Raw genomic sequence first — 56625 nt, forward strand, 5'->3', positions numbered from 1 at the left:
CGTCTTGGACCATGGCGGTCAGGCGCTCGACTTCGTCGACGGGGCACTCAAAGTCCAGTTCGTCGTGCACTTGCAGGATCATGTGGGCGGCAAAGCCCTCTTCTTCCAGGCGGCGGCTTACGCGGGCCATCGCGATCTTGATGATGTCGGCGGCGGTGCCCTGCATGGGGTGATTCATGGCCGTGCGCTCGCCAAAGCCGCGGAGCTGTGGGTTTTTGGCCTTGAGCTCTGGAATATGACGCCGGCGACCGTACATGGTCTCGGCATAGCCCGTCTGCTTGGCGCGCACCACCACGTTGTCGAGGAACGTGCGAACGCCCGGGTAGGCCTCGTAGTAGCGATCGATCATGCCACGCGCCTCGGCCATCGAGATATGTAGCGACTGCGACAGACCGTACGCCTGCTGACCATACACAATGCCAAAATTCACGGCCTTGGCGCGACTGCGCAGGTCGGGCGTTACCTCGGACACCGAAACGCCAAACACGCGCGCGGCCGTCTCGGCATGGAAGTCCTCGCCCTCGTTAAAGGCGCGCACCAGGTGCTCGTCACCCGAGAGATGCGCGAGCAGACGCAGCTCGATCTGCGAGTAGTCCACCGCCAAAAAGACGCTGCCCTCACCTGCCGAAAACGCCGTCTTAACGGTACGGCCCAGCTCAGAGCGCGTCGGGATGTTCTGCAGGTTCGGGTCGCTCGAGGACAGGCGACCCGTTGCCGTGATGGTCTGGTTGTACGTGGTGTGCACGCGACCGTCACCACGGCGCAGCGGACCTAGCGTGTCCAGATAGGTCGACTTGATCTTGGACTTCTCACGCCAGTCCAAAATCAGGCGCACGATTTCGTGGTCACGGGCAAGGTCGCTCAGCACTTTGGCGTTGGTCGAATAGTACCCGCGCTTGGTCTTTTTGAGGCCCTTGGTCGGAAGCCCCATAACGTCAAAGAGCACGTGCGAGAGCTGCATGGGACTGCCGATGTTAAACGTCTCATCACCTGCCAGGTCGCGAATGCTGCGCTCGACCTCGGTGATCTGGGTCGCCAGGCCCTCGGACAGGCTGCGCAGCCGGTCGGGATCTACGAGCATGCCCGCGCGCTCCATCTTGGCAAGCACCGGCACGAGTGGCATCTCAATGCCATCGAACACGTTGGCGGCGTTCTCGCGGGCCATGCGGTCGCGAAGCGGCGCCACGAGTGCCAGCGTCAACGCCGCGGTACGGGCAGCAGGAGCAGGAGCGTCCTCGCCAGCACCATCCGCACCGCGCGCCGCAGGCAGCGCCATCTGCAGATAGGTATCGGCCAGATATGCCTCGTCAAACTCGGAGCGGTCGGAATCCAACAGGTACGCGGCAACCACGGTATCAAAGATGCGCACGGAATCGACTGCCAGCGGGTCCATGAGCTCGGGCTCAGAAGAATCGATGGGCGAAAGCTCATGCAGCAACGCCTTCATGTCCGGGCTCGCCACGCGGCCCTCCATAAACAGGCGCGCGAGCACGCCAGCGATAACGCCGTGGGCAGAATTGAAGCCCTCGACAGCGGCAGGCGTGCCGTCATCGGGTTCCTCGAGCGCAAAGAGCCCCTTGGGCGTCGCCAGCCACAGCGTACGCGTCAGGCCAAAGAGCGCACCCTCCTCCTTGTCATCGTCCACCACGGCGGCGACCCACTCGCCCGCATCAATCGCGCGAGAGATCTCGGCCGCCACAGCAGCAAGTGCCTCAGCATCGCCGGCGGCGGCACGCGAAACCGCGGGTATCTCGAACGCGCTGGCAGCGGGCACGACCCCGCCCTCGCCGCCAATCAGCGCCAGGAAGCGGTTCTGCATGGCCGTAATGCCAAGTGCGCCCAGCGCCGCGGACACCTCATCGGCAGAAAACGATGGGAAGGACGTCGCGTCAAAGTCGAGCTCGACAGGTGCATCGGTGCGGATGGTCGCAACCTTGCGGCTCAGCAGCGCATCGTCGATGTGTGCACGCAGGTTCTCGCCCATCTTGCCCTTGACCTCGTCAGCATGCGCAATGACCTCGTCCAAGCTGCCGTACTGCGCGATGAGCGCGCTCGCCTTTTTGGGGCCGATGCCCGGTACGCCGGGAATGTTGTCCGACGTATCGCCCTTCAGACCGTAAAAATCGGGCACGAGCGCCGGCGTAATGCCGTGATACAGGTCGTCCACGCTCTCGGGCGTCATGATCGCCACGTCGGACAGGCCCTTGCGAGTCGAGACCACGTTGACGTGCTCGGTCACAAGCTGATACATGTCACGGTCGCCGGTCACCAGCAGCATGTCGCAGCCGGCCTCCTCACCCAGGCGCGCCATGGTTCCCAGGATATCGTCGCCTTCCCAGCCCTCGGACTGCAGAATTGGCACGTTGAGCGCCGTAAGCAGCTCCTTAATCATGGGAAACTGCGCATGCAGATCGGGGTCCATGGGCGGACGCTGCGCCTTATACTGCGGCAGCATCTCCATGCGCACGCGCGGCTTGCCCTTGTCAAACGCCACGACCACACCGTCGGGGCTAAAGGCATCGATCATCTTAAGAAACATGTTCAGAAAGCCAAAGATCGCGTTGGTGGGGCGACCGTCCGGCGCGTTCATGGTCGGCGGCACGGCGTGGAAGGCGCGGTGCATGAGCGAGTTGCCGTCGATAACGGCAAAGGTGCGGCGCTTGTCAGACATATTGAATACCTCGCTTTGGACTGGGCACGGCTTGCTCACTCCAGTTTACACGCTCCCCGCCCCGCGGCCACCGCGCATCAAGCTCCCCCGCCACCGTGAGCCCGCGCGTGATACGATGGCTCACGGTACAACAACCAGCACGATCGATCCGAAAGGAGCCTGCGTCATGGAGCGTCCCTGCGCATGGAAAAAGTACACGCCACAGCAAATCGAGGAGCTCGAGGAGCTTTGCCGCGGCTATAAGCAATTTTTGAGCGAGAACAAGACCGAGCGCCTGTGCGTCAAGACCGGCATCAAGATGGCCGAGGAGGCGGGATACCTCGACCTGGAGACCGTGATCGCCGAAGGCCGCGCGCTCAAGGCAGGCGACAAGGTGTACGCCGCCAACCACGGCAAGGATCTTATGCTCGTCAACCTGGGCACCGCCCCGCTCGAGCAGGGCTTTAACATCCTGGGCGCCCACGTGGACTCGCCGCGCCTGGACCTCAAGCAGAATCCCGCCTTCGAGGCCGGCGACATGGCCTACCTCGACACGCACTACTACGGTGGTGTCAAGAGCTACCACTGGGTGGCCTCCCCGCTCGCACTCGTGGGCGTCATCTGCAAAAAGGACGGCACCACCGTCGACATCAACATCGGCGACAAGGCCGACGATCCGGTCTTTACCATCTCCGACCTGCTGATCCACCTCTCGAGCGAGCAGATGTCCAAGCCCGCCAAGGACGCCGTCGACGCCGAGATCCTCGACGTGATCGTGGGCGGCCGTCCCGTAAAATTTGACGAGGACGACAAGGACGCTCCCACCGAGCCCGTCAAGCAGATGTTCCTGGATATCCTCAAGGAGCAGTACGACGTCGAGGAGGAGGACTTCCTCTCCGCCGAAATCGAGGTCGTGCCCGCCGGCCCCGCCCGCGACATGGGCCTCGACCGCTCCATGATTTTGGGCTATGGCCACGACGACCGCGTCTGCGCCTACCCCTCCATGCTCGCCCAGATCAATGTGGCCAACGTGGAGCGCACGAGCATCACGCTCATCGTCGACAAGGAGGAGATTGGCTCCGTGGGCGCCACCGGCATGACAAGCCGCTTCTTCGAGAACACCGTCGCCGAGATCATGACGCTCGCCGGCGAGGGCAGCCCGCTGGCCCTGCGCCGCGCACTCGCCCGCAGCCGCATGCTCTCCTCTGACGTATCCGCCGGCTTCGACCCAGGCTACGCCGGCAAGTTCGAGACCAAGAATGCAGCCTTTATGGGTCGCGGCCTGTGCTTTAACAAGTACACGGGCAGCCGCGGCAAGGGCGGTTCCAACGACGCCGACGCCGAGTATATGGCTCTCATCCGCGACATTATGGACGAGGCCGGCGTGGACTTCCAGACCTGCGAGCTCGGTCGCGTCAACGCGGGCGGCGGTGGCACCATCGCCTACATCATGGCCAAGTACGGCATGAACGTCATCGACTCCGGCGTTGCCGTCCTGTCCATGCACGCCCTGTGGGAGGTCGCCAACAAGGCCGATATCTACGAGGCCTATCGCGGCTACAAGGCCTTCATCGAGCGCGCCTAATCAACCCTTCATCAGTTGCGGTGAGATACGGACTAAACTGGCCCATAAACGGCCAAAACAGACCGTATTACACCGCAACTTCCTTTTTGGCAGAGGAGAGTCCATGCTGCAGGTCATCATTTCGCCCGCCAAGCAGATGCGCGCGGCCCAAGATGCTTTTGAAGTCCTGGGCATTCCACCCTTTGTGCGCGAGACGGCTCGCCTCCACCGCGCACTGCTAGATATCGAGCGGAATGAAGGCAGCGGCAGCCTGCAGGCGCTGTGGAACGTGAGTGACAAACTGCTGGGGCCCTGCCTCAACACCCTGCATGAGTTCGAGCCCATCTTGCAAAGCGGCGATCTCGACAATCCCGCACTCGCCCGTCACCTCTCCCCTGCCGTCATGTCCTATCACGGCATTCAATACCAAAGCATGGCGCCCGAGGTGATGGATTCCGCACAGCTCGCATGGCTGCAAGACCATCTGTGGATCCTCTCGGGCCTTTACGGATGCGTACGCCCCTTTCATGCCGTTGAACCGTATCGGCTGGAGATGGGCGCGAAGCTTGCCGTCGACGACGCCCGAGACCTCTACGCGTTTTGGGGCGACAAGCTCGCACGGGTCATCGCTCCGGCAGGCTCCAACGCCACGATCGTCAACCTCGCCAGCGCGGAATACGCCAAAGCCGTTCTGACCCGCCTCACCACCGACGCCACGGTCGTCACATGTCTCTTTGGCGAAGGCATCCGCAACGGCAAGCCCATCCAACGCTCGACCGCCAGCAAAAAAGCGCGCGGCTCCATGGTGCGCTGGATGGCAGAAAACAAGTTCGAGGATGTAAGCGGGCTCACCGCGTTCGACGTTGGTTATCGTTACTTTCCCGAGCTTTCAAATAAAAACACTTTGGTCTTCCTGAACGAACAGGCCTTGTAGGACTACCACTACTTTTGAATGTGCTGCCTAGGCACGGCGTCTATTCCGCCAGGCCGTCGGCTTTTGCAATCTCGGTCGTCGAGCCATCTTGGTAGGTAACCTTAACGTGCTCCACCTCGGACGCCTCAACACCCGACGGAGGCTCCAGGCGCCATTCCGTCAGGGCTATATCCATGGTCGTGGGTACATCCCCCTGATCTTTGAGCTCGACCGACAGCGTCCTAAGCGACGCATCGAAGGTCACACGCTCGATCTCTTCACCAGGAATGGAACCACCGCTCAGCTGCAGTTGCACAAACTTGTCGCGCGGATACCAATAGTCGCCCGGCGCGGCAACGGTATTGCCCCCCGCGACCTTCGCCGTCATAATCGGCAGGCTATCGTCCGCCTCAAACGTCCAGGAAACTCCCCCACGCCCGCCAAACGTCCAGATACAACAGGCAATCACCATCACGACAAGAATCGCGAAACCAATTGCGACCAGCCCATGATGGGCGCGGCTCTCCTCGGCCGACACATCCCACTGCGTCTCTCGATACAGATGCTTGTCTTCCATGTTCGCCTCCCCGCGGGCATGCTCGTCGCGTCAATCGTACCCATTCGAGCTATACTTGAGCCCGCCACATAAACGGGGAGCTTGCAGGACAAGACGGCAGGCTGAGACTGGGCTCGCCCGCCCTGACCCGCAAACCTGATATGGGTAATGCCAACGAAGGGAGCCGTGCCAATGAGCACACAGACCGAGCCCAAGCTCGTCACGCAAATCGATTTCGCCCGCGCCGGGCAAATCACACCGCAGATGAAGGAGGTTGCCGAACGCGAGCATCGCGACCCCGAGTACATCCGCGAGCGCGTGGCCGACGGCCGCATCGCCATTCCCGCCAACATCGTGCATATCAAAAAGGGCATGCGCGCCTTTGGTGTCGGCGAGGGCCTGTCTACCAAGGTCAACGTCAACCTGGGCATCTCGGGCGACAAGGCCGATGCCGCCGAGGAATGGAAGAAGGTCAAGATCGCCGAGGACTTTGGCGCCGACGCCATCATGGACCTCTCCAACTCGGGCAAGACGCGCCAATTCCGACAGCAGCTCATCGACGAGACGCCGCTCATGGTGGGCACCGTCCCCATGTACGACGCCATCGGCTACATGGAAAAGCCGCTTGTCAAGCTTACCAAGGACGACCTGTTCGAGGTCGTGCGCGTGCACGCCGAGGACGGCGTGGACTTTATGACCATCCACTGCGGCATCAATAAGTCGGTCACCAAAACCTTTAAGGAGACCGGCCGTCTCATGAACATCGTCAGCCGCGGCGGCTCACTGCTGTTTGGCTGGATGGAGGTCACCGGCAACGAGAACCCCTTCTACGAGTACTTTGACGAGCTGCTCGAGATCTGCCACGAGTACGACGTGACGATTTCGCTCGGCGACTCCTGCCGCCCGGGCTGCCTCTACGACTCCAACGACGCCACCGAGACCGCCGAGATGATCGAGCTGGGCAAGCTGTGCAAGCGCGCTTGGGCCGCCGGCGTCCAGGTCATGGTCGAGGGCCCGGGGCACATGGCGCTCGACGAGATCGCCGCCAACATGAAACTGCAGAAGCGCCTGTGCCACAACGCCCCGTTCTACGTGCTCGGGCCGCTGGTGACCGATATCGGCGTGGGCTACGACCACATCACCGCAGCCATCGGTGGCGCCATCTCCGCGAGCTCGGGTGCCGACTTTTTGTGCTACGTGACACCGGCAGAGCACCTATGCCTGCCTAACGCCCAGGATGTGCTCGACGGCCTCATGGCCACCAAGATTGCCGCACACGCCGCCGACATCGCCAAAAAGGTGCCCCACGCCCGCGACATGGACGACAAGATGGGCCAGGCACGCCGCAAGCTCGACTGGGACGCCATGTGGAAGTGCGCGCTCGATCCGGTCACCGGCAAGAAGCGCTACGAGGAATCCCCTGCTGCCACCGAGGGCACCTGCACCATGTGCGGCAAGATGTGCGCCGTCCGCACCGTCAACAAGGTGTTCGAAGGCACGACGATCGACCTCGGCATGGAGGACTAACTCGTCACCGGAGCCATAATCGGCCACAAGGCGTTCGTCAATTGTTGACGTGTGAACATTTTCTTACATTTACGTAAAGATTGCGCCACCCGCCCGGGATCGGCATACAGCCGGCCCGGGCAACTTTATAATGCGGGCAAGAGACCCATTTGAATCCGACCGAACAAGGGAGCGAACATGGATCGTAGTAAGGTACCAGCCGTTCTATCCATCGCAGGATCCGATTCCAGCGGCGGTGCCGGCATTCAGGCCGACATCAAGACCATCACGGCGCACCGCCTGTATGCCGAGACGGTCATCACGGCCATCACCGCACAGAACACCCTAGGCGTCACCGCCGTGCAGAACATCTCCCCGGATATTGTCGCGGCGCAGATCGATGCCGTTTTTGACGATATCCGCCCCAGTGCCGTCAAGATCGGCATGGTTTCCTCTGCCGAGATTATCGAAGTCATAGCCGACCGCCTGAGCGCCTGGGACGCACAAAATATCGTCGTCGACCCCGTCATGGTCGCCACTTCGGGCGCTCGTCTCATCGCCGAGGACGCCGCCGAAGCGCTTACACGCCGCCTGTTCCCACTGGCAAGCGTTATCACGCCCAATATTCCCGAGGCCATGGCGCTGCTCGACTACGAGGTCGATTCCGAGCGCACACAGCAAAACGCTGCCATGCTCCTCACCCGCCGCTTTGGCTGCGCGTCCCTCGTTAAGGGCGGGCATTTTGTCAACGAGGCCAACGATGTGCTAGCAGAGCCCGCGCCGCTCGATGACGAGGGCAACCACCTGGGCGATCCGCTCACCACGTGGTTCCGCCACAAGCGCATCGAGACCGACAACACGCATGGTACCGGCTGTACGCTTTCGTCCGCCATCGCCTGCGCGCTGGCCCAGGGCATGGATCTTGCCGATGCCGTCAACGCCGGCAAGGCCTACCTAACCGGCGCTCTCGCCGCCGGCCTGAACATGGGCAAAGGCTCCGGCCCCGTCAACCACATGTGGCAGTACTAAAAAGCCAGCAACCAAAACCACCGCACAAACCACCGCAAAGGCGCCTGTCCCTTTGTGGTGGTTTGGGGTCGCGCTACTGACCGAGCATCTCTTGGAGCTTGGCTGCCACGGCGTGGCCCAGGCTCTCGTGGCTTTCGGGCATCATGTGCAGATAATCGATATCGCCCGGCTCGCGCTGGGCCACGCCGCACCAGCGCACATCGTGCGCATAGCGCACCGCGGTGCCATCGCGCATGCCCGCCGGATCGTAGCCATACGTATTGCTGTCACCAAAGCACAGGACGTTTTTCATCGCAAGCCCTTCCCTCAGTAAAAAGCCGACGGGAGCAGCCCCTCCCGCCGGCTCGACCTATCTGTCAGCGCGCACCGATTACAGATACTTGCGCCAGTCGTCATCATCCTCGTCGTCCTCGGCAGCGGCATGAGCCTGCTCGGCGGCACGGGCGGCCGCGGCACGGGCGGCAACCTGGGCATAGGACTCCTCGTTGCGCTCGGGGAAGCTTGCCAGCACGTGCTCGAACTTGGCAAAATCCTCGTCCCAGCGCGTAGAGGGCACGGCAAAGAAGACCTGCTTGACCTTAAAGTCGCCCGATGCGAGCTCCTTGCGAAAGAGCTCGGCCACGGCCTCGGCGTCAAAGCCGTTGTTGTCACAGCCCCAGGCGCCCAGCACGAGCTTCTCGCGACCAAGCTCGTCGCAGATGGCCAGCACAAAGCGGATACGATCGCGCAGGGCGTCCAGCAGGGCATCGTCACCCACGCGATACTCCTGGCGAGCGCGCTTGGCGTTGGGCGCAGCGGCAACGATCACGTCGGCATACGCATGCACGTGGTTGCGGTCGAAGCGCACCGCAGGCACCACCAGCGCACGGTTGCGGTACAGCTCACAGTTGATGTTGCGGCGACGGTTCTCGCCGTACCATTTGCGCTGCTTATCGAGCACATTGTACAGATACGAATCGGCACAGAGCGTGGCCTCCTGACCCAGATAACCCTGGATGTAGCCACCGCCCGGGTTGGTGAACGAGGCAAAGGCGAGCACGGCCATGTCGCAGAACTGCGCGTAGCCTCGGCCGTTATCCAGAATGGCCTGCGTGGCAGAGGCGTCGAGCACGGTGACCTCGGGCAGGACCGGGGCGGGCTCCTCGGCAGCAGGCGCGGGCTCGGTCTCCGTGGCTTCCTCTGCGGGCACAGGCTCGGCCACGACCTCGGTCTCGGCAGGCGCAACCTCGGCGGCCTCAGACTCATCGGCAACCTGCTCTTCGGCAGCAGCCACCTGGGCCTTAGCCTTCATCGCCGCGACAAATCCGGCAGGCATGCCCTCGAACTCGTGCACGCCGGCAAGCGAGCGCTCGATATCCTTTGCGCACGCTTCGGACACAGTCGCCACGTGACGCTCGGCGGCCTTGGCACGGGCCTCGCGCTTGGGATTGGGCTGTCCCGCGCGGTTGGGCCTACGGTTACGGTTCCTGTTGTCGACGTCTGCCATAAGTGGTCACCTTTCTCGGTCGCTGCCGCTATCGGCTTTTCCCATCCATGATACCCCGCCGCGTACAAAAAAGGCGGCCCCGAAGGACCGCCTTTCGCATCGATTTGCGCGCGGCAAGCACCACTGCAATCTGGCACTAGTCGCGACGACCAAGGATGTTCAGAATGCGCAGGAACACGTTGATAATGTCCACGAACAGGTTGGACGCCATGAGCACGGCGTTGGGCAGCGTGGGCGGCACCGTCGTGGCCACATAGGTGTCGTAGCCAATAAAGCCGGCGAACACCACAATCACGATCAGGTCGGTGATGGTCTGCGAGACGCCCATGAACATCAGCACGATCTCGACCAGAATCGTGGCAAGCAGAACGCCAAAACCAATGCCGTACACACGCTGGAAGAATTTGGGGAAGGTCACGCCCAGTGCGCCAAAGACAAAGGTGATGGCGGCAGTGGCGATAAAGGCGGTGTTGATGGTGGGCAGGTCGTAGTTGGCAAGGCCAAACGACGCGGTCAGACCAAAGGTGCTCGCAAAGATCGCGTAACCCGCGAGCGACAGGCCCACGGACTGCTTGCTGGCGGCGGCCGTCATCATGACGATTCCGACAATGGTCAGGATAAGCGAGCCAAAGACCAGCGGCAGGGCGGCGCCACTCATCATCATGCGCGCAAACGACATGGTGCCCGTAAAGTAGGCGCCAGCGCCCATAGCGCAAAAACCCAAAAAGATCAGGGCAGACATGGCAAGGTTGTACGCGCGCGGCGACATCTCCTTGGCACGGCTTGCGCCGGTCTCGATGGGGCCGTTCTGATAGCCCTGGATATCGTTCATAATTTCGTCCTTTCAAAAAGCGCCGCGACAGCGCCGTAGGTGACAAGATTCCTGCCATTGTACCCGAATGGCGCGCGCTCTTACCCGCGGCGCTCACTCTCGAGTGTACGGTCGAACGCCCACACCCACCACCGCATCAGATGAGCCTGCGAGCCATCCGGTCGCTCACGCGCCTGGTCTTCCAGATACAGCTCGGTCGTATGTCCGCCAAAACGAACCTTATAGGTTGCCGTACGAATGCCGTGAACCGTCAGGCCAAAACCGGTAGACGAGACAATCTCGTCAATCGTAAAGCAGCGACCGTCGACCCAGCAGACGGTAACCGGCACAACTTGTCCGCCCGCGAGGATGCGGGCCACGACGTCCACATACTGCTTGTGCACGCGCCGAGTTTTGCCATCTGTCTGTCGATATTCCATGCCCCTATTATCGAACGCATGTTTGCATATTGTAAAGCGAACAGACTGTGGTTTTGGGGTGTCGGAGCGAGCGCACGTGTCCTCACGGCGTGTTAGCAAAAAGAACACCCGCGGTCAACAGGGCTAATATTCAATTTTAGTGCCAAAAAATTCACTTCTCCCGTCAGAACTCGGTAAAGAAACCCGCAGGAGGTGATACGATTTATCATGTTTTTGTAACGTTTCTGCAAACTTCGAGAAAGCCCATATATGGACGTAACGTTCTCAGCCTTCCTCGGCCAACTTGTTTCGAACCCAGTCCTTGCCGTCACCGTGTTCCTCGCGCTCGGCGCCATCTTCGTCAACGGATGGACCGACGCGCCCAACGCCATCGCGACCTGTGTCACCACGCGTTGCATGCCCGCCCGCGCCGCCATTCTCATGAGTGCCGCGTTCAACTTTTTGGGCGTGCTCATCATGACGCACTTTAATGCCAGCGTTGCCAACACCATCTCCCATATCGTCGACTTTGGCGGAAACAGCACCATGGCGCTCGCGTGCCTCTGCGCGGCCCTGTTCTCCATCGTCGTCTACGGCGCCACGGCATCGCGTTTTGGCATCCCCACCTCGCAGAGCCACAGCCTCATCGCCGGCCTGACCGGCGCTGCCATCGCCCTCGGCGGCGCCAGCAGCGTCAATGTCCACGAGTGGATGAAGGTCATCTACGGCCTGGCGCTCTCCATCGGTCTGGGCTTTGTCATGGGCTGGGTCCTGTGCAAGCTCGTCTCGATTCTTTTCGCTGCCGCCAACAGGCGACGTGCCAACGTCTTCTTTAAATATGCTCAGATCGCGAGCGCCGCGGCCATGAGCTTTATGCACGGCGCGCAGGATGGACAAAAGTTCATCGGCGTGCTCTTTTTAGGTGTCGCCTTTGCCAACGGACAGACCGGCGTCGGCGACGCCGGCATCCCCATCTGGATCATGCTGCTGTGCTCGGCCACCATGGGCATCGGCACCAGCGTGGGCGGTGAGCGTATCATCAAGTCCGTCGGCCAGAGCATGGTTAAGCTCGAGAAGTATCAGGGCTTCTCTGCCGACCTGGCAGGAGCCGCAAACCTGCTGCTTGCCACGCTCACCGGTATCCCCGTGTCCTCCACGCACATCAAGACCTGCGCCATCATGGGCGTCGGCGCCGTCAAGCGCCTCTCGGCCATCAACTTCGGCGTGGTCAAGGACATGATGTTCACGTGGTTCTTCACCTTCCCCGCCTGTGGACTCATCAGCTTTGTTATGGCCAGGCTGTTCATGATGCTCCTCTAGTCAAACCGAACGTCCATCCGGACCGCATTACCTCGCCCACCCGTCTTCGCCCCGAAAGGATCACTCATGGCAAAGAAACCCGATTCGTTCTACTTTGACAACTACGTCGCCTGCGCCGACTTCGCCGTTCAGGCAGCCGAGCTGCTCACCAAGATTTTTGAGAACTTTGACCCCGCGCAGATCCACGACATGCTCGAGAAGATGCATGCGATTGAGCATGCAGCAGACAAGAAGCACCATGAGCTCGAAGACGCCCTGCTCACGGCCTTTATCACCCCGCTTGAGCGCGAGGACCTTAACCTCATGAGCTGCTCGCTCGATACCGTGCTCGACCGTATTGAGGGCGTCGTGCAGCGCCTCTACTTCACCAACATCCAGAGCATCCACCCCGATGCCATCGTGATCGCCCACAAGGTGACCGACGCCTGCCGCGCCATGAAGGACCTGATGGTCGAGTTGCCCAACTACCGCAAGTCCAAAACGCTGCGCGAGCTCGTCATCCAGATCAACACCATCGAGTCCGAGGCCGACGAACTCTACATCAACGCCATGCGTAACCTGCACGTCAACGGCAAGGACCCGCTCGAGGTCATCGCCTGGCGTGACGTGTACGCCTTCTTGGAGTACTGCGCCGACTGCTGCGAGAATGTGGCCGATGTCGTGGATTCGATTGTCATGAAGAACAGTTAATTGGGGGTACGCATCCCACCGGTCGCGGGCCCGGCCACTAATAACCCTTTTCACTCCGGCTGCAAGCAGAGTCGTTCAAAAGGTTATTAGTGGTCGGGCCCGCTCCCTTGTGTATCACCATTGAAACTTTGGCTGATAGTTTTAGCGCAATGGGGGTTTGGCTGAAGGGCCCTTTGGTACCCGCTCGGACACTTTGGCCCTTGGTGAGCGTTTGACTGATTGCTGCTTTGGGTACTCTTTGGGTTACTTTGGGTTTGTTTGATTTTTAATTGTTGGAGGGCTTGTATGTCGTATTTGGATCTGGCTCGGTCTCGGTATTCTTGTCGTTTGTTTGAGGATCGTTCTGTTGAGCAGGCTGTGGTGGATACCATTGTTGAGGCTGGACGCATTGCTCCTTCTGCTTGCAATAATCATCCAACCCGTGTGATGGTGTTGGATACGCCTGAGCTTCTGGAAAAGGCAGCTGCTTGTCAGCCTCGGTTTGCTCGTGATGGATCCATCTTTGGCGCTCCGCTCATCTTCCTCATTTGCAGCGTTACCAACGATGCTTGGGTGCGTCCCTATGACCAGATGAACTCCAGCGCTATCGACACCTCGATTGTTTGCGATCAAATGATGATGGAGGCCGAGGAACAGGGCCTGGGAACGTGCTGGGTATGCCATTTTAAGCCCGAGCTAGCCCACGAGCAGTTCAACCTGCCCGAGGGCGTTTATCCCTACCACATGCTCGTCTGCGGCTATCCCGCCGACCATATTGCCGACCCCGAGCATCGCGAGGCCCGCACCATTCCTCTATCCAATTTCCTCCTCAAGTAGTTTTTGGCCCATGCCCTAAAACCTACCTTTTACCGCTCAAACGTTCGCCGAGTTCTGCCCTATCGCACGCAGAGCTCGGCGTTATGTTTCCCAACCCGTATACAGCTAAAAAAAGGAGCTCGCAAGCGCGAGCTCCTTTTAAGAGCTAGATTGTAGTTTTGGCGCTAGTCCAGGTCGTCCGCGGCAAAGTTGTCAATCGGGGCGAAGGGGTCGGCCACGGGGACAACCGGATCAGCGACAGGCAGCGGCTCGGCGGCAGGCATGGTCACGGCAGGAGAAGCCGCGGAACCGACCGGCGTAGAAGCCAGCAGATCGGCCGGGAAGGAATTCTGAGCATCGTCCATAAAGTGCTGAATGAGCTTGAGATACTCGGCCTTGAACTCCTCGCGGGAAGCCTTCAGACGGTCAATCTCCTCGAGCTCGGCCTGCTTCTCGGTCAGGGCCTGACGGATGACCTCGCGGGCCTTGGCGTCGGCCTCGTTGCGGATGCGGTCAGCATTCTCGTTAGCGTCGTTGACAATCGCCTCGGCGGTCTGCTGAGCCGCAATGAGAGCGGCGGAAATCTGACGCTCCTGAGCGGAGAAATCGGGAGCGGGAGTGGCGACAGGAGCAGCCTGAGCGGCAGAATCCTGGGCCTGCGCAAGCTGAGCCTGCGTATCGGCAAGCTGCTGCTCGGTGGCGGTCAGGCGACCCTTAAGATCAACGATCTTGGCAAGCATAGCGTCGACCTCGGAGGACAGGGTCTCCAGGAAGACGTCGACCTCGGCGGGATCGTAGCCGCGCTTGGCCTCAGAGAAGGTCTGAGCCTGGATGTCAGCAGGGGTAATAGCCATAACAAGTTCTCCTTTATCATCGCCTTGGCGCTAAGCGCCCGACATAGGTTACTGAGCCAGTCCTATACGAGTATACCTATAAGTAGCTGCAGAATGAGCTTCTGCACCAACTGCAACGCAATAATCGCAACGACCGGTGAAAAATCGATACCGCCCATCGGCGGCATAAACCGGCGAAACAGGTTGAGCCAAGGGCCGCAAACGCCGTCGAGCACCGCCGCGATATCCTGTAGCAAACCACCCTGCTTCATGGGAATCCACGTCATAAAGCAGTAGACCACAATCAACGTGGAATAAAAATTAAACAGCGTGTTGACAAGCTGAACGATGGTGTAGATGTTGATGGGAATCTCCTCACCTTGTCTTTACTTGAGATAGCCGTCGGCGCGAAGCTTCTTAAGATCCGAATCCTTGACCTCGCAGCCGGCGGGCAGCACCATAAACACGCGATCGCCCACTTCTTTGACCGAAGCGCCCAGGCCACAGGCAAAGCCATAGCTAAAGTCCAGGACGCGTTTGGCGACCTCGGTGCGAACGCCCACAAAGATCAGCGCGACAGGCTGCTTGGTACGCACGCGGCGCACGACCGTCTCCACGTCGTCATAACTCTCCGGACGAAGAACGTAGGCCGGCAACTGAGGCGTGGCGTTGATGATATTGCTCGCATAGGCAGAGGCATCGCTCGGCGTTGCAGCAGGAGCGGGCGCAGCGGCAGCGCGGACCCGAGCGTTCTCGGCGTAGCTTGACGGCGTGTCATAGGCGCCGGGACGATAACCGCCCGCAGCGGCATCCTGAGAGCGCGAAGGCGGATTGTACGTCGTAGCGTGACGGGAGTCGTCGCCGATCAGTTGACCGGAACGCGTGTACACAGCAACCGACTCAGCCTCTCCGCGGCGTGTCTGCCCCAGCAGTCCATTGCTCGGTTCATCTTGCGTGTAGAAGCCCTCGCCCGAAGCACCGCTGTAGCCGTTGTTCTGATAGCCGTCGTCATAGCCGTCATCGTAACCGTAGTCATCATCCTGGCCATAACCCTGGTCATAACCCTGCTGGCCGCCTAGGTGCATTTTATTTTTAATTTCGTCAAGGAAACCCATGGTTGTGTCCTCTCACGGTCTAATGCAGGCGCTCTGACAATCAGCGCGCACTTCAGGCTCTTATTTTACTTCAAACTCCGGGCTGAATACTACCCTGCCCAGGCGAACAAGCGTCGAGCCTTCCTCAAGGGCAGGCTCAAAGTCCTCGCTCATGCCGCAAGAAAGCTCAGGCAGACACAGATCGGGGTGTGCCGTCTCCAGCTCATCCCTCAACTCACGCAGCCCGGCAAAGGTGCGGCGCGCCACATCCTTATTCCCCCGGGGTGCCATGGTCATAAGCCCCTGCACACAAATTCCCTCAAGTTCCGCAAGCTCGCCAGCCGCGGCACGAACCTCATCGGGCGAAAAGCCGCCCTTGGACTCCTCGCCGCTTACATTGACCTCGATCAGCACATGCTGAGGACCGGCAAGCTCGCCCGCCTCAATCTTGCGGACGGCACGGCTCGAGATAGCCTGCGCCAAATGAAGCGACCCCACCGAATGAATCAGCTCGGCCGCACCCAGCACCGCATTGATCTTGTTGGTCTGAAGATTACCGATCATATCGAAGCGCACCTCGGGCAGCTCCGGATGCTCCGCCAACCCCGCAAGCTTGCGAACAAGCTCCTGCGGACGGTTCTCGGCAAAATGACGATACCCTGCCTGGATGGCGGCAACGGTCTCATCGACGCCAACGGTCTTGGAGACGGCAATCAGACGTGCGGCATCGTGAGAACGGCCCGCGCGATCGAGTGCGGCATAAAAGCGTTCGAGAATCTGCTCGCGGCGAGCGCGCATCACGTTCAAATAATTATCCATTGCCAATCGCCTCCGCAGACAGACGTACAAGTAGTCCCATGCTAACGCAAGAGCGCGGCCCTGCATGTGCAAGGCCGCGCTCACTTAGGTATTTACAATCTTTCGACGAACGGAGCTACCCTACTCCTCGTCATCCTCGGTATCGTCCTCGTCCTCGAGGTGCTCGAGCAGGTAGCGAAGACCCTCGCTCACCTCGTTAGCGGGCACCTTGGCAACAAAGCGCGCATCGACAGCGGGCCTCATGATGACGCCCTCGCCCGAAGGCACGCGCATGCTCTCGAGCTCATCCTCGTCCGTACGGGCGATATCGCCGGCGTTCATGCGCTGGCCGGTCAAAAGGAAGGTCAGACGGCAGGCGGCATCGATGGAAATCGAGGCGATGCGATCGAGGTAGCGCGAAACCATGATGGCGCGGCGCAGATCGTCATAGTTGCTGTCGTCGTCCATAAACTCTCCCGCGTCCATGCGGTTGAAGGTACGGAAGAACTTCTCATAGGCCGCATGCACCGGCTCGTCCTCGACGGCCAGGTTGCAGATGATGGACATGTCGTTGGTGACGAGCGCGGAAAGCGACGAGCCCAGCACCTGGTATACGGCTTCGGCCTCGGCCTCAACCGTACCGACGAGCTCCTGGGGCAGCGAGATATCGGCCTTGACCATATGACGCGTGGCGCGGCAGATCTGGCGAACCTTATCGGTCATGCGCTGCAGGTTAAAGTCGACGTAGATGATTGTCTGCAGCAAGCGGAAGTCGGAGGCGACCGGCGACTGCGTAGCGATCAGGTTGTAGCACACGGCCTCCAGATTGGCGCAGCGCGCGTCAATCGAAAGCGTGCGCTTCTTGGTCTTGGTGGCGAGCTTGCGGTCGTCGGTCACATAGGCCTTCACGGCGTCGTGAAGAGCCAGGTCTACAGCCTCGTAGATGCTCAACATCTCGTGACGAGCCTCGACGAGCTGACGGGAAAACAGTTTGCGCATGGTTCACTCCAATCAGTTGGGTGCGGTCATGCCGCCCGCACAGTGAATACGCACCGGACCAGGTCCGATCGGCTTGGGACTAGTCGCACCGATCAGCCAAAGCGGCCGGTGATATAGTCTTCCGTCCGCGAATCCACCGGGCTGGTGAAGATCGCGTCGGTTTGACCATACTCGATGAGCGTGGCGGGCTCGCCGGCAACCTCCTGCAAGAAGAAGGCGGTGTAGTCGCTAATGCGAGCTGCCTGCTGCATTGAATGTGTGACGATGATGATCGTCATCTCGGGCGCCAGCTCGGCCATCAGATCCTCGACCTTGGAGACGGACGTGGGGTCGATGGCGGAGCAGGGCTCGTCCATCAGAAGGACATCGGGCTGCACCGCGAGCACACGCGCGATGCACAGACGCTGCTGCTGACCGCCCGAAAGCGCCAAACCATCCTTGTTGAGCTGATTGGATACCTCTTTCCAGAGGTTGGCGCGCTTGAGCGATTCTTCCACGATGTCATCGAGGTCGCTTTTGCTAGTCACGCCCTGCAGACGAGGGCCAAAAGCAACATTCTCGTAGATGGATTTAGGGAACGGGTTGGGCTGCTGAAAAATCATGCCCACGCGGCGGCGAAGGTCGACCGGGTCGACGCCCTCGGCATAGATATCGTTGCCGTCGAGCGTCATGGTGCCCTCGACGCGCGTGCCCTCGATAAGGTCGTTCATACGGTTGATACAGCGCAAAAACGTCGATTTGCCGCAGCCCGAAGGGCCGATAAACGAGGTAATGGCGTTTTTGGCGATGTTGAGGTCGAGCCCCGTCAGCGCATGAAAGTCACCGTACCAAAAGTTGAAATCCTTGGCCGTGATGGCCGCTTGCTCCAGCGTGGGAGCGGACTGATAGACGGACATGGGACTCCTTAACTAGCGGCGTTTGCGCGACAGATAACGCGCAAACAGGTTGAAGGCCAGAATAATCGCCATCAGTAAAAGCGCGGTGCCGTAGGCTGCGTTCATGTTGATGCCGTCATTGGCAAGCAGATAAAGGTGAACGGTCATGGGGCGACCGGAATCGAGCGGCGAAATAGGCAGGTTGATGGCCTGGCCCATGGTGTAGAGCACCACGGCGGTCTCGCCGATGGCGCGGCCGATGGCAAGTACGATGCCGGTGGCAATGCGGCCAAAAGCCGAAGGAAGCACGATCTTGGAGACGACCTGCCACTTGGTGGCACCCAGGCCATATGCGCCCCAACGGATATAGCGCGGAACGGCGCGGATTGCCTCCTCGGTGGTACGCATGACAATGGGCAGCATCAGAAGTGCGAGCGCCAGGGCGGCCGAAACCATCGAAAGACCCAGGCCCATGGCCTCGACAAACAAGGCGTAGCCAAAAAGGCCCATAACAATGGAGGGCACCGAGGCCAGGGCATCGGCAGCATAGCGAATGATGTCGACAACCTTGCCCTGCTTGGCATATTCAGCCAGATAGACCGCAGCCAAGACGGCAACCGGCGTGCAGATGAGCATGGCGAGCGCCGTCACGTAGACGGTCGAGACGATAGTGGGCCAAATGCCGCCCTCGGCGTTTACTCCCTGCGGCCAGCCAAAGATAAAGTCGAGCGAGATGTGCGGCAGACCGTTGATAACTACGTAGGCGATGATGGCGACCAGTACCAGCGTGGTGATATAGGCCGCGGCGCGAAACACGCCGAGCATAATCTTGTTGGACAGATCCTTGTTGATGCGGCCCTTCTTACCATGGGAAAGGGCACGCTTGATGCGTTCGCGCGACGAGGTCGTATCGACCGTCGTGTCAACGGAATCGGACATAGCCTACCCCCTCTTCTTCTTGGAAATCAGACGGACGATGCCCACCAATGCGGCGGAAATGATAAACAGGACCACGCCCATGCCAAACAGAGCCGAGCGGTGCAGGCCCGAGGAATAGCTCATGTCGAGCGCGATCTGGCTCGTGAGCGTCGAGATGGGGCTCGAGATGCTGTCCGGGATGACCGGAGCGTTGCCAACGACCATGAGCACGGCCATGGTCTCACCGATGGCACGACCCATGCCCAAGACAATCGCATCGACGATGCCCAACTTGGCTGCAGGCAGCACGACCTTGTATATGGTCTGCCACTTGGTGGCACCCATGGCATAGGATGCCTCGCGAATGCCCATGGGAATGGAATTGAGGGCATCGATGGTGAGCGTGGTGATGGTGGGAACGATCATGATGGCGAGCACGAGCCACGCCGTCAGCGCACCAAAGCCAAGACCGCCGGTCAGCTGCGCGATAAACGGACGGATGATAACCATGCCAAAGAAACCGTAGATGATGGAGGGGATACCCGCCAGCAGGTCGACGGCGGGGCTGATGAGACTGCGCACGCGCTTGCCGGCGATCTCGACCAGATACACGGCCGTGCCCACACCCAGGGGCACACCCATGGCGAGCGCACCGACCGTCACCAGACCAGAGCCCGCCAGCAGCGACATGATGCCGTAGTGGCCCTCGGAGGGCGCCCACGTAAAGCTAAAGAAGTCCGCCAGACCGATGTCGGTAAAGACGGGCAACGCCGAGTACGTGGTAAAGACAAAAATCAGGATGACGGTAACGACCGCCAAGAACGCGCAAGCAAAGAAGATCCACTGCAGCGCCTTCTCTTTGAGATAGGTGCTGCGCGACACCAACGCCAACTCACGCTTTTTGGGCGCCTGAGCCTCTCGCTCAATCTGGGGGGTTTCCTGTGCTTCCATGCTACTCACTCCCCTTTCCGTCGTTGGTGACGGGAATAAAGCCCGCCTCGCGAATCTGCTTGTCCATCTTCTCCGACGTCACATAGTCAATGTAGTCCTGTGCACGCTGCGAAGGCGTACCCTTCACAAAGAAGTAAAGGTCGCGCGAGATGGGATAGCCGCCACTTGCGACCGTCTTCTCGGATGCCTCGACATGGTTGACCGAAACAGCCTTAACCGAAGTCTTAGCGTTGAGGCTCTCGACAAAACCCAGCGAGATGTAGCCAATGGCACCACGCGAACGGGATACGACATCGCGTACCTGGCCCGTGCCCGAAAGAACGGCAGAGCGACGATCGAACGGCGTGCCGTCCATCACGATGGTACGGAAGGCCTCGCGCGTACCGGACGCCTCATCGCGGTTAATAACCTGAATCTTCAGGTCCTCTCCGCCGACTTCCTTCCAGTTGGTAATCTTACCGGCGTATATGTCGCGAAGCTGCTCGGTCGAGAGGTTGTCGACCGGATTACCGTCGTTCACGATGACTGCGATGCCGTCGTGCGCGATTACAATCGGGGTCAGGCCCAGATCCTGCTCGTCGGCATTGAGGCCACGAGACGAGCTGGCGATGTCAGCCGTGCCGTTGCTGACGGCCTCGATACCGGCAGAAGAGCCAAGGCCAGAGACGAGCACGTCGGTGCCGGTCTCCTCCTTAAAGCCCTCGGCCGCAATCTCGGCAATGGGAAGGCAGGTGGTCGAGCCGGCCACGGTGATAGAAGACGTGGAAGATCCCGAGGAGCAGGCACACAGCGTAAGCGTGAGCACTGCCGCGCTTAGGACCGATGCGATCTTTCTCATAGCATCACGCCGATCGCAGCATGGCGCCCACAGGTGCCGCCCTCGTTGCGGTAGGAATAAAAGCGGTCGTTCTGACGAACGGTGGAGAGCTTGGTGTCCACAATGCCGTTCGCTTCGACGCCGGCGTCCATCAGCGCCTCGCGAATGGCGGCGGAAAGATCGAGCATACGAGAAGCGGCAGCATCGATGCACGCGAACTCGGAGGCAAAGCGGTCCATAAGTTCTTGGGACACCTCGTACTCGTCACCCAGGATATGGGGCCCAATATAGGCAGAGATGTCGTCTGGCTTGCAGCCAGCCGCCTCGCAGAGCGCTTGGCACGCCTTGGCGGAAATGCGCGCAATCGTGCCCTTCCAGCCAGAATGCACCACGGCAAAGCCGCCGGGAGCCACCAGCACAACGGGAACACAATCGGCAAAGCAAAGCATCACGGGCACCTCATGCGCCGTGCAGACGAGGGCATCGCAGCCCTCGGCAATCCGCTCGCGAATGTTCTCGAGATCATCGGCGCCGTTCGAGGTCACCGTCACGACATTGTCACCGTGTACCTGATTGGGGACAAGCAGGTTGTGCTCGCACTCGGCAATACCCATGGCCTCGAGTACGCGGCGACGATTTTCTTGAACGGCAAAGGGGTCATCGCCAACATGCGAGCCCAGATTGAGTGAGGAGTACGCATCTTCGGAAACACCGCCAGTGCGTTCGGTGAAGGCAAAGCGGACATCGTGCGTCGCGCCCTCTACCAACGTAACTCCATCATGGTCGACACGCGAAACGTTGTCCGCACGTGCTGCCATACTAAAGCCTCCTAATAACACGAGTATCGCGGCCAAGCCGCAGCAGTCCGTGCCATACGGCTGCCATACTTCTACAAAAGGATACCCGCAGCGGTAGGAACCAAACGTAAGGGGAACGTAAAGAGATTGGAGACTTTCGTTTACAAACGAGAAACAAAACGGGGTGCATCCAAATGGACACACCCCGTGCAGGTCGTTGAGAAAAACGAACTAGAAGCTACCACGCTTAAGGAAGTCGGGAAGCTCAAACTGGTCGTTACCAAAATTGGGAAGCTCCGTACCGCCGACATTGCGGGTCGGGGCAGACTGAGCCGAGCTTGCAGCGGGAGCGGTACGCTGAGGCTCGGCAACGGAAGCCTTGCTCTGGGACTGCTGGGCAGCGAAGAGCTCGTCCTGACGGTTGACATTAGAGTCGGAGAAGCCCGTAGCGATAACGGTGATGCGCACCTGATCGCCCAGGGACTCGTCGACAACGGTACCGAAGATGATGTTGGCCTCGGGATCGACGGCGTTGGCGACAACGTCGGCAGCGTCGCTGATCTCTTGGATGCCCAGATCCTTGGAGCCGGCGATGGAGAGCAGGACGCGCGTAGCACCATCGATAGAGCTCTCGAGCAGCGGGCTGGAAATAGCCTGCTGGGCGGCGTCGACGGCACGGGTGTCCCCAGAAGAAGTACCGATACCCATCATGGCGGTGCCGGCCTGCTTCATGATGGTCTTAACATCAGCGAAGTCCAGGTTGATGATGCCCGGGACGGTGATGAGGTCGGTGATGCCCTGGGTGCCCTGGGAAAGGACGCCATCGGCAATCGCGAAGGCCTCGAGCATGGTGGTCTTCTTCTCGGCGATGTCGAGCAGCTTGTCGTTAGGGATAACGATCATGGTGTCGACGCAATCGGAAAGGGTCTTAATGCCCTCTTCGGCGCTCTTCTTACGCTTGCGGCCCTCGAAGGTGAAGGGCTTGGTCACGACGGCGACGGTCAGCGCACCGACCTCGTTCATCGCGATATCGGCAACGATGGGAGCGGCGCCGGTGCCGGTGCCACCGCCCTCACCGCAGGTGATGAACACCATGTCGGCGCCAGCGAGTGCCTCGGCGATGTCATCGCGGGACTCATCGGCAGCCTTGCGACCAACCTCGGGGTTGGCGCCAGCGCCCAGGCCGCGGGTAAGGTCGGTGCCGATGTGGACCTTGATATCGGCATCAGAGATCGCGAGCGCCTGAGCATCGGTGTTGATGGCAACAAACTCGACGCCACGAATGCCCTCTTCGATCATTCGATTGACCGCGTTGGTACCGCCGCCGCCGACGCCGACCACCTTAATGACGGCAAGGTAGTTGTTGATCTCTGTCTCGTGCATGTCGGTCCTCCGAACAAAGGTTATAGCCATAGCATGGGTTGACCCCTGCGCACATTAACCTTCAGGTTGAAAGTAAATGCAAAGGTAAACCGTATTATGTTTGCACATTATGAACGTATCAGTCAAATAATTGACCGTGAAAACCAAACAAACCAGATAAACGGCGTGGTATGGCCCCTCAACAAAGCCACGCACCGACGCTAAGCGGTCGGTGCGTTTCTAAACGTATAGTTGCCGGGAGACCGAACGTTAATGTAGGTTACGCCCTCTACCTGCGACAGAAGCTTGGTCACGACGCGTTCCTTCTTGGCGATATCATCAGAATCGCCCAGCGAGACCTCAACGCCATTATCAAGATTCGCCGAGATGGCCTCGACCGAAGGTATAGAAATATCCTTGATCTGCGCCAAGAATTCGCCGGAAAAACCACGCACGTAATCCAGGCCCGCTTTAACGGCCTTGGAAGAAACAGCCCGCCCCGAGACCGGCTCGACATCAGCCGAGACATCGGTAAGCAGCACGGCCCCGTAGTGCTTGGCCAGCGCCAACGCAGCATCGATACCGCTCAATGTGTTGGCGCCCTCACCCGAAGTGACGACATTTCCCTGGTCGTCCACCTCCACAGAGGTCGAAAGCGGTGCGATCCAGGTGTCATCGTCGCCGATGGCCCAGGCAAGATCGTCGGAACTTATATAAGCGATCGCGGTGACCTTGCGCTCCGTCGGCGTAATGACGAGCGTGTGGGGAAACTGCCGTTGAACGTCCACGCCCGAAACCCACGGGTTCTGCTTGAGATCTTCGGTAATCTGGTCGGGATTTACGTTGAAGAGCGATGTGTTCTCGGGCAGACTGATCAGCTGCATGGCATCGTGCTTGGTCACATGCTCGCTGCCCTCGATCTGAATATCGGTAGCGGCAAACAGGCCGGAATTGATAACGACGATGGCAACGACGGCAAGCACGGCCACAGCCGCCAAGATTCCGCCCACGATTTTGCCCTTGCCCTTAACGGCAGAGGCGGCCTCGGACGTCTTACTCGCCATGGCGCCAAGCGACGACAGCGGATTGATACCCTTATTGGTCGCAGGTGCCTTAGTGGCGGGCACCGACGTCAACGAGCGCGGCTTGGCAGCGCCCAACGTACGACCGGGATGCGTCGCTTTAGCCCCCAGCGAGGGCTTGGGCGTCACTATGGGGCGAGAGGGCTTGGCACCCATCGCCGACTTAGACGTCACCGAGGGGCGCGGAGCCGGGTGAACCGTCTTTTTTGCGGCAGGGCGTCCACCAAGTTGCGAGCCGACGACCGGACGTTTGGCGGACCGTACGGATCCAGCGGGCTTGAAGGACACAGGGGGCTTGCGGTGAGGCTGGACGGGTGCGCCGGAACGCCCTCCGGCGCGGCGGAAGGTAGGTTTCGATGCTCTAGAAGCCGAGGAATTTGACTTCCGGTCTGAGCTCGATGCCATACGCCTCCCTCACCTTTCCGTGCACATGCCTGATAACCGCGGCCACGTCATCGGCCGAGGCGGTACCGTTATTAACGATAAAATTAGCGTGTACGGGCGAAACTTCCGCACCGCCAACCGAAAAACCCTTTAATCCACAATCCTCAATCAGCTTGCCAACGCTCGCGTCGGGTGGATTGCGAAAGACCGACCCGCAAGAAGCGCGACCCATGGGCTGCGTGCGTTTGCGCCTCGTCAGGTACCGCTCCATACGCTCGCGAATGTCGGCCTTAGGCGCAGGTTTGAGCTTAAGCACGCACTCGAGAATAATCTCGTTACGCGGTAGGCTACACTCACGGTAGCCCCAGGCAATCTCGGACCCCGCATAATGCTTAATGCCGGATGCCGGGTCAAACGTGACCACATCCTCGACAAGCGAACCTATCCACTCGGTACGCGTACCGGCGTTCATAGATACGGCGCCGCCGACCGAGCCGGGGATGCCAACCGCAAACTCAAGGCCCGAAAGCCCGCGCGACAGGGCATCGTTGACCAAACGTGCGAACATAACGCCCGCGCCAACGGTCAGCGTGCAACCGTCCTCGGCAACAACGGTGCGCTGAAACTCACGCCCCAGCGAAATGACGGCGCCGCGATAGCCCGCATCGGCAACGAGCAGATTAGATCCCTTGCCGATAATGACCCACGGCACCTGTTCACGGTCGAGCACTGCCACGGCACGACGAAGGGCATGATAGCTATGGCACGTCACGAAGAGGTCGGCCTTGCCGCCGATACGATAACTCGTATGACGCGCAAGGCGTTCATCCTCGACTACATCCGTGTCGATCATGCCCGAAAGCGCCATGACGGCGTTAAACAGACCCATAGGGGCTAAGCGTCTTTCTTGGCAGTCAGATACTCGATGAACTCAGGGCCAACGGTCGTAACGTCGCCGGCGCCCATAGTAAGCAGCAGATCGCCCTCACCTACCATCTTCTCGAGCTCACGATTGAGCTCGAGACGGCTGGAGCAGTACACGACCTCCTTGCCAGGGTGCTTGGCGCGCACAGTGTCAGCGAGCATCTTAGAGGTTACGCCCGGAATCGGCATCTCGCCGGCAGAGAACACATCGATGAGCAGCAGCTTATCGGCATTGGCGAAGGCATCGGCAAAGTCATCGCACAGCGCCTGCAAACGCGAATAGCGGTGCGGCTGGAACACGACGTCAACATGCTTATAGCCCAGCGACGAGGCGGCGGCAAGCGTCGCCTTGATCTCGGTGGGGTGATGGCCGTAGTCATCGACCACGGTGATGCCGTCAATATCGCCCACATGGGTAAAGCGGCGGCGGACGCCCTCAAAGCTCGAAAGCGCCTCGGCTGCGGCGTCGACGTCGAGACCCAGGACATGGGCAACGGTTAGCACTGCCGTGGCGTTGAGCATGTTGTGGCGACCGGGGTTGCTCTTGATCTCGACAGCATGCTCGGTCCCATCCTCAAAGCGAACGGTAAAGTCGCTCTGAATGCCCTTGACATCCGGATGTACGCAGACGACGTCGTTGGTTTCGGCAAAGCCATAGGAAAGCACGTGGCGACCCGTCGACTTGGCGAGTTCGACCAGATGCGGGTCCTCACCGCAAACGATGACGGTACCGCTCTCTCCAACCAGGCCCATAAACTTGGCAAAGGTGGCCTCGATCTCCTCGATGCCCGAGTAGTGGTCGAGATGGTCGGCCTCGACGTTGGTCACGATGACCACGTTGGGGTCCAGGAACAGGAACGAGCTGTCGGACTCATCGGCCTCGGCGACAAAGTAGTCACCCGAGCCGTTCTTTCCGTTGGTATCGTAACCCTCGACGATACCGCCGATCAAAAAGCTGGGATCCAGACCCATGCGGTCGAGCATGGTGGCACACATCGAGGACGTCGTGGTCTTGCCGTGCGTACCGGCAACAGCGATGGTGGTGTAGCCGTGGCCCAGAGCCGAGAGCATCTTGGCGCGGGGCCACACAGGAATACCGAGCTCGCGAGCACGCACAAGCTCGGGGTTGGACTCGGGAATAGCGGTAGAGACCACGACCACGTCGGGCTTGACCTCATCGATCGTGGCGGCCTCGTGGCCCACGTGAACCTTCACGCCAGCACGGGTAAGCTGACGAATGTAGCGCGAGGTCTTAAGGTCGGAACCGGTAACGGCATAGCCACGCTCGTGCAAAACGAGAGCGATACCGCTCATGCCGGCGCCACCGATGCCGATAAAGTGGGCGCTCTTGAACTCGGGCGCGGAGGTTGCAGTCTGGGAATCAGCCATGTGCTCGTGTACTCCTTGCGTAAACACTGCCTGTAACCCGTTAACTGTACCGCACCTACCGCATCCGCGCGAGCGCAAGCTCGATATCCCGTCTAACTAACGCAAACCCTCTACCGCATCGGCCAAAAGTGCGGCGGCGCGGTCCTGAGCCAACCCGCGCGCCGCCTGACGCATGGCATCGCGCGCTGCAGCGTCATCGACCAGATGCAGCAGCTCCTCGGCAAACGCCGGAGCATCGATCTCGGCATCGGCACAAAGCACGCCGGCACCGGCATCGACCAGATAACGCGCATTGGTCGTCTGGTGGTCGGCCGTGGCATGCGGATACGGCACGAGCACCGAAGGCACGGCGAGGGCGGCAATCTCGGCCACGCTCGAGGCGCCGGAGCGCGAGAGCACCAGGTCAGCTGCAGCTAGCATGTCGCCCATGTTGTCAATGTAGGGCTGGACGCGATAGCGCTTCATCTCATCGGACGTCAGCGCCAAAGCACGCTCGGTGTCCTCAAAGCCGTCGGCACCCGTCGAATGCAAAATGTAGAGATTCTCGCGGGTCAGCAGCTCACTCTTGAGCGAGGCTACGCGCTCGTTGAGATGCTGGGCACCGAGCGAACCGCCAAAGACGAGCAGCAGCACAGCGTCCTCGGGCACGCAAAGTGCCTCGCGGCCGCGGGCGCGATCGCCCTCAATGACCGAGCGGCGCACCGGATTACCGGTCATAAGCAGATGCTCGGGGTCGCCCTCGCGCTCAAAGACAGAGCGCGCAGCCGGCACCGAGATACACACGCGGGCGGCATGGGAACTCATCATCTTATTGGCCAGGCCCGGAACAGAGTTCTGCTCGTGCAGCAGATACGGAACGCCCGCATCCTTGCACCAGCCCAGCAGCGGGACCTCGACGTAGGCACCAAAACCGATGGCAGCATCGGGCTTGCCAACCTTTGAGAAATGGCTGGCGAGCGAGCGCTTGGCCTTATTGACGCGCCACAGCGAGCTCAGCGCGGTCCAAGGACGGGAGCGGTCGAAGCCCGTGACCGTGATAGGTACAAAATCGAACCCGGCCTCGGGAACCAAACGACCCTCGAGCTTGTGCGACTGGCCCACGAACACAACATGATGTCCGCGGTCGCGCAACTCCTCAGCCAAGGCAAGCGCAGGGTTGATATGTCCCGCCGTGCCGCCGGCTGCGATAGCAACGGTCATCTTATCGGTCATGAAAATCCCTTCGTACGCGCGGTCCCTGATCGTCGGTGCGCAGACGCGCCGATGGGTCCGAATTCAAATTGATTCGATTATATCCGCCGCCCGAGCTTCGGGGGTTCGGGCGTTGGGGACGCCCCTGCGGAGCCGTTCGCGGGCGCGGACGAGCCGCCGGCTCGGACGCAGAGCCATCCAAGACGGTAAAACCGTTGCGCGAAGGGCGATCGCCGCGCACATGGGGCACGCCGGCGGTACTCTCGTCCATAACGGCAAAGCTCTCGCGGCGACGGTCGTACTCATCACGACGGGCGCTCTCGTGCGAGACGCGCAAGATCAGCCCCGCAAGCATAAGCGATACGATAATCGACGAACCGCCGTAGCTGATAAACGGCAGCGGCTTACCCGTCATGGGAAACACGTTGAGGATGCCCAGCGCATTGATCAAAAACTGTACCGCGAGAATGACTGCGGAACCCGATGCCATGAGCGCTCCGCGACGGTCCGCAGCCTGTTCGGCAATGCGAAACGCTGAGTAAATCAGCATCGCAAAGACCAAGAAGAGCAGCGCGGTCCCGACAAAACCGACCTCCTCGCCAATAATGGCCAGAATATAGTCGTTGTGTGCCTCGGGCAGATACGAATACTTCATGGTGGAGTTACCGATGCCACGGCCGAACAAGCCGCCCGAAGCAAACGCCATGATGGCAAGCGTTGCCTGATAGCCATCGCCATACTCGTCGGCCCAAGGGTTCAGGGCAACCTGAACACGCACCATGCGGTACGGCTCTGCAACAAGCGCAAACACACTCATCACAATGACGAGAATGATCACGCCGATGATAAACTTGGGGTCTAGGCCCGCAAATAACGCCATACACATGAGGGTCAGTGAGATGATCAAGACGGTGCCATAATCGGGCTGGATAAAGATCAAAAAGAGCGAAATGCCCAAGTAGACGACCATCTTACGAAGGAACTCGTTGATGTTGCCACCGGGCGAAAAGAAACGGTCGAGTATGATGGCCGAATACGCGATGGCAAACGGCTTTAAAAACTCAGAAGGCTGGAACTGAATACCGGCGATGTTGAGCCAGCGCGTGGCGCCACGGCTGCCACTGCCGACAAGAAATACCGCAAACAGCAAGAGAATCATGCCGATAAGGAAGATCCTAAGTACATTTTCCCCAAACCAGCTGTCCGGCAAGACGCGAACGATCGCAACCATGGCAAGCACGCCAACCCCGGCAAAGGTAGCCTGTCGAACCAGGAAAAACGTCGCCGAGCCGTTCTCGTGCAATGCCTCGACCGATGACGCCGAGTACACCATCAGCAGACCAAAGCACACTAAAGTAAACAGGCACGCCATGAATATCAAACGAGGGCGCATGATGCGGGCGGGGACGCCGGCAATATAGCGTTCGCTGAGCGTCTGCCCGCCGCGACCGGAACGCGGCGTACTGCGCTGCGAGGAAGCACGGTCCGAGTCGGGCCTCCTCATACCTTGTCGGGGGCTCTCCTCTCTCACCGGCGGCCCCTATTCCATTTGCGATTTCGCTGCGGCGGCAAGCTGGGCCACGTAGTCCTTAAACACGCGGCCGCGCTCCTCGTAGCCCGAGAACTCATCGAACGAAGAACAGGCGGGAGAAAGCAGGATCACGTCGCCTCGGCTCGACAGCGAACGGGCAACGTCGACGGCGTCGCGCAGGTCGTCAGCCTGAGCGATATCAACGTCACCATCGACATCGGCCTCGTCCATAGCGGCGGTAAAGCGCTCGCGCGCATCGCCAAAGCAGACGACCGATCGCACGTTGTCCATGACAACGCGGGCGAAGGACTCGAGTGGCGTTCCCTTATCGTGACCACCGAGCAGCAAGATCACGTCGTCGTCGGGAAACGCGGTCAGGGCCTTTTCGACCGCATCGGTGTTCGTTGCCTTGGAATCGTTGACGTAGCGCACGCCATCGATCTCGCCACAGGGCTCAACGCGGTGCTCCAGCGGCTGGAATGAGGCCAGGCCGCGACACACACCGTCGACATCGGCACCGACGGCCAGGGCGGCCGTGGCAGCGCACAGGGCATTGATGACATTGTGATGTCCGGAGATTTTGAGCTCAGACGTGGCGATGAGCGGGGTCTCGACGCCCTTCAGGCGAATGACCATCTTGCCATCGCGCACAAATGCGGCGTCCTCGCCCGCAGGCTCGTCAAAGGCGACCTTGCAGATGCGACGACCCGGCGTGTAGACATACTCATCGAATTCATGGATACCGGCATCCTCGACGTCGATAACCACAAGGTCATCATCGACCATATTCTCGAAGAGCTTAATCTTGGCGAGCGCATAGTTCTTATGGCTCTTGTGCCAGCCCAGATGGTCGGGGGTGATGTTGAGCAGCACCGCCACACGGGGGTGGAGCTCGGTCGTCGTTGCGATCTGATAGCTCGAAAGCTCAGCTACAAACCACTCGTTATGCGCGCGGTCGTCGATTTCGTTCACCGGAGGCTCACCGATATTACCGACAGCAACGCTCGCCTCGCCCGCTGCCTTAAGCAGGTAGTCGGTCAGCGACGTGGTGGTTGTCTTGCCGTTGGTGCCCGTAATGGCGATCCAATTTTTGGGAGACAGGCGGTAGGCAAACTCGGGCTCACCCATGATCTGGACAGCGTGATCGCGGCCAGCCTTAAAGAATGCCGAGAACTCCGAGATGCCCGGACACGTCACGCATACATCAAACGCGCCCTCGACCTGCTCGGTTCCGTAGACAAACGATACCCCGCGCGCCTCGAGCGAGCGCGTGGCATCATTGGGCTCGGACGTGCCGCCACCGTACACGGTAACGGTACTCACGCGCTCGGGGTGCGCAAGCGCCCAGCGAGCGACATCTAGACCGGACTTACCCTGGCCCAAGACGAGCAGGCTAAAGGAATCTGCAAGAGGCATGAAAAACCACTATCCCAACTGGAAAAACAGGGCAAGGCCCAGAGCGCCAAAAGCGGCAGCGACAATCCAAAAACGGATGACGACCTTAGTCTCGGCCCATCCCTTCTTCTCGAAATGATGATGAATGGGCGCCATAAGGAAGACGCGCTTATGCGTAAAGTGGAAGTAGACGACCTGAATCATGACCGACAGGGTCTCGACGATAAACAGGCCGCCGATAATGAGCGAGACGACCTCGGTGTTGGTCATAATGGACGTGCAGGCAAAGGCCGCACCCAAGGCAAGAGAGCCGGTATCACCCATAAAGATGCTCGCCGGATAGCAGTTGAACCAAAGGAAGCCCAGGCAAGCACCAGCACATGCGGTACAGAAGATAGACAGGTTTACGTCACCGTGCAAAAACGCCATGGCAGCCATGGCAAGCATGGCAATCATGGAGGTGCCACCGGCAAGGCCGTCCAGGCCATCGGTCAGGTTCACGGCATTAGAAAGACCGGCGATCATCAGCCAGCAAAAGACGATGTAGAGCCACGGAAAGGTAAGGCCACCAATGGTGGTCGAGAAGATGCCGAGGTCAATCGTCAGACCGCCAGGAAAACGAATCTCGGGGGCAACGCCGCACCAGCTGACGGCAAGCACGGTAAACGTGACGCAGATAATGGTGAGACCGATCATCTTGGCGTGGGGCGTCAGGCCGAGCGAACGACCGTGCGTGACAGAGGTCAAATCATCGATAAGGCCCAGAACGCCGGTTGCAAGCGTGGCAAGCAGCACGAGCACAAGCTCGGTGGTGAGCTTGCCCATCAAAAGGCACGTCAGCGAAACGGCTACGAGAATGACAACGCCGCCCATGGTGGGCGTGCCCTGCTTAATCAGGTGGCGTTTGGGTCCATCGGCGCGGACCTGCTGGCCGATACCCTCGACCTTAAGAAGCTTGATCCACCACGGCATGAGCAGCAGCGCAATGGCGGCGGCGATGCCAAGTCCCAAAAAGGCCTGGTATGTAGGATACGCGGGGTTCCCGAACATGGGCTAGCACACACCTTCCACAAAGCGGTCGAGCTCGACAAAGCGAGAGCCCTTGACCAGCACAACGTCATGTTTCTCAAGTGCGCCGGCCATACGGTCGAGCACCTGCTGATAATCGGAGAACACCTGGATGCGGTCCTCGTCCATGCCCATCATGCGCGCGGCTTCGGCCATACGAGCGGCCAGCTCACCGCCCACGCACGCCAGCATATCGAGCTTCTTAGCCGCGGCATAGGCGCCCACCAGCTCATGCATGCGGGGGGCCTCGTCGCCCATTTCGCCCATCTCGCCCAGAATCGCCATTCGAGAGCCAGAACACGAAAGCGAGCACAGCAGGTCAAGGCCAGCAGCCATGGATTCGGCGCTGGCGTTATACGAGTCGTCGATAATGCGGGCACCGCTCTTGGCGTGTTTGATCTCCTGACGATGACCGGTAATCGCGATACCCCTAAAGGCAGCATCGATCTGCTCGGGGGTCACACCCAAACGATAGGCAACTGCGGCGGCTTTAACGGCATTGGGAACGGACTGGACGCCGGGAATGGCGAGCATGGTGTCAACGGACTCACCCATGCCAAAGTCAAGCGTAAAGACCGGGCGGCCCTCGTCATCAATGTGAATGCCGCGGGCGCAAACCTCATCAACATCCGAAACACCCGCCAGCATCACGTCGATACCCGCGGGCTCGGCAAACGTCTCACGAATGAACGGGGTGAAGTCGTCTTCGCCGCCCAAAACCAGCAACGGGAGAAGGTCGTCGGCGGCACACATGCCCCCAACAATCTCGGACTTAGCGCGGGCGATATTCTCGCGACTTCCCAGGATTCCAATATGAGAGGTGCCGATCTTGGTCACGATGGCAAGGTTGGGATTGGCGGACCGAGAAAGGCGCTCGATCTCGTGAAAATGGTTCATACCCATCTCGAGAACCAGCACCTCGGTGTCGGCAGGAGCGGCCAAAACCGTGAGCGGCATACCGATCAGATTGTTGAAATTACCCTTGGTGGCCCAAACGCGATAGCGCTTGGCAAGCACTGCCGCAAGGACATCCTTGGTCGTCGTCTTACCGATAGAGCCGGTAATGCCAACCACGAGGCAGCCAAGCTGCGTGCGATAGGCATGTGCCAGGCGCAGCAAAAATTCCTCGGGATCATCGGTGTGCAGGATGGCGCAGCCCTTACGCTGAGCCAGCGATACAAGCTCGGCATTGGGCTCGCGCGTCATCACAACAGCGCCGGCACCCGATTCGATGGCGCGGGAAGCAAAATCGTTGCCGTCGACTTTTTCACCCGGAAAGGCAACAAAAATCGTGCCTTCCTCAACCTGGCGCGAGTCGATAACGCACCCACGGCATACCCGATCGGCTTCTCCCGTCACGGTCCGGGCCCCTGTTGCGGCCGCGAGGTTGTTGACGGCGATCTCTATCATTGCAGCTCCCCTGTAAACCTAATAATGCTATCGGCGTATTGTATCCCAGCGCCGCGCATGCGTGGTGCAGGGCATGTGAACACCCTCCAGATTAATCGACAGCCCTTTTCAGGATTGTAACCCCCTACTTGGTGCGTGGGATACCCAACACATCGAGCGCGTTAGCCATAATGATCTGGAACGGCACGGCGGCAGCATCCGAACCGCTCGGCGTTCCGTCGAGCGTGATATAGCACAAAACCTTGGGTGCTTGCGCCGGGGCAAACCCCATAAAGGACGACATATAGCTCGCTTTGAGGTAGCCGCCTTTTTCATCGGCGCGCTCGGCCGTACCGGTCTTACCCGCCACGTCGTAACCGTCGACGGCGCCCCCGACACCCGTGCCCTCGGAAACGACCGTCTGCATGCACGATATCACCTGGGCGGCGGCGTCCTCAGAAATCGCCTGCTCGCCCTCGCCCCAGTCCTTCTCCTCGCCTTTGCTGGATTTATAAAAGTGCGGCGTCATCATCACGCCGCCGTTGGCAATGCCGCCCACGGCGCGCGCAATCTCGATCGGCGAGACAGACAGCGCTTGGCCAAAACTCATCGAGCCCAACGTGGCACCGTCATACTGGTCACGCTCCTTGACAATGCCAAGGCTCTCGCCGGGAAAATCGATGCCCGAACTGTGTCCAACGCCCCATTTGTCCACGTACGCGGCAAAATCGTCCGCGCCGATCTTACGCCCGACCAATACAAAGCCAACATTGGATGAGCGGCGCATCATCTCGCGCACATCCATGGTCATGGCGTAGTCACGCTTATCGACATCGGTGACGGTATCGTCGCCGACCTTAATGCTCGCCGGCACCTCAAACGACGTACTCGAGCGCACGACGCCCAAGTCGAAACCCGCACCTGCAACGAGCGTCTTAAAGACCGAACCGGGTTCATACGCATCGGTGACCAAGCGCAAGTTCATATCCTCGGTCTTGGCGTTCTCCAGATTGGTCGGGTCGTAGGTCGGATACGAACAGGCGGCCAGAATCTCGCCGGTAGTAGGGTCTGTCACCAAAGCCGAACCGTTCTTGGCTTTGGTCTTCTCGACCGCCTCCGCCAGAGCGTCCTCTGCTGCACGCTGGATATTGACATCCAGCGTCGTCACGATGTCAACGCCATCGATGGCGGCAACCTTTTTATAGGCGCCACCCGCAATATAGCTATCGTCCCTCGCACGCTCTCGTACCAGCGTGCCGTTTGTTCCGGTCAGCAATTTGTCATATTGCTTTTCAAGTCCCGTTAGGCCCACGTTGTCAACGTTCACCACGCCTAGAACCTGCGAAGCCAGATTGCCGTATGGATACACCCGCTTCATCGCCTGCTCAAAGAGCACGCCGGGCAGATTTTTCTTCTTCAATGCCGCGGCATCGTCCTCGTCTACCTGGCGCTTGATATACACCCAGGTGCCATCGGACTGAACCAGCTTGCGGCAAGTCTTCTTATCGATTCCAGTCGCCTTAACCAAGGCCGATACCGTTTTATCGACATCCTCGATCAGCTGTGGATTCACGGCGACATTGCTGCACTCGACCGACGACGTCAGCACGTTGCCGTTTCGGTCGTAGATCGTGCCGCGTTTGGCGTAAAGCGTCTCCGCAAGCAGGCGTCGAGCATCGGCGCGCCCGCGCAACTCATCGGCATTTACGATCTGGTAGTCGGTAAGGCGGATGGCGTCCGCAGCCAGGCCCAAACCGATACAACCCATGACGACATTACGGCGAGGCAATGGCGTCCCCGTAAGCCATTCGGTCGAAGATCGTCTATTCGATCTGCTATTGCGTACTTGAGGGTCATCCGAGCCGCGAAGGCGCGACGTTGGGTCGTTGCCACGATTCGACCCCAAGTTGTAAGATGACCGACCCGATCCTTGATAACCAGAACGTCCCCGCGAAGAGGGACGTCCCTGCCCGCGACTCCCGTCTGGACCGCGGTGATAATCATTTGTCATACTCAGCTACCGCCTTATTACTGGACAGCCGCAGCCGAGCTAGCGCCCGCGGCTGCATCCTGCGAAAAATCAAGTGTAACGCTCTCACTGGGCTCCACCATGCCATAAGCGCCCGCAAGATCGCGAATGCGCGTATCGGCACCATAAACAGAGTGCATGACCTCAAGGTCAGAGCTCTCATCGGTCGCCTTCTCGAGCGTGTTAGTCAGCTCGGCGTTGCTGTTGAGCACCTGGGCCGTAACGCTTGCAAGCGCCACGCGGGCGACGCCAATCGTCATGAAGATAGCCGCAATGATGCAAAACGTTTTAAGAACGCTCATGAAAACCGGGCTTACCGCCTGGTTTGCCTGACGGCCCGCGCCCGTGTAGACATCAAAGCGCGGTGTGCGCTGCTCACGAGGAGCAGCGGGCGCCTGCGGTGCCTCGCGGTAGGCGGGCATGGCGTTCATATCATAGGCGAGTGCTGCGTTTGAGGTGTTGTAGCCCATGATATGCCGCCTCCCATCCCGAGTACGTTGGTAGTGTGTTTAAGCTTCGTTTATGGTGCGAGCGGGAGGTCCAATATCGCGCGCGTAACGCTACAAGCGCTCCGCCACGCGGATTTTGGCTGATCTCGCCCGAGGGTTGCGCGCAACCTCATCGGGTTGGGCAACCAAGGGTTTGCGGGTGATGACCTTGAGTATCGGCACGTTGCCGCACACGCACACCGGAATCTCCGGCGGACACGTGCACCCCTGGCTCATCTCCTTAAAGTGGTTCTTTACGATACGGTCCTCGAGCGAGTGATACGAGATGACGCAGATGCGTCCGCCCGGGTTGAGCCACCTGGTGGCGGCGTCAAGTCCTCTCTCGAGCACATCGAGTTCATGATTGACCTCGATGCGAATGGCCTGGAAACTTTTCTTGGCCGGGTGTCCGCCATGCCGACGAGCGGCAGCCGGAATGCCAGCCTTGATGATCTCGACAAACTGACCGGTGGTTTCAATCGGTTCGGACTCGCGGCGACGCACGATCTCGCGTGCGATCTGCGAGGCGAACTTCTCTTCGCCATAGACGCGTAGAATCCGGGCGAGGTCGTGTTCGTTATAGGTGTTGATGACCTCAGCTGCGTTTAGGGTGTTGTTACCCGGATCCATCCGCATGTCCAATGGGGCATCTTCGTTATACGAAAAGCCCCTGCCAGGGATATCGAGTTGCGGTGACGAAACGCCCAAGTCGAACAGGAAGCCATCGACCCCGGGCACCTCGGCCGAGCAAAGCAGCTCGTCCAAGTCGCCAAAGTTGCCCTTCAGCAACTGATGCGGGACGCCGGGGACCTCGCGGTCCAGACGGGCACCAGCGGCCTCGAGGGCCATGTCGTCCTGATCGACGCCAAGCAAAAGACCCGTCTCCCCCACCTGCGCGGCCATCTTTACCGAATGACCGGCACCGCCAAGGGTGCAATCGCAGACGACAGATCCGCTCTTTAGCTGCAGCGACTCAAGCACTTCGCCGAGCATGACAGGTTCATGCCGATATTCTTGTGTCAAGATCCCACGCTCCATCCGTTACTCATGCCTTGCCCTTACGAGAAGAAGAGGTCCAGCAGAGCCTCATCGTCATCGTCCTCATCGGCCGTAGCACGGTCCCAAACCTCGAGGTGGTCGTAGTTGCCCACAACCGTGACCTCGCGGTCGAGGTTCGCCTGCTTGCGGAGAGACTCAGAAAGACCGATACGACCGGCGCTGTCCACATCCATCGAGGTGGTGCGCTTGTTGATCGCCCTCATGAGTTTCTGGTCGTTGATGTCACGCGGGTTAAAACCCTCGTGGCCCTCACGACCCGCGAAGAGTCCTTCGACCCACTTATCGAAGGCCTCGGCAGAGAACACGTACAGAGCATCGACATCCAGGGCTTTGAACACGCGAACATGCTCTCCAAGCTCCTCGCGAAGGGGTGCAGGCAGGGACAGACGACCTTTTGCATCGAGATTGCGCTCGTATGCACCTGTCATTCCCATGTGCGCCCTCCCCTCGGTTACTCAGATGGCACGTACGCGGGGAACCACCCCGCCTGTCGACGTCATTAATAATATGGGGAACTGCCCCATTTTTCAACATCTTTCCCCACACCTTCCCCCACAACACCCCACCACTCCACCCTCTATATGCTGTAAAACACCCTCGTTCATATGTTCGAAAACACAATATGTTGTGTTTACAGCAAAGCCGGGATGCCATCTGTAGCAGCCCGGCTTTCAACCTCAACCTTCAAGTTGACCTTGAGGCGAATTTTGTGTCCCTTTACGCGCCGTTCACATCGCCCCCCAAACTTCCCCACCAACGTCACGCGCGACCCACCGGCGCATCGGCGCAAGACAAAAGATGGGGCGGACCCCAGATTGCCGATACGCGCACAAAACCGCGTCACGACAACCCGGGGTCCGTCCCCCATTAGTTGTAAATATGCAGGTCAAAGAGTCGCTAGCGATGCGCCAACGGATGAGCCGCCAGGTAGACCTCGGTCAGCTGCGTACGGTCGACATGCGTGTAGACCTGTGTGGTCGAAATGTCGGCATGTCCCAAAATCTCCTGTAGCACGCGCAGGTCGGCACCGCCCGCAAGCATATGGGTCGCAAAGGAGTGACGCAAGGTATGAGGATGAAGTCCCACCAGTCCCACCTGACGCCCGTATCGCTCGCATATGACGTGAACACTCTGACGCGACAGGCGACCACCGTTCTTATTTAAAAAGACTGCCGGCGTCTTTGACCCGCGGGCATGAGCGGCCAGGCGCCGACGCCCATCAGCAATATATTGAGCCATAGCCCGTGCGGCACTTCCCACGAGTGGGGCAAGCCGCTCCTTCGAGCCCTTGCCGCGCACCAGCACAAAGCCGTCGTCAAAATGAACGTCGCCCACATCGAGCCCCACCAACTCGCTCACGCGCAGGCCACATCCATAGAGCACTTCCAAAATGGCATGGTCCCGCAAACCCATCTCCCCTTCCGGGAAATCTTGGTCGAGGAGCGCCGAGACATCCCCTACCGAGAGACACTCCGGAAGGCGCTCCGCCTTTTTGGGCAGGCGCAGTGCAGCCGTCGGGTTTTGGGCGACGATTCCATCGCGAACCAAAAAGGCATGCAAACCTTTCACGGCCGCAACTGCACGCTCCACCGAGGCATCGGAGTAGCCCCCGTCGCGCCGATCACCGACAAAACCCTCTATTATCTGACGGTTCACGCCCTCAAAGGACTCAACACCGGCCCGCTCCAGGTAGGAACAGTAAGTCGTCAAGTCACGACGATATGCCGCGATCGTATTGCGCGCCAAGCCTCGCTCGACCGCAAGGTAATCAAGATACTCCCCCGTCACCGTATCGAGCAACGAGGGAGTATCTTCGGTATGTCTTTCGTTCGCTGGCACCCTTAGTCCGTCGCGAGGTTCATGGGCGTCACCTGCAGGCGATCGACACCCTCGTGCTGGCCAATCGAGGCGCGCACGAACTCGCGGAACAGAGGCTGAGGCTTGGTCGGACGGCTCTTAAACTCGGGGTGGGCCTGGGTGGCCACATACCACGGATGCACGTCACGCGGCAGCTCGACCATCTCGACCAGACGCTCGTCAGGCGAAAGACCCGAGATAACCAAACCCGCGTCCTCGAGCTGGTCGCGGAAGGCATTGTTGAACTCAAAGCGATGACGGTGGCGCTCATAGACAAGCTCCTCGCCATAGGCCTCGCGCGCAAGGGTATCGGCAGCGAGCTTGCACGGATAGGCGCCCAGGCGCATGGTGCCGCCCTTCTCGGTCACGTCCTCCTGCGAGCTCATCAGGTCAATTACGCTAAACGGACCGTCCGGATCGAACTCGGAGGAGCTAGCGCCGGCAAGGCCGACCACGTTGCGGGCAAACTCGCACACGGCGACCTGCATGCCCAGACAAATGCCCAGATACGGGATCTTATGCTCGCGAGCAAACTCGGCAGCAAGAATCTTGCCCTCCAGGGCACGCTTGCCAAAGCCGCCGGGCACCAAAATGCCCGATGCGTCGCCCAGCACCTCGGAGACGTTCTGCTCGTCGAGGCTCTCGCCGTCGACCAGCTGCACGTCCACATGACGATCATAGAAAACGCCTGCATGATGCAGGGCCTCGATAACCGACAGGTAGGCATCGGGGAGCTGGGTATACTTGCCCACAACGGCGATCTTGACCTTGTCGGCATGGTGGTTGGCATGATTCTGTTTGCGCAGGAACTCGTTCCACTCGCTCATGTCGCGCTCGCGCGGGTCCAAGCCCAGGCGCTCGCAAATGCGCAGGTCAAAGTCCTGCTCGGCGAGCAGCTGCGGCACGTCGTAAATACTCGCGCAATCTTCGTTGGTAAAGACGCAGTCGGTATCGACGTCGCAGAAGCTTGCGATCTTGCCACGGATGGCATCGTCGATATGGTGATCAGAACGCAGCACAATGATGTCGGGCTGAATGCCAAAGCTGCGAAGCTCCTTGACCGAATGCTGCGTGGGCTTGGTCTTGACCTCGTGCGCGGCGGCGATATAGGGGACGAGCGACACGTGGATGTAGCAGACGTTCTCGGGACCGGCCTCTTTACGGTACTGGCGGATGGCCTCCACGAACGGCTGCGACTCGATATCGCCAATCGTGCCGCCCAGCTCGGTGATGACCACGTCGGAACCGGTCTGCTCCTCGATGCGGCGGAACTTATCCTTAATGGCGTTGGTGACGTGCGGAATCACCTGAACGGTGCCGCCTAAAAAGTCACCGCGACGCTCGCGGGCAATCAGGCTCTTGTAGATAGCGCCGGTCGTAAAGTTGGAATCACGGGTAAGATTCTCGTCAATAAAGCGCTCATAATGGCCCAGGTCCAGGTCGGACTCGTAGCCATCCTCGGTCACGAAGACCTCACCATGCTGAAACGGGCTCATGGTGCCGGGGTCGACGTTCAGATACGGGTCGGCCTTCTGCATCGTCACCTTGTAGCCGCGTGACTTGAGCAGACGGCCCAACGAGGCCGCGGTGATGCCCTTACCCAAGGACGAAACTACGCCGCCGGTTACAAACACATGCTTGGTCATATTGAATTACCTGCGCTTCCCGTAGAAGTTTTCCATTCACATCTTACGGGTCTTCATTGTAATACTCGAAAAGCAAGCCGCTCGCTATTTTTCACCCGCATGCCCGCATTTCTCCATCTCGAAACAAAACACCGCCCAAGTAGCTTTGGGCGGTGCAGGCTCGTCGAAACTGCCGTGTTGTTACCGATCGGCAGTCTCATCCTTCAACATATCTTGAACAAGCATGCCGGCACGAACACCCTTAAGGTACCACTCGCCTCGCTCGGTCAGGCATATGCCGTTTGCAAGCTGGCCGCCATCATCGTTATAACGAGAAACGACCTCGATAAGGCCATCAGAATCCAAACGGTCGATTGCAGCGCGGGCACGATACGGCGAAACCCCTACGCACTCGGAGAGTGTCTTGCGCGAGAAACCGTACGGCACACCGTTTCCCTTAGATTGCCGAGCGATCTCCATCAGCACCAGCACCTCGACACGCTTCATATCGTTGACACTCGCACGACCCTTGCCCGCCATGGCAGCCTCCTCAAACCGAGCACGAGCATCAAAAGCACCGCGCATGACCGGCGCATCCCTCGATGGCCGGCAACATCCATCATGGGTAGCCCCGCAAAGGATGTATCCACTGAGGTAATTGTATACCGCGCAAATCGCTTTTGGGCAGGTAAACGGCCTAAATTTCGGCAAATATAGCCCTAAAACCCCCTAAGCGCCGCATCGGGTGCGCACTCCGATGCGGCGTCTCATCTCAATCTTAGCGATGGAAGAAACCGCGGCGCTCAAACTTGGGCTCACAGCACACGTTAATGCCCAGCTTGCGCAGCACCGTCTCGTCCGTAGGCGAGATAATCACGCTAAAGAAGGCGTCGCAGCCGCGCAGCTGCTCAAGACCCGAAAGAACACGAGTAGCCGTCTCGCTCGTGGCCGAGGTGATAGAGAGCGCCATGAGCGTCTCGTCGGTGTGGAGACGCGGGTTTTTGCTGCCAAGGAAATGCGTCTTGAGCTTGCTGATAGGCTCAATCGCCTCATCGCTGATGACCTCGAGCTCAAGATCGACGCCTGAAACATGCTTAAGCGCGTTCATGATGAGCGAGCTCGCGGCACCCAGACGCGTTGAGGTCTTTCCGGTCACTACCGAACCGTCCGGCATCACCATGGCACCCACGGGACCGCCCGTCAGTTGCTCCCTGGTGAGAGCAGCCGAGCGTGCCGGCGAATAGTTCTTGTCGATGCCGGCTTTTTTCATAATGAGTTTGAGACGGTCGACCTGCTCATCGCCCACGCCAGTACGGCGCACGCTTTCAACCGCGGCAAAATAGCGACGCACGATCTCCATCTTGGAGGCATCTCGGCATGCATCGTCATCGGTAATGGCAAAACCGACCATATTGACGCCCATGTCCGTGGGGCTCTGATAGGGGCTCTCGCCCAAGATCTTTTCCATGAGGGCGCGAACAACCGGGAACGCCTCAACGTCTCGGTTGTAGTTGACCGTGGTCTTGTTGTATGCCTCAAGGTGGAACGAGTCGATGATGTTGGCGTCATCGAGGTCTGCCGTGGCAGCCTCATAGGCAATGTTCACCGGATGCGTGAGGGGGAGATTCCAGACCGGGAAGGTCTCAAACTTGGCATAGCCGGCAGCGGTGCCATGCTTGTGCTCGTGATACAGCTGCGACAGGCAGGTGGCGAGCTTACCCGAGCCAGGGCCGGGCGCCGTCACGACAACGAGCGGACGCGTGGTCTCGACAAACTCGTTCTTGCCGTAGCCTTCATCAGAAACGATCAGGTCGACATCGTGCGGATAGCCCTCGATGGGATAGTGCAGCTTGGCGGGAATGCCGAGCGCGTTTAGACGATTGCGGAAGACGTCGGCAGCGGGCTGACCGGCATACTGCGTGATGACCACGGCGGCAACGGCAAATCCGTTCCCGCGGAACAGATCGACCAGACGCAGGACGTCCTCGTCATAGGTAATGCCCAAGTCGCCACGGGCCTTGTTCTTCTCGATATGGTTCGCATTGATTGCGATGATGACCTCGACGTCGTCGGCAATGCTCTTGAGCATGCGGAACTTGCTGTCCGGTTCAAAACCCGGCAGCACGCGGCTCGCATGATAGTCATCGAACAGCTTGCCGCCAAACTCCAAATACAGCTTGCCGCCAAACTGCGAGATGCGCTCCTTAATGTGAGCAGCCTGCAGCTCGATATACTTCGCGTTGTCGAAACCCTGGCGCATGTATGGCTCCCGTCCCGTTTCCATTTAATGTCCTAGGCGATTATAGCGGAGCAGACCCTCCCCCACCGACGAGGCCGGGGCAGCTAATTTGGGACGGGGCTTTTTTGACTACCCTTTATGTGGGGGTAGTCAAAAAAGCCCCGTCCCCGCCAACCGAGATTCAGCGATAAGTCTCGTGGGCTCGGAGATGTGTATAAGAGACAGATGTGGGGGTAGTCAAAAAAGCCCCGTCCCAAATTAGCTGCCCCAAACGCACTTCCCCTGCACCAACAATGGCAACATCGCAGGTTGAGCATAAGTCAGACACGGGCGCCAGAGCGAGCAAGCTGCTCCCTGCACCAGCAAGGGAAACGTCGCAGGTTGAGCATAAGTCAGCGAGCGCCGTCCAGAACGTACAAGTTGGCATGAAAAAGGCAAGGCATAGACCTTTTGGTCATGCCTTGCCTTTTGAATGACAAATTGTCGTTCTGGGCGGCGCGCAGCGTCAACTGGCTGCGCGGTTCGTAGAACCGCGCAACATAAGAGCGCCCCCTCCCGCGCACGGAACGGGAGGGGGCTAAAGGTAGGAGTCTACCGGTGGGTTGACCCCACCGGACAGACGATGACCAAGTGATCCTCTACAGGATCGTCAAGGTTTCCGTGGGGCACCCATTGGGTACTTAGATCAACACGCAGGCGACGGTCAGGATGATGGCGCAGACGACGGAGAGAACGACGATGAGCTTAAGGGCAAACTTGAGCCAGGTCGTCCACTCGATCTTGGCCAGGGCGAGACCGCCCATGATGGCACCGGAGGTCGGGGTGAACAGGTTCACGACACCGATGGCGGCGGAGAAGATCATGACCATGACCTCGGGCGAGAAGCCGAGCTTAACAGCCAGCGGTCCCATGATGGGCATGGAGACGGTAGCCATACCAGAGGTCGAGGGGATCAGGAAGGACAGGCCGAAGTAGACCAGGAAGCTCATGGGAGCGAAGATCACGCCGGACAGACCAGCCAGGGCACTGGCGGCAGCGTCGAGGACGTAGACGTCGAGACCGGTGTTGGCCATGAGGACGGAGATGCCACGGGCGAGGGCGATGACGAGAACAACGGACATCATGTCGGCAGCGCCGGTGATGAAGGTGTTAACGATCTGCTTCTCGGACAGGCCACCGATGATACCGATCAGGATAGCCATGAGGAAGAACCAGGTGGAAGCCTCGTCGAAGTACCACTGGCCAATGGGCAGGCCGGTGATCAGGGCAGACCAGCCCTGGACGACGGTGTTACCGTCGGCATCGTAGACAGCGCCAGCGTCAAAGAAGTTGGCAACGCCCTCGTTGAGGTCGGCCAGCGGAATGAAGCCGACGATCATGACGACGAAGGTGAAGGCAAAGGCGATCAGAACACCCTTCTGACGACCGGTGAGCTTGACCTCCTTGTTAACCTCGGAAGCAGCCTTGCCGTGAGCCTCTTCGGCGTCCTTGAGCTCCTGCATCGACAGGATGGTGGAACCCTTGTCAGCCTTGACCTTCTTGGCATAGCCCATGACGAAGAAGATGGAAATGGCCGTGGTAACAATCCACAGGACGGCACCGAGGCCGATGATGATGGACTGGTTGACCTCAATGCCAACGCCGGTCAGAGCGTCGACGGCAGCGCCGACGGCGAACGGGTTAACCGTGGAACCGAGGCAGCCGCAGCCAGCGCCGAGCAGGACGGTAGCAGCGCCGACCATGGGGTCGAAGCCGGCAGCCATCATAGTAGCGGCGAGCAGGGCGTAGAAGGGAACGGTCTCCTCGCACATACCATAGGTGGTACCACCGAGGGAGAAGATGAGCATAAGGACAGGAACGAGCATGATCTCGTTGCCCTTAAGCTTCTGCACCAGAACGGCAATGCCGTTGTCCAGGGCGCCGGTCTCGGTCATCATACCGAGGAAGCCGCCCAAGATCATAACGAAGAGGCAGACGGGCAGAGCGTCAGCGAAGCCCAGAATCGGGGCGGTGCAGAAATCGCTCAGGCGGGCTGCAGTAACAGCGCCGCCGGACGTGCCGGAGACGATAACGGTAATCACTGCAACAATTGCCAGCAGAGCTAGAAGAATGGTGAACGATGAAGGCATACCGCGCTTTTTCTTTGCGGTCTCAGTCATGGTTCTCATCCCCCCTTCATAAATCATTTAACTTTCTCGCGCGAAGCGGATCTTCCGTGCCGTGCCCACCGCCCGACGCAAGATATTTACCAGACAAACCGCTCGGGGTGTGCAGCAATACACCCCGAGCGAAATGCTTAAAGGCTCTTACTTGAGCGTTGCGTACATGACAGCCTTGATGGTGTGCATGCGGTTCTCGGCCTCGTCGAAAACCTTGGAAGCGGGGCTCTCGAAGACCTCGTCGGTGACCTCCTGCTCGGTAATGCCGAACTGCTCGCACTTCTCGGCGCCAATCGTGGTGTTGGTGTCGTGGAAGCTGGGCAGGCAGTGCAGGAAGATGGCACCCGGGTTGGCCATAGCCATGACCTCGGAGGTGACACGATACGGAGTGAGCTGAGCGATGCGCTCGGCCCAGACCTCGTCAGGCTCGCCCATGGAGACCCACACGTCGGTGTAGATAACGTCGGCACCGGTGACGCCGTCCTTGACGTCGGTGGTCAGCTTGATGGTGCAGTCGTTAGCCTCGGCGATGGGCTTGCAGGCCTCGATGACGTCGTCAGCGGGCATGCACTCCTCGGGGCCACAGGCCACGAAATTCATGCCGAGCTTGGAGCAGACAACCATGAGGGAGCGAGCAACGTTGTTCTTGCAGTCGCCCATGAAGACGAGGGTCTTGCCCTTGATGTCGTAGTTGAAGTTCTCCTGGACGGTCAGGATGTCGGCGAGCATCTGGGTGGGATGCCACTCAGTGGTCAGGCCGTTCCACACGGGCACGCCGGACTTAGCGGCGAGCTCCTCGACGTCGTCCTGGGCAAAACCACGGAACTCGATGCCGTCATACATGCGGCCGAGAACGCGGGCGGTGTCCTCGATGGACTCCTTCTTGCCCATCTGCGACGAACCCGGATCGAGGTAGGTGACGCCCATGCCCAGATCCATGCCGCCGACCTCGAAGGCGCAGCGGGTGCGAGTGGAGGTCTTCTGGAAGAGCAGAACGATGTTCTTGCCCTCGAGATAGCGGTGCGGAACGCCAGCGCGCTTCATGTCCTTGAAGTTCTTGGAGAGCTTGAGCAGGTACTCGATCTCCTCGGTGGTGAGGTCGAGGAGCTTGAGGAAGCTACGGCCGGAGAGGTTAACACCCATGGTTCGTTTCCTTTCGAAAAATGAATTACGCAAGTATTAGTGTTGCCCGTTTGACAGGCAAAACCGGTGCGGTTGTAGGGGGACCGCACCGGAAACGGAAAGACTTAGAGGTCCTCGCGCCAGAAGGGCATGCTCATGCAGCGCGGGCCGCCACGGCCGCGGGAGAGCTCGGCGGAGGGCACGACGAGAAGGTCCAGGCCCTCCTTGTACAGCACGTCGTTGGTGACGGTGTTGCGGGCGTAGACGCAGATCTTGCCGGGCTCGACGCACAGGGTGTTGGAGCCGTCGTTCCACTGCTCGCGGGAGGCCGCGATCGGGTCGCCGCCGCCGCAGGGGATCAGCTTGACCTGGTCGACGCCGGTGGCGTCCTCCAGGACGTGCTCGAGGGTGTCCTCGATCAGGCGGATGTTCACGTCGCCCGGGTTCTTGCCGGCGGTCAGCTCGTAGACGCGCAGGGTGCCCATGATGGCGGGGTGGATCGTGAACTTATCGACGTCGATCTGGGTGAAGACCGTGTCGAGGTGCATGAAGGCGCGCGAGACCGGGATGTCGAAGGCCAGGATGCGCTCGACCTTGGAGTCGGAGTTCCAGAAGATGTTCTGGGCCATGACGTCGATAGCGGCGGCCTGGGTGCGCTGGGAGATGCCGACGGCGAGGGTCTTCTCGTTGATGTTCAGCACGTCGCCGCCCTCGGTGTGGAACTGGCAGTCGCGGCGGAAGTACAGGGAGACGTCCTTGTAGTCGGGGTGGTACTTGAAGACGTACTTGCCGTACAGGGTCTCGCGGTTGCGGGTGACCGAGTACATGCGGTTGAGGTTGACGCCCTCGCCGACGACCGCGAACGGGTCGCGGGTGAAGTAGAGGTTGGGCATCGGGTCGATGATCAGGTCGGACTCGGACTCGGAGTTGACCAGGGAGTCGAGGGTCGTGGAGGCCGTGAGGGGCATCTCGATCTCGGCCTTGGTCATGCCGGCCATGGTCTTCTTGACGAACTCGAGGTTGTCCTCGATGGAGTCCAGCTTCTCGCGGACGATCTGCGGCATGTGCTTCCCGCGGATGCCGGCCTCGGCGATGTACTGGTCGGTGAACTCGGCGCGGGCGCCGGGGACCTGGTCGAACACCTCGGCGACGAGGTTCTCGAGGTAGAGCACCTCGACGCCCTGGTCCCTCAGGATCTGGGCGAAGGTGTCGTGCTCCTGCTGCGCGACCTCCAGGAACGGGACGTCGTCGAACAGGAGCCGCTCGAGCTCGTCGGGCGGCAGGTTGAGGAGCTCGTCGCCGGGACGGTGCAGGCAGACCTTCCTGAGCTTGCCGATCTCGGAAGGCACGTGCAGACCTTTCGTCATGGCCTCCTACCTTTCTTTCGGGCCCTTGTCAGGGCCGATTCGTTAGCGCCCCTCCGTGTGAGGCGTTATTGCTGACGACATATTTATATCCAAAATCAACCCATACTTCCACCTTGCCCCCGAACGGTTTTTTATAGGGGGTGAACGGCATACACATATACTTCACGCATGGCACACTTCATCTTAATAAAGTTTATTTACGTGCTTAAACGCGTTTTCAATCCAAAAATCAAATGGAACTAAACTTTGTTAAACCACCCTCATATTGCATATTTCGTGCAACGATATGAATAGAATTCGCTATTCTTGCTGTCTCTCAACCATTTTAATTTTTATTCATAAAAAAGTTTGTCCTATTCATTTTTAGCAAACAGATTACCGTTTACCAGACGTTGGATACCGTTCACCGGAAACTTAGTATAAGGCCCGTCGAATACCCGATCGATTTTGCGTCCCCATTTGTAACAACTTGACTTTTCCGGCGGCAAAGACATGCAGACCCGCTCCCCAAAAGGGAGCGGGTCTGCATTCGGTACACCTAGGGCCAAGTAAGGTTTAGTCCTTCGAGGGCCTCAAGGGATTAGCGATCGAACTCGGCCAGAGCCTCGCCCAGAAGCCTCAGGCCCTCGCGAAGAACATTTTCGCTCGCGCAGTAGCCCAGGCGTGCGCCGCAGGGAAGCTCAAAACGGCTGCCGGGCACCAGCAGCACTCCCCTCTCGGACAACAGGCGCTTGCAGAACTCCTCGTCGTCCTCGGGAATATCAAGCTGGATAAACGAGGTAGACACGCCCTGCGGGGCCGTCCAGGAAACGCGATGTTGCGTATCGATCCAAGCCTGCGCGATATCGCGATTGCCAGACACAATCTTGCGGTTGCGCTCGAGAATCTTGTCCTTGTGCTCAAGCACATAGGTCGCCAGGGCATCGTTGAACACGCCGCCGCAGATCATGGTGTAATCGCGATAGGTACGGATGCGATTGGACACCTCTTCGTCGGCCACGACCCAACCCACGCGGGCTGCAGGCGTCGAATAGGTCTTAGACACCGAGTTGGTGACAATGGCCTTCTCATACACGTCGACCATCGACATAAAGGACTCGGTGTTCTCGAGCGGCAGATACACCTCGTCACACAGCACGTAGGCGCCCACCGAACGGGCGATCTCGGCAATCTGACCGAGCGTATCGGCATCAAGCACCGTACCGATGGGGTTCGATGCGTTATTGATGCAGATGAGTTTCGTGTTGGGGCGAACCAGGCGCTTGAGTTCCTCGATATCGGGCTTCCAGCCGAGCTCCTCGCGAAGCTCCCAATACTCGACCTCGGCGCCCAGTGTACGCGGGATCTCGTAGAGCGGCGCATAGGTAGGCCACTCGGCAATCACGTGGTCGCCGGGCTCGACCACGGCCATGATGGCGTTGAGGTTGGCACCCGTGCAGCCATTGGTCTGAAGAATGTGATCGGGATTGACCTCGCGACGATAGAGCTTGGCGACCTCGGCCTTAAAGTCGGGCGAGCCCTCGATCCAGCCGTAGTTCATCTTCTCGCGGTCCAGGCGCTCGTAGAAGGTAGCGCCGTCCTGCTCGTCGAGCGCGCGCAACTCGCCCATGGTAAGCGACGAGATCGTCGACTGGGCGATATCCCACGTAGCGCTCTTCTCCCAAACGTTGAGCCATTCCTCAACGCCGATTGTCTTGATATCCATGGCTAGGCTCCAATCGCTAGAACACGGGGATGATGCCGGCGAAGGTCATGGGAATGGAGATGATGCCCAAAAGGGCGATCACCACGGCACAGATAACCTGGCCGTTGCCCATGGACTGACCAGACTCGGTGAGTGCCTTGCGATAGAACAGGAAACCGGGAATGTAGCCCAGACAGGCAAGCAGCAAGAAACCCCAGCCGGTAAAGAGCACGCCGACGACCTGGAACACCAGGGCGAGGATACCGATAAGAGCCTGGCCCGACTCGCCGCGCTCGCGAGAGAGCTTGACCTGATAGGCAGCAGCGTAGGCCCAGGTGACAACGATGGTCACGGTGCACATGGAGATCGCGAAGGTATAAGCGTCGGCAGCGAACGTGGCGATGATGATGAACGCCTCCGTCAGGGCACCGACGATAATCAAGGCCATCTGCGGCGCGCCCTTGGCGTTGACCTCGCCCCAGGACTTGGGAAGCAGACCGTGGTCGGCCATCATCGAGGAGACCTCGGCGGGAAGCATGGTAAAGGAGAGCCAGGAGCCGCACACCGAGATGATGATGGCCCAGGAGATGAAGGCGCCGCCCCAGCCGGGAGCAAGCTGCTCGAACACGGAAATGGTGGCAGGCTTGGGAGCCGCAACCAGATCGGCATAGTCAACAACGCCGTACGGAATGACGGAAGCGCCGATGTAGAGGGTGAGCAGCACGATCAAGCCGATGATAGTGGCGGAGCCGACTTCACTCTTGCGCTTAGCGCGACCGGACATGACCGAAGCGCCCTCGACGCCGATGAAGACCCACATCATGATCAGAATGCACTGCGTGACCTGGTTGGCAACGCTTCCGAGTTCAACGCCGTTGGCGGCGATGATCGTGGCATTGCGCGCGGCGGTGCCCCAGAAGTCGGCGGTAAACACACCGGCATTAAAGGCGAAGCAGGAAAACACGATGAACAGCAGGATGGAGGCAATCTTAATGACCATGACGATCGCGTTGAAGGCCGCAGCGCTCTCGACGCCGCGAATGACCAAGAACGTAATACCCCACAGGACCAGCGACACGACAACGACGCCGACGACAGCGGGGTTTCCGGTCACGGGATCCGAGAACACGCCCGGCATGATCGTGCCCAGGCAATAATCGGAACCCAGGACCTGGGCGATCATGGTGCCAAAGCCGACATTGCCGAGCCAGGCGGAAAGCCAATAGCCCCAGCCGGAGATAAATCCGTGGAAAGGACCGAAGCCCTCCTCCGCGTACGCGCAGGCGCCGTCAAGATCGGGGCGCTTGGAACCCACGTTGGCGAGCGAGAGCGCCAGCATCAAAAAGCCCAGGCCGCAAACGACCCAAGCGATGAGCGCAGCACCAGGAGAGGCGACGTTAGCGAGCTGACCGGTAAGGGCGAAGACGCCCGTGCCGATGCAGGAGGAAACGACCATGCCGACAAGGCCGAAAAAGCCGACACCGTTGGGGTTATCGACACGACTGTCTTTAGACATAATGGCCACCTTATCTGTTGTTGAATTAGCTTCATTAAACAAGAATGGGGCGGTGCGAAAGATCCGCACCGCCCCAATGGGAAACATCTAATGGCAGTTAGACGTTTGCTTTAAGACCTGTACGGGTCTTTGAAAACCTTAGAGGTCCTCGCGCCAGAAGGGCATGCTCATGCAGCGCGGGCCGCCACGGCCGCGGGAGAGCTCGGCGGAGGGCACGACGAGAAGGTCCAGGCCCTCCTTGTACAGCACGTCGTTGGTGACGGTGTTGCGGGCGTAGACGCAGATCTTGCCGGGCTCGACGCACAGGGTGTTGGAGCCGTCGTTCCACTGCTCGCGGGAGGCCGCGATCGGGTCGCCGCCGCCGCAGGGGATCAGCTTGACCTGGTCGACGCCGGTGGCGTCCTCCAGGACGTGCTCGAGGGTGTCCTCGATCAGGCGGATGTTCACGTCGCCCGGGTTCTTGCCGGCGGTCAGCTCGTAGACGCGCAGGGTGCCCATGATGGCGGGGTGGATCGTGAACTTATCGACGTCGATCTGGGTGAAGACCGTGTCGAGGTGCATGAAGGCGCGCGAGACCGGGATGTCGAAGGCCAGGATGCGCTCGACCTTGGAGTCGGAGTTCCAGAAGATGTTCTGGGCCATGACGTCGATAGCGGCGGCCTGGGTGCGCTGGGAGATGCCGACGGCGAGGGTCTTCTCGTTGATGTTCAGCACGTCGCCGCCCTCGGTGTGGAACTGGCAGTCGCGGCGGAAGTACAGGGAGACGTCCTTGTAGTCGGGGTGGTACTTGAAGACGTACTTGCCGTACAGGGTCTCGCGGTTGCGGGTGACCGAGTACATGCGGTTGAGGTTGACGCCCTCGCCGACGACCGCGAACGGGTCGCGGGTGAAGTAGAGGTTGGGCATCGGGTCGATGATCAGGTCGGACTCGGACTCGGAGTTGACCAGGGAGTCGAGGGTCGTGGAGGCCGTGAGGGGCATCTCGATCTCGGCCTTGGTCATGCCGGCCATGGTCTTCTTGACGAACTCGAGGTTGTCCTCGATGGAGTCCAGCTTCTCGCGGACGATCTGCGGCATGTGCTTCCCGCGGATGCCGGCCTCGGCGATGTACTGGTCGGTGAACTCGGCGCGGGCGCCGGGGACCTGGTCGAACACCTCGGCGACGAGGTTCTCGAGGTAGAGCACCTCGACGCCCTGGTCCCTCAGGATCTGGGCGAAGGTGTCGTGCTCCTGCTGCGCGACCTCCAGGAACGGGACGTCGTCGAACAGGAGCCGCTCGAGCTCGTCGGGCGGCAGGTTGAGGAGCTCGTCGCCGGGACGGTGCAGGCAGACCTTCCTGAGCTTGCCGATCTCGGAAGGCACGTGCAGACCTTTCGTCATGGCCTCCTACCTTTCTTTCGGGCCCTTGTCAGGGCCGAATGTATCAGCGCCCCTCCGTATGGAGCGCTGCTTGCTGACAGCTCTAGTTATATCCAATTTCCACCCGCAATTCCACCTCGCCCCCGAACGGTCAACAAAGTACGATGAACGGTATATCGCATATGATTTCCCATGATGCACTTCAGTTTCGTAAAGCAGATTTTCCTAGGTAAACGTTATTTTTCTAGGAAATCAAGATTGAACACTCAAAGTTATCCATGATTCAAAATTGCATAGCGAAAACGGTTTTCTGCATATAAATGACGCTTGTCCTCGATTCGACCTAAATTCGATTATATTCAGCTTGCTATCATTCTTATTCATACATTCTCACCAGTTGAGTGAGGATATAGATCGCTTGCTCAAAGCACCGGACGTTAGTGCTTCGGATCGTCAGCGTAATAAGTAGGTAAAGATACCGTTCGCGCGATACGTCCGCGCCATAGGTCGACTAAATTGAGACAATAAGAAATAGTGTTAGGCTACCGTCCCCTGTAGGGACTGAACGGACAGATGCATATGCCGAGCAAAATCGAAAAGAAGCAGAACGCCGCCAAGCTGCGCAAGAAACCGCGCGATTTCTCGTATACGCAAAATCGAGAGCTTAGCTGGCTGCGCTTTGATAACCGCGTACTCGACGAAGCCTTCGATGAGTCTGTGCCACTGTTCGAGCGCCTTAAGTTCGTCTCGATCTTCGAGTCAAACCTCGACGAGTTTCTCATGGTGCGCGTGGGCGGCTTGTCCGATCTGGCAGAGCTCAAAAAACAGCCCGTCGACAACAAGAGCAATATGACCGCCTCCGAACAGGTCGATGCTGTCATGGCAGAGCTGCCCGGGCTCCTTACCCGCTGGGAGTCGATCTTTAAGAGCATCGAGGACAAGCTCGACGCTTTGGGCGTTCACCGCGCCCGCATCGATTCGCTTACGCCCGAGGAACATACCTTTGTAACCCGCTACTTCCAGGCCTACGTATCACCGGTCATCTCGCCGCTGGTCATCGATCCGCGCCATCCCTTCCCCAACCTGCGCAACGGCGCGCTCTATCTGGCTTGTGGCCTGGACGGCATCACCGACGAGGAGAGCCTGCTGGGCCTTATCGAGATTCCCGCCTCGATGAACCGCGTGGTCGAAATCCCCTCGCCCACCGGCACCTACTCCTACATTCTGCTCGAGGACGTCATCCTCGCCTGCCTGGACAGCTGCTTCGGCTCCTATAAGCCGCTCGACCGCGCGCTCATCCGCGTCACCCGCAACGCCGACATCGATCCGGACGGCGAGGGCGTCGAGGAGGAAGAGGATTACCGCCAGCACATGAAGCGCATCCTCAAGAAGCGCCTGCGCCTGCAGCCGGTGGTGCTCGCCGTATCGGGCTCGCTCGAAAAGCCAACGCTCAAGACCATCCGCAAAGCGCTCGAGCTTTCGCGCCGCTCGGTTTTTACCTGCGATATCCCGCTCAACCTGGGCTATGTCTTTGGCATCGAGGGCAAAATACCCGAGCATCTACGCAACGAGTTGCTCTTTACGCCGTTTAGGCCGCAGCCCAACCCCACCATCGATATGACCCGCTCCATCCGCGATCAGGTGCTGCAGCATGACAAGCTGCTCTTTTACCCTTACGAGACCATGAATCCGTTCTTGGACCTGGTGCACGAAGCAGCCTACGACCCCGAGTGCATCTCGCTTCGCATCACGCTCTACCGCGTGGCCAAACAAAGCCGCCTGTGCGAGTCGCTCATCGATGCTGCCGAAAACGGCAAAGAGGTTACAGTGCTCATGGAGCTCCGCGCCCGCTTTGACGAGCAAAACAACATCGAATGGGCCGAGCGGCTGGAAGAGGCCGGCTGCACCGTTATCTACGGCTCCGAGGGCTTTAAATGCCATTCCAAGATCTGCCAGCTCACCTATCGCGAGGGCATGGCGCTTACCCGTCTGACGCTTTTGGGTACCGGCAACTTTAACGAGAAGACGGCCAAGCTCTACAGCGACTTTATGCTCATGACCGCGCATCCCGGCATCGGCGAGGACGCTAACCTGTTCTTCCGCAACCTGTCGCTGGGCAACCTGCGCGGCGACTACCGCTTCCTGGGCGTGGCGCCCGTGGGCCTCAAGCCGCTCATCATGCGCGGCCTGGACCGCGAGATTCAGCGTGCCCTTGTCGGCGAGCCCGCCCGCGTGTTCTTTAAGCTCAACTCGCTTACCGACCGCGAGGTCATCGACAAGATCGCCGAGGCATCGTGTGCCGGTGTGCGCGTGGACATGATCATCCGCGGTATCTCGTGCCTCAAGCCCGGTGTTCCGGGCAAGACCGAGAACGTGCACGTGCGCTCCATCGTCGGACGCTTCTTGGAGCATGCGCGCGTCTATGCCTTTGGCGTGGACTCGGATATGATCTACCTGAGCTCGGCAGACATGATGACGCGCAACACCGAGCACCGCGTGGAGATCGCCTTCCCCGTGCTCGACCCCACCTGCCGCGCCCAGGTGCACGAGTACATGGGCATGCAGCTGCGCGACAACGTGAAGGCACGCAGTCTGACGAGTGACGGCACCTGGATTCCCGTGAAGCGCAAAGAAGGCGAGAAACCCTTCAACTCGCAGGAAGCTCTGCTGGAGCGTGCCTATCGCAACGCCGAGGCCGTCGCCAAGGCAGAACCTACGCTCGCATCCAAGCCTGAGCTCGAACCGCAGCCGGCCGCACCCGAGGTCCAGAAGGTTCAGGCAACCGTCATAGAGCCTGAGTCCGAGCCTGCTCCTCGGCCCCAACCGCAGACGGCCAACCCCGCGTCCGAGAAGGGCGCCCGCCGCGAGAAGCCCGCTGGCAAGGCCAAGACCATCGAGCGCCATCGCCCCGGTCGCGTGCGCATGGGACTGGGCCTGATCGGCCTAGGCCTTAAGACGCTCATTACCGGCAAGACGAAATAGACGTTTGTAGAAGCGCCCCGTATTTGAGGAATACCCCAAATACGGGGCGCTTTTCACTGCTACCATGGTTGCGAACAATACCGCGAATGACAGGCAGGAACATGAAGCTCACCATAGAATCGATGACCTACGGCGCCGACGGACTGGCGCACGCCGACAACGGCAAGGCCGTCTTTGTGCAGGGCGCCGTGGCAGGCGACACCGTCGAGGCCGAGATCGTGCAGGACGGCAAGTCGTTTATGCGCGCCCGCACGACCGAGATTCTGGAGCCGGGCCCCGATCGCATTCAGCCCCCCTGCCCCTTCGTGGGCGTCTGCGGCGGTTGTTCGTGGGGCAATCTCTCGCGCACCGCGCAGCTTGCCGCCAAAGAGCAAAACCTGCGCTCCACGCTCGAGCGCATTGGCAAGTTCGCCCCCGAGCAGGTCAACGATCTTGTCCAGCCCATCCGCCACACCAAGGACGACTGGGGCTACCGCAACAAGATTGAGCTGGAGCCCACCCTCGTTAACGGCCGCGTTCGCCTTGGCATGCACGGCGTCGATCCCAGCAAGATCGTCACCGTAGATTCGTGCCCGCTGTTCGATAAGCGTTTTCCCAAGGCGCTCAAATCGGTCGTCGGCGCGCTCAACTATCTGAGCGGCAGTCACGATCTGGGTCTGGAGCGCGTGGGCATTCGCGCTTCGCGTCGCACCAAGGCGCTCGAGGTCGCACTTTGGACGCCCACGGGCTCCTTCCCGCGCTCGCAGGTCTCGCGCGTGTTGGCAGACGCCGCTCGCCCCACGAGCGTAGTGCGCGTCATGAGCAAGGGCGAGAAGAAGGCCCGCCGCGTCTCCAAGGTGGAGATGCTCGCCGGCGAGGGCTCCTGGACCGAGAACATCGCCGACGGCCAGATGCGCCTTTCGGCCCCATCGTTTTTCCAGGTCAACACCAAGGGCGCCGAGATTTTGATCGAGCTTGTCATGGAGGCGCTCGACCCGCAAGAAGACGAGCTTGCCATGGACCTGTACTGCGGCGCCGGCACCTTTACCCTGCCGCTCGCCCGCCGCTGTGATTTTGTTGCCGCCGTCGAGGCCTATGGCCCGGCCGTGCGCGACCTGCGCCGCAACCTCGAGATTAACAAGCTCGATAACGTCGATGTCATCGGCGGCGATGCCGTGCGCGAGTTCCCCGACCAGGATGCCGATGTCCTGGTGGTCGACCCGCCGCGTGCAGGTCTGGCACCCGAGGCAATCGACCTCATCGCCAGCACGAGCGCCCGCGACGTGGCCTACGTGAGCTGTGATCCGGCGACTTTGGCACGCGATCTTAAGCGCTTTGTCGAGGAAGGCACCTTCTCCCCCGTCAAGATCACGCCGGTCGACCTGTTCCCGCAAACCTTCCACTGCGAAACCGTCGTCCATCTCAAGCGCAACTAGACTGTTTGCCCAAAACCACACCCGATGATTTTTCTGGGACGGGGATAAAAATAAATTTGTTCCGAATGATTATTTAAGGCTCTGTTAGACCAGGATTGACATACATGTGTCCCCACGGTGCCATATCGTTGACCCCGTAGACCGCGATGATGGGGGCAGCATGAACGCCGAAGACCTGGTCCTCAACT

At 59.7% G+C, this 56625-nt stretch carries 48 protein-coding genes (1 of these 48 cut by a window edge); 9 read left to right on the plus strand and 39 right to left on the minus strand.

Annotation, left to right across the window (positions count from 1 at the left end):
* Positions 1–2671, minus strand: partial view of a DNA polymerase I gene (gene polA, locus ACTQ0H_RS05280; RefSeq protein WP_441537985.1) — the 5' portion only. It extends 80 nt beyond the left edge of the window; 2671 of the gene's 2751 nt are visible here — the first part of the coding sequence; it begins with the start codon at positions 2669–2671; the stop codon falls past the left edge of the window.
* Between the two features lie 166 nt (positions 2672–2837).
* On the opposite strand from polA, the gene ACTQ0H_RS05285 reads away from it, so the two are divergent.
* On the plus strand, positions 2838–4235 hold the full coding sequence (locus tag ACTQ0H_RS05285; RefSeq protein ID WP_441537983.1) for an aminopeptidase: 1398 nt from the start codon (positions 2838–2840) through the stop codon (positions 4233–4235).
* A gap of 103 nt (positions 4236–4338) precedes the next feature.
* On the plus strand, positions 4339–5148 hold the full coding sequence (locus ACTQ0H_RS05290; RefSeq protein ID WP_427795802.1) for a YaaA family protein: 810 nt from the start codon (positions 4339–4341) through the stop codon (positions 5146–5148).
* 40 nt (positions 5149–5188) lie between these two features.
* On the opposite strand, the gene ACTQ0H_RS05295 is transcribed toward ACTQ0H_RS05290, so the two are convergent.
* Complete coding sequence (locus tag ACTQ0H_RS05295; protein ID WP_427747772.1) at positions 5189–5704, minus strand: hypothetical protein; 516 nt, start codon at positions 5702–5704, stop codon at positions 5189–5191.
* A 171-nt stretch (positions 5705–5875) separates the two neighbouring features.
* Here ACTQ0H_RS05295 and thiC point away from each other — a divergent pair, with 171 nt between their 5' ends.
* Positions 5876–7210, plus strand: coding sequence for a phosphomethylpyrimidine synthase ThiC (thiC, locus tag ACTQ0H_RS05300; RefSeq protein ID WP_441536910.1), 1335 nt, complete (start codon positions 5876–5878; stop codon positions 7208–7210).
* A 177-nt stretch (positions 7211–7387) separates the two neighbouring features.
* Positions 7388–8218, plus strand: coding sequence for a bifunctional hydroxymethylpyrimidine kinase/phosphomethylpyrimidine kinase (thiD, locus tag ACTQ0H_RS05305; RefSeq protein WP_441537981.1), 831 nt, complete (start codon positions 7388–7390; stop codon positions 8216–8218).
* A 73-nt stretch (positions 8219–8291) separates the two neighbouring features.
* Here the strand turns inward: thiD and ACTQ0H_RS05310 are convergent, their stop codons facing one another.
* The 4 genes from ACTQ0H_RS05310 to ACTQ0H_RS05325 all read right to left on the minus strand — a co-directional run bounded on the left by ACTQ0H_RS05310 (position 8292) and on the right by ACTQ0H_RS05325 (position 10919).
* Positions 8292–8510 carry a hypothetical protein gene (locus ACTQ0H_RS05310; protein ID WP_441053954.1) on the minus strand — a complete coding sequence of 73 codons (219 nt, stop codon included), beginning with the start codon at positions 8508–8510 and terminating at the stop codon, positions 8292–8294.
* Positions 8511–8588: 78 nt separating this feature from the next.
* Positions 8589–9704: a TIGR02452 family protein gene (locus ACTQ0H_RS05315; protein WP_441537979.1), complete on the minus strand. Its 1116-nt coding sequence runs from the start codon at positions 9702–9704 to the stop codon at positions 8589–8591.
* Between the two features lie 136 nt (positions 9705–9840).
* Positions 9841–10536 carry a Bax inhibitor-1 family protein gene (locus ACTQ0H_RS05320; protein ID WP_441537978.1) on the minus strand — a complete coding sequence of 232 codons (696 nt, stop codon included), beginning with the start codon at positions 10534–10536 and terminating at the stop codon, positions 9841–9843.
* An 80-nt stretch (positions 10537–10616) separates the two neighbouring features.
* Positions 10617–10919: a hypothetical protein gene (locus tag ACTQ0H_RS05325; protein WP_195838523.1), complete on the minus strand. Its 303-nt coding sequence runs from the start codon at positions 10917–10919 to the stop codon at positions 10617–10619.
* Positions 10920–11204: 285 nt separating this feature from the next.
* Here ACTQ0H_RS05325 and ACTQ0H_RS05330 point away from each other — a divergent pair, with 285 nt between their 5' ends.
* From ACTQ0H_RS05330 to ACTQ0H_RS05340, 3 genes are all read left to right on the plus strand, one after another.
* Complete coding sequence (locus ACTQ0H_RS05330; protein WP_441537976.1) at positions 11205–12254, plus strand: anion permease; 1050 nt, start codon at positions 11205–11207, stop codon at positions 12252–12254.
* 66 nt (positions 12255–12320) lie between these two features.
* Positions 12321–12944 (plus strand): DUF47 domain-containing protein, encoded by a 624-nt coding sequence (locus ACTQ0H_RS05335; protein ID WP_427719219.1) that lies wholly within the window; start codon positions 12321–12323, stop codon positions 12942–12944.
* Positions 12945–13229: 285 nt separating this feature from the next.
* Positions 13230–13760 (plus strand): nitroreductase family protein, encoded by a 531-nt coding sequence (locus ACTQ0H_RS05340; RefSeq protein ID WP_441537973.1) that lies wholly within the window; start codon positions 13230–13232, stop codon positions 13758–13760.
* Positions 13761–13924: 164 nt separating this feature from the next.
* On the opposite strand, the gene ACTQ0H_RS05345 is transcribed toward ACTQ0H_RS05340, so the two are convergent.
* The 33 genes from ACTQ0H_RS05345 to arcA (ACTQ0H_RS05505) form a co-directional block, all read right to left on the minus strand.
* Positions 13925–14593 (minus strand): DivIVA domain-containing protein, encoded by a 669-nt coding sequence (locus ACTQ0H_RS05345; protein ID WP_154515270.1) that lies wholly within the window; start codon positions 14591–14593, stop codon positions 13925–13927.
* 62 nt (positions 14594–14655) lie between these two features.
* Positions 14656–14943, minus strand: a complete 288-nt coding sequence (locus ACTQ0H_RS05350; RefSeq protein ID WP_441041719.1) for a YggT family protein — start codon at positions 14941–14943, stop codon at positions 14656–14658.
* A gap of 15 nt (positions 14944–14958) precedes the next feature.
* A complete protein-coding gene (locus ACTQ0H_RS05355) occupies positions 14959–15687 on the minus strand; it encodes a cell division protein SepF (RefSeq protein ID WP_441537972.1) in 729 nt (242 codons plus the stop codon).
* Positions 15688–15747: 60 nt separating this feature from the next.
* Positions 15748–16485 carry a YggS family pyridoxal phosphate-dependent enzyme gene (locus tag ACTQ0H_RS05360; RefSeq protein WP_441053960.1) on the minus strand — a complete coding sequence of 246 codons (738 nt, stop codon included), beginning with the start codon at positions 16483–16485 and terminating at the stop codon, positions 15748–15750.
* Between the two features lie 120 nt (positions 16486–16605).
* Entirely contained in the window at positions 16606–17463 is an 858-nt protein-coding gene (locus ACTQ0H_RS05365; protein WP_427719211.1) for a phosphate signaling complex PhoU family protein, read from the minus strand.
* 92 nt (positions 17464–17555) lie between these two features.
* Entirely contained in the window at positions 17556–18359 is an 804-nt protein-coding gene (gene pstB / locus ACTQ0H_RS05370) for a phosphate ABC transporter ATP-binding protein PstB (RefSeq protein WP_089571588.1), read from the minus strand.
* A gap of 12 nt (positions 18360–18371) precedes the next feature.
* Positions 18372–19277: a phosphate ABC transporter permease PstA gene (gene pstA, locus ACTQ0H_RS05375; RefSeq protein WP_427727613.1), complete on the minus strand. Its 906-nt coding sequence runs from the start codon at positions 19275–19277 to the stop codon at positions 18372–18374.
* 3 nt (positions 19278–19280) lie between these two features.
* Complete coding sequence (gene pstC, locus ACTQ0H_RS05380; protein ID WP_441033191.1) at positions 19281–20207, minus strand: phosphate ABC transporter permease subunit PstC; 927 nt, start codon at positions 20205–20207, stop codon at positions 19281–19283.
* A 1-nt stretch (position 20208) separates the two neighbouring features.
* Positions 20209–21045 (minus strand): phosphate ABC transporter substrate-binding protein, encoded by an 837-nt coding sequence (locus ACTQ0H_RS05385; protein ID WP_427795805.1) that lies wholly within the window; start codon positions 21043–21045, stop codon positions 20209–20211.
* A complete protein-coding gene (locus tag ACTQ0H_RS05390) occupies positions 21042–21842 on the minus strand; it encodes a polyphenol oxidase family protein (RefSeq protein WP_441547883.1) in 801 nt (266 codons plus the stop codon). The genes ACTQ0H_RS05385 and ACTQ0H_RS05390 overlap by 4 nt, the downstream gene beginning before the upstream one ends.
* A 210-nt stretch (positions 21843–22052) precedes the next feature.
* Positions 22053–23204, minus strand: coding sequence for a cell division protein FtsZ (gene ftsZ, locus ACTQ0H_RS05395; RefSeq protein ID WP_427727619.1), 1152 nt, complete (start codon positions 23202–23204; stop codon positions 22053–22055).
* A 200-nt stretch (positions 23205–23404) separates the two neighbouring features.
* The gene (locus ACTQ0H_RS05400; RefSeq protein WP_441547884.1) at positions 23405–24553 is read right to left on the minus strand and encodes an FtsQ-type POTRA domain-containing protein; all 1149 of its coding nucleotides are present in this window, start codon (positions 24551–24553) and stop codon (positions 23405–23407) included.
* Positions 24554–24626: 73 nt separating this feature from the next.
* Positions 24627–25538 carry a UDP-N-acetylmuramate dehydrogenase gene (murB, locus tag ACTQ0H_RS05405; protein WP_154515248.1) on the minus strand — a complete coding sequence of 304 codons (912 nt, stop codon included), beginning with the start codon at positions 25536–25538 and terminating at the stop codon, positions 24627–24629.
* A 5-nt stretch (positions 25539–25543) separates the two neighbouring features.
* On the minus strand, positions 25544–26962 hold the full coding sequence (murC, locus tag ACTQ0H_RS05410) for a UDP-N-acetylmuramate--L-alanine ligase (protein WP_441547885.1): 1419 nt from the start codon (positions 26960–26962) through the stop codon (positions 25544–25546).
* Positions 26963–27058: 96 nt separating this feature from the next.
* Positions 27059–28174, minus strand: coding sequence for an undecaprenyldiphospho-muramoylpentapeptide beta-N-acetylglucosaminyltransferase (gene murG / locus ACTQ0H_RS05415; protein WP_441547886.1), 1116 nt, complete (start codon positions 28172–28174; stop codon positions 27059–27061).
* Positions 28164–29657 carry a putative lipid II flippase FtsW gene (gene ftsW, locus ACTQ0H_RS05420; RefSeq protein ID WP_441016681.1) on the minus strand — a complete coding sequence of 498 codons (1494 nt, stop codon included), beginning with the start codon at positions 29655–29657 and terminating at the stop codon, positions 28164–28166. Before ftsW ends, murG begins: the two co-directional genes overlap by 11 nt.
* A gap of 36 nt (positions 29658–29693) precedes the next feature.
* Complete coding sequence (murD, locus tag ACTQ0H_RS05425; protein ID WP_441547887.1) at positions 29694–31100, minus strand: UDP-N-acetylmuramoyl-L-alanine--D-glutamate ligase; 1407 nt, start codon at positions 31098–31100, stop codon at positions 29694–29696.
* 9 nt (positions 31101–31109) lie between these two features.
* Positions 31110–32129 carry a phospho-N-acetylmuramoyl-pentapeptide-transferase gene (mraY, locus tag ACTQ0H_RS05430; protein WP_154515238.1) on the minus strand — a complete coding sequence of 340 codons (1020 nt, stop codon included), beginning with the start codon at positions 32127–32129 and terminating at the stop codon, positions 31110–31112.
* 3 nt (positions 32130–32132) lie between these two features.
* Positions 32133–33557 carry a UDP-N-acetylmuramoyl-tripeptide--D-alanyl-D-alanine ligase gene (locus ACTQ0H_RS05435; RefSeq protein WP_427719184.1) on the minus strand — a complete coding sequence of 475 codons (1425 nt, stop codon included), beginning with the start codon at positions 33555–33557 and terminating at the stop codon, positions 32133–32135.
* Between the two features lie 124 nt (positions 33558–33681).
* The gene (locus ACTQ0H_RS05440) at positions 33682–35304 is read right to left on the minus strand and encodes a peptidoglycan D,D-transpeptidase FtsI family protein (protein WP_441547888.1); all 1623 of its coding nucleotides are present in this window, start codon (positions 35302–35304) and stop codon (positions 33682–33684) included.
* 260 nt (positions 35305–35564) lie between these two features.
* Positions 35565–36035: a hypothetical protein gene (locus ACTQ0H_RS05445; protein WP_427719178.1), complete on the minus strand. Its 471-nt coding sequence runs from the start codon at positions 36033–36035 to the stop codon at positions 35565–35567.
* 90 nt (positions 36036–36125) lie between these two features.
* Entirely contained in the window at positions 36126–37091 is a 966-nt protein-coding gene (rsmH, locus tag ACTQ0H_RS05450) for a 16S rRNA (cytosine(1402)-N(4))-methyltransferase RsmH (RefSeq protein WP_154515233.1), read from the minus strand.
* A gap of 20 nt (positions 37092–37111) precedes the next feature.
* Positions 37112–37546, minus strand: a complete 435-nt coding sequence (locus ACTQ0H_RS05455) for a division/cell wall cluster transcriptional repressor MraZ (protein ID WP_035137949.1) — start codon at positions 37544–37546, stop codon at positions 37112–37114.
* A gap of 463 nt (positions 37547–38009) precedes the next feature.
* Entirely contained in the window at positions 38010–38912 is a 903-nt protein-coding gene (gene xerD / locus ACTQ0H_RS05460) for a site-specific tyrosine recombinase XerD (protein ID WP_441033218.1), read from the minus strand.
* Between the two features lie 41 nt (positions 38913–38953).
* A complete protein-coding gene (locus ACTQ0H_RS05465; RefSeq protein WP_154515231.1) occupies positions 38954–40615 on the minus strand; it encodes a CTP synthase in 1662 nt (553 codons plus the stop codon).
* A gap of 180 nt (positions 40616–40795) precedes the next feature.
* Positions 40796–41179, minus strand: a complete 384-nt coding sequence (locus ACTQ0H_RS05470) for a hypothetical protein (protein ID WP_427727637.1) — start codon at positions 41177–41179, stop codon at positions 40796–40798.
* A gap of 193 nt (positions 41180–41372) precedes the next feature.
* The gene (locus tag ACTQ0H_RS05475; RefSeq protein ID WP_154515227.1) at positions 41373–42854 is read right to left on the minus strand and encodes a DUF1846 domain-containing protein; all 1482 of its coding nucleotides are present in this window, start codon (positions 42852–42854) and stop codon (positions 41373–41375) included.
* A gap of 659 nt (positions 42855–43513) precedes the next feature.
* Complete coding sequence (locus tag ACTQ0H_RS05480; protein WP_370450555.1) at positions 43514–45001, minus strand: YfcC family protein; 1488 nt, start codon at positions 44999–45001, stop codon at positions 43514–43516.
* 138 nt (positions 45002–45139) lie between these two features.
* Entirely contained in the window at positions 45140–46135 is a 996-nt protein-coding gene (gene argF / locus ACTQ0H_RS05485) for an ornithine carbamoyltransferase (protein WP_154515223.1), read from the minus strand.
* A gap of 104 nt (positions 46136–46239) precedes the next feature.
* Positions 46240–47481 (minus strand): arginine deiminase, encoded by a 1242-nt coding sequence (gene arcA, locus ACTQ0H_RS05490; RefSeq protein ID WP_427719159.1) that lies wholly within the window; start codon positions 47479–47481, stop codon positions 46240–46242.
* Between the two features lie 580 nt (positions 47482–48061).
* Complete coding sequence (locus ACTQ0H_RS05495) at positions 48062–49186, minus strand: aminotransferase (protein WP_441040929.1); 1125 nt, start codon at positions 49184–49186, stop codon at positions 48062–48064.
* Positions 49187–49202: 16 nt separating this feature from the next.
* Positions 49203–50681, minus strand: coding sequence for an amino acid permease (locus ACTQ0H_RS05500; RefSeq protein WP_441040931.1), 1479 nt, complete (start codon positions 50679–50681; stop codon positions 49203–49205).
* A gap of 138 nt (positions 50682–50819) precedes the next feature.
* Positions 50820–52061: an arginine deiminase gene (gene arcA, locus ACTQ0H_RS05505; protein ID WP_427719159.1), complete on the minus strand. Its 1242-nt coding sequence runs from the start codon at positions 52059–52061 to the stop codon at positions 50820–50822.
* Positions 52062–52613: 552 nt separating this feature from the next.
* Between arcA (ACTQ0H_RS05505) and ppk1 the strand changes: the two genes are divergently transcribed.
* A complete protein-coding gene (ppk1, locus tag ACTQ0H_RS05510; protein WP_441537966.1) occupies positions 52614–55022 on the plus strand; it encodes a polyphosphate kinase 1 in 2409 nt (802 codons plus the stop codon).
* 86 nt (positions 55023–55108) lie between these two features.
* The gene (gene rlmD, locus ACTQ0H_RS05515; protein WP_441537964.1) at positions 55109–56437 is read left to right on the plus strand and encodes a 23S rRNA (uracil(1939)-C(5))-methyltransferase RlmD; all 1329 of its coding nucleotides are present in this window, start codon (positions 55109–55111) and stop codon (positions 56435–56437) included.
* The last annotated feature ends 188 nt before the right edge of the window (positions 56438–56625 follow it).

It is taken from the genome of Collinsella sp. LCP21S3_A3 (assembly GCF_052118905.1).
Lineage (GTDB): Bacteria > Actinomycetota > Coriobacteriia > Coriobacteriales > Coriobacteriaceae > Collinsella.

What these genes read in the sequence shown, in the direction of transcription:
- ACTQ0H_RS05315 (WP_441537979.1), bottom strand. Translation starts at nt 9,704, where the DNA reads ATGGCAGACGTCGACAACAGGAACCGTAACCGTAGGCCCAACCGCGCG.
- rlmD (WP_441537964.1), top strand. Translation starts at nt 55,109, where the DNA reads ATGACAGGCAGGAACATGAAGCTCACCATAGAATCGATGACCTACGGC.
- ACTQ0H_RS05340 (WP_441537973.1), top strand. Translation starts at nt 13,230, where the DNA reads ATGTCGTATTTGGATCTGGCTCGGTCTCGGTATTCTTGTCGTTTGTTT.
- ACTQ0H_RS05385 (WP_427795805.1), bottom strand. Translation starts at nt 21,045, where the DNA reads ATGAGAAAGATCGCATCGGTCCTAAGCGCGGCAGTGCTCACGCTTACG.
- mraY (WP_154515238.1), bottom strand. Translation starts at nt 32,129, where the DNA reads ATGTTCGGGAACCCCGCGTATCCTACATACCAGGCCTTTTTGGGACTT.
- ACTQ0H_RS05390 (WP_441547883.1), bottom strand. Translation starts at nt 21,842, where the DNA reads ATGGCAGCACGTGCGGACAACGTTTCGCGTGTCGACCATGATGGAGTT.
- thiC (WP_441536910.1), top strand. Translation starts at nt 5,876, where the DNA reads ATGAGCACACAGACCGAGCCCAAGCTCGTCACGCAAATCGATTTCGCC.
- ACTQ0H_RS05360 (WP_441053960.1), bottom strand. Translation starts at nt 16,485, where the DNA reads ATGGATAATTATTTGAACGTGATGCGCGCTCGCCGCGAGCAGATTCTC.
- rsmH (WP_154515233.1), bottom strand. Translation starts at nt 37,091, where the DNA reads ATGGAGCGTGGGATCTTGACACAAGAATATCGGCATGAACCTGTCATG.
- argF (WP_154515223.1), bottom strand. Translation starts at nt 46,135, where the DNA reads ATGGGTGTTAACCTCTCCGGCCGTAGCTTCCTCAAGCTCCTCGACCTC.
- ACTQ0H_RS05455 (WP_035137949.1), bottom strand. Translation starts at nt 37,546, where the DNA reads ATGGGAATGACAGGTGCATACGAGCGCAATCTCGATGCAAAAGGTCGT.
- pstA (WP_427727613.1), bottom strand. Translation starts at nt 19,277, where the DNA reads ATGTCCGATTCCGTTGACACGACGGTCGATACGACCTCGTCGCGCGAA.
- arcA (WP_427719159.1), bottom strand. Translation starts at nt 52,061, where the DNA reads ATGACGAAAGGTCTGCACGTGCCTTCCGAGATCGGCAAGCTCAGGAAG.
- murG (WP_441547886.1), bottom strand. Translation starts at nt 28,174, where the DNA reads ATGACCGATAAGATGACCGTTGCTATCGCAGCCGGCGGCACGGCGGGA.
- ACTQ0H_RS05465 (WP_154515231.1), bottom strand. Translation starts at nt 40,615, where the DNA reads ATGACCAAGCATGTGTTTGTAACCGGCGGCGTAGTTTCGTCCTTGGGT.
- murB (WP_154515248.1), bottom strand. Translation starts at nt 25,538, where the DNA reads ATGGGTCTGTTTAACGCCGTCATGGCGCTTTCGGGCATGATCGACACG.
- arcA (WP_427719159.1), bottom strand. Translation starts at nt 47,481, where the DNA reads ATGACGAAAGGTCTGCACGTGCCTTCCGAGATCGGCAAGCTCAGGAAG.
- ACTQ0H_RS05355 (WP_441537972.1), bottom strand. Translation starts at nt 15,687, where the DNA reads ATGGGTTTCCTTGACGAAATTAAAAATAAAATGCACCTAGGCGGCCAG.
- thiD (WP_441537981.1), top strand. Translation starts at nt 7,388, where the DNA reads ATGGATCGTAGTAAGGTACCAGCCGTTCTATCCATCGCAGGATCCGAT.
- pstB (WP_089571588.1), bottom strand. Translation starts at nt 18,359, where the DNA reads ATGTCCGTCTATCAGTCCGCTCCCACGCTGGAGCAAGCGGCCATCACG.
- ACTQ0H_RS05295 (WP_427747772.1), bottom strand. Translation starts at nt 5,704, where the DNA reads ATGGAAGACAAGCATCTGTATCGAGAGACGCAGTGGGATGTGTCGGCC.
- ACTQ0H_RS05480 (WP_370450555.1), bottom strand. Translation starts at nt 45,001, where the DNA reads ATGAGAACCATGACTGAGACCGCAAAGAAAAAGCGCGGTATGCCTTCA.
- ACTQ0H_RS05495 (WP_441040929.1), bottom strand. Translation starts at nt 49,186, where the DNA reads ATGGATATCAAGACAATCGGCGTTGAGGAATGGCTCAACGTTTGGGAG.
- pstC (WP_441033191.1), bottom strand. Translation starts at nt 20,207, where the DNA reads ATGGAAGCACAGGAAACCCCCCAGATTGAGCGAGAGGCTCAGGCGCCC.
- murD (WP_441547887.1), bottom strand. Translation starts at nt 31,100, where the DNA reads ATGCCTCTTGCAGATTCCTTTAGCCTGCTCGTCTTGGGCCAGGGTAAG.
- ACTQ0H_RS05440 (WP_441547888.1), bottom strand. Translation starts at nt 35,304, where the DNA reads ATGGGTTGTATCGGTTTGGGCCTGGCTGCGGACGCCATCCGCCTTACC.
- ACTQ0H_RS05320 (WP_441537978.1), bottom strand. Translation starts at nt 10,536, where the DNA reads ATGAACGATATCCAGGGCTATCAGAACGGCCCCATCGAGACCGGCGCA.
- ftsZ (WP_427727619.1), bottom strand. Translation starts at nt 23,204, where the DNA reads ATGCACGAGACAGAGATCAACAACTACCTTGCCGTCATTAAGGTGGTC.
- ACTQ0H_RS05290 (WP_427795802.1), top strand. Translation starts at nt 4,339, where the DNA reads ATGCTGCAGGTCATCATTTCGCCCGCCAAGCAGATGCGCGCGGCCCAA.
- ACTQ0H_RS05500 (WP_441040931.1), bottom strand. Translation starts at nt 50,681, where the DNA reads ATGTCTAAAGACAGTCGTGTCGATAACCCCAACGGTGTCGGCTTTTTC.
- ACTQ0H_RS05345 (WP_154515270.1), bottom strand. Translation starts at nt 14,593, where the DNA reads ATGGCTATTACCCCTGCTGACATCCAGGCTCAGACCTTCTCTGAGGCC.
- ACTQ0H_RS05445 (WP_427719178.1), bottom strand. Translation starts at nt 36,035, where the DNA reads ATGGGCTACAACACCTCAAACGCAGCACTCGCCTATGATATGAACGCC.
- ftsW (WP_441016681.1), bottom strand. Translation starts at nt 29,657, where the DNA reads ATGAGGAGGCCCGACTCGGACCGTGCTTCCTCGCAGCGCAGTACGCCG.
- ACTQ0H_RS05475 (WP_154515227.1), bottom strand. Translation starts at nt 42,854, where the DNA reads ATGCGCCAGGGTTTCGACAACGCGAAGTATATCGAGCTGCAGGCTGCT.
- ACTQ0H_RS05330 (WP_441537976.1), top strand. Translation starts at nt 11,205, where the DNA reads ATGGACGTAACGTTCTCAGCCTTCCTCGGCCAACTTGTTTCGAACCCA.
- ACTQ0H_RS05435 (WP_427719184.1), bottom strand. Translation starts at nt 33,557, where the DNA reads ATGATAGAGATCGCCGTCAACAACCTCGCGGCCGCAACAGGGGCCCGG.
- ACTQ0H_RS05310 (WP_441053954.1), bottom strand. Translation starts at nt 8,510, where the DNA reads ATGAAAAACGTCCTGTGCTTTGGTGACAGCAATACGTATGGCTACGAT.
- ACTQ0H_RS05285 (WP_441537983.1), top strand. Translation starts at nt 2,838, where the DNA reads ATGGAGCGTCCCTGCGCATGGAAAAAGTACACGCCACAGCAAATCGAG.
- ACTQ0H_RS05365 (WP_427719211.1), bottom strand. Translation starts at nt 17,463, where the DNA reads ATGCGCAAACTGTTTTCCCGTCAGCTCGTCGAGGCTCGTCACGAGATG.
- ACTQ0H_RS05470 (WP_427727637.1), bottom strand. Translation starts at nt 41,179, where the DNA reads ATGCGCGGTGCTTTTGATGCTCGTGCTCGGTTTGAGGAGGCTGCCATG.
- murC (WP_441547885.1), bottom strand. Translation starts at nt 26,962, where the DNA reads ATGGCTGATTCCCAGACTGCAACCTCCGCGCCCGAGTTCAAGAGCGCC.
- ACTQ0H_RS05335 (WP_427719219.1), top strand. Translation starts at nt 12,321, where the DNA reads ATGGCAAAGAAACCCGATTCGTTCTACTTTGACAACTACGTCGCCTGC.
- ppk1 (WP_441537966.1), top strand. Translation starts at nt 52,614, where the DNA reads ATGCATATGCCGAGCAAAATCGAAAAGAAGCAGAACGCCGCCAAGCTG.